Origin of the sequence: Glutamicibacter sp. NPDC087673 (assembly GCF_044743255.1) — a bacterium.
Lineage (GTDB): Bacteria > Actinomycetota > Actinomycetes > Actinomycetales > Micrococcaceae > Glutamicibacter.
On sequence record NZ_JBIUWB010000001.1, the window covers coordinates 566,643 to 621,936 of the forward strand.

A 55,294-nucleotide genomic window follows, 5' to 3' on the forward strand; every position below is an offset into this window, starting at 1 on the left:
TCGCGAACCAGATCCGTCCGGTTTCGGGCGCTGCGCGCACCAGCAAGAGGCGTGACTCGGGATCTGCCCAGCGCAGGAAGCGTGGCAAGGCCGGGTGGACCCGGGATGCGTCAACCACCGCTATACCTCCAGCCCGTTATCGCGCGGGCCAAGCCAAGTGCGGCCCTGCATGGGCTTGAGACTACCAATCCTGTCCTTGACTAACTATCCCGTTGCGGCCGGCCGAATCCCTGTCCTCATCTGCTGTCCTCTAAACCGCGGTTCAAGGCCCTTGTCCGGCGCAGGTCCCCGAGCGCCGAAAGCACTTCAATCCGCGGTGCTGGGAGTTGCCGGGTACCGCTTGCTGGACTCGGAGCCTCATCACGCTCGGCCGGACGCCGATCAGCTGGAGTGCCGTTGGCATGCCGGCGCCAATGGGCATAGGTCTTGAGCCCGAAGGCAAGGAGCACAACCATGAGGATCGCGCCGAGAACCAGCGACACCTGAACCACTTCGCCCAACGCCAGATCGTCGACTTCTTTGCTCATTATCGAAGCAGCAGTAATCGCGTTCATACCCATTTCCTGTATTCAGAGTGACGGCTGCTCTATCCCCATAGTGCTGACAGTCTATGAGCTGGGCAGCCCAATCCTTTAACGCCACATCCAATCGATACCTGTTTGTTATGCGCCAAGGAAATAGCCTGCGTACCACCGGTGAATACGCTGCGAATCTGTGGTGGCCAAAGCACGCCGGGGCTATTATTGCCCACGGCGCGGCAGAGCCCCCGTCCTGAGGACAGGGGCTCTGCGAGGTACCGGTTCCTAGCTCTCGCGGCGGATCAGCTGACCCGTTGGATTCCGGAAATCCACGTCGGTCCCGGCAATGATGGACCGGCGGACCACGCCGCTCAGCGTCTTGCCCTGATACGGGGAGATCGGGTTCTTGTGGTGCAGCTTCTGGACGTCCACCTCGAAGGTGTCCTCAGGAGCGAAGACCGCGAAGTCCGCGTCCTTGCCTACCTCGATGCTGCCCTTGGCGCCCAGTCCGGCAAGCTTCGCGGGATTCAGGCCCATCCACTGCACGACCTGTTCCAGCTTCAGCCCGCGCTTCTTCGCCTCGCTCCAGATCAGCGGCAGCCCCAGCTGAAGCGAAGCCACTCCGCCCCAGGCCACGCCGAAGTCGCCGTTCTCCACATCCTTCAGGTCGATGGTGGACGGGGAATGGTCCGAAACGATGCAGTCGATGACGCCTTCTTCCAGGCCCTTCCAGAGCAGCTCGCGGTTGTCGTTCTCGCGGATCGGAGGGCAGCATTTGAAGGCGGTGGCACCGTCGGGGATTTCCTCGGCCAGCAAGGTCAGGTAGTGCGGGCAGGTTTCCACGGTGAGCAGCACGCCCTCGGCCTTCGCCTCGCGGATCATCTCAAGCGCATCCGAGCTGGACAGGTGCAGCACGTGGGCGCGCACTCCGGTTGTGCGGGCGCGTTCGATCACCTGCGCGATGGCGGTGTTCTCGGCATCGCGCGGGCGCGAGTCCAGGAAGCCGGCGTACTTGCCGCCCACCGGTTGCGGGGAGTTGCCGATGATATCGGAGTCCTCGGCGTGCACGATCATCAGCGAGTCGAAGGAGGCCAGTTCGGCCATGTCCTCTTCCATCTCGCCTACACTCAGGGACGGGAACTCGTCGACTCCAGAATGCAGCAGGAAGCACTTGAACCCGAAGACTCCGGCCTCGTGCAGCTCGCGCAAATCCTTTTTGTTGCCCGGGATGGCACCGCCCCAGAAGCCGACGTTGACATAGGCGTTCTTGGAAGCGGCCGCGCGCTTGATTTCCAGCGCTTCGAGGTTCACCGTGGGCGGGATGGAGTTCAGCGGCATGTCCACGATGGTGGTCACCCCGCCGGCAGCGGCGGCCTTGGTCGCCGACTCGAACCCTTCCCATTCGGTGCGGCCTGGCTCGTTCACGTGCACATGGGTATCAACGAGTCCGGGCAGCAGGACCTCGTCGGAGGCCACCTCGATGACGCGCTCTGCGGCCAGTCCGGCACCCAATTCCTGCACGGCGACGATCTTTCCGTCGCGCACGCCGATTTCGCGCGGGGCAATGCCCTGCGCGGTCAGCACTTGCTGGCCGCGCAGCACCAGGTCATAGGCGGTTCCGGTGGTGGTCGGGGACGATGTGCGGCCAACAGCTTCGTTGATGCTCATGAGGTGTTCCTACTCGTTAATTGCTAGGTGTTCTTGGGGCTCGGCAGCTCTATGCCAAGTCTAGGTTGTTGTGGCGCGGGGCACACCCGTATTGGTGAACCGGTGCCCCGCGCCAAACTTTGCGGGTTGGAGGTCAGCGACGACTGCCCTTTCACGCACCCACGGTGGCCGAGGCTGCCATCGGCACCAACGCGGTTGGTGCATCGGCGGCGTCCAAAGCCAGGTCTTCGAATTCATTGACTGCATCCAGCTGCGCGCCCATGGCGATGTTGGTGACCTTTTCCAGGATCACTTCCACCACAACCGGCACCTGGTGCTCTTCGGCCAGCGCATTGGCCTGCGCGAATCCGGCAGCCAGCTGGCTCGGATCCTCGACGCGCACGGCCTTGCAGCCCAGGCCCTCGGCGACCTTCACATGGTCCACGCCGTAGCCGTTGGTTTCCGGGGAGTTGATGTTATCGAAGCCCAGGGACACGTGGTAATCCATCTCGAAGGCGCGCTGCGACTGGCGGATCAGTCCGAGGTAGGAGTTGTTGACCACCACGTGCACGTACGGCAGCTTGAACTGGGCGCCGACGGCCAGCTCCTCGATCATGAACTGGAAATCGTAGTCTCCGGAGAGGGCCACGACTTTCTCCCCCGGCTTGCCGCGCACGACGCCCAGTGCGGCCGGTCCGGTCCAGCCCAGCGGGCCGGCCTGTCCGGCGTTGATCCAGTTGCGCGGCTTGTAGACATGCAGCATCTGCGCGCCGGCGATCTGGCTGAGCCCGATGGTGGACACGTAGGTAGTGTCCTGGCCGAAGGCGGCGTTCATTTCCTGGTAGACGCGCTGCGGCTTGATCGGCACGTTCTCGAAGTTGGTCTTGCGGTGCCCGGTGGACTTGCGGGCGGTGGACTCGCTGGCCCAGGCCGAGTAGTCCGGCAGGGTGCCGGCGGCCTTGCGCTCGCGCACGACTTCCAGGATGGCCTCGATGGCGGCGCCGGCATCCGAGGTGATTCCCAGGTCCGGGGAGAACACCCGGCCGATCTGCGTGCCTTCGATATCCACGTGGATGAATTTGCGTCCGGCGCGGTAGGTGGCCAGATCCCCGGTGTGGCGGTTGGCCCAGCGGTTGCCCAGGCCCAGCACCATATCCGATTCCAGGAAGGTCTGGTTGCCGTACTTGGTGTGCGTCTGGATGCCGACCATGCCCGACTGCAGGCGGTGGTCATCCGGGATGGCGCCCCAGCCCATCAGGGTCGGGGAGACCGGGATGTCCAGTTCCTCGGCGAGTTCGACCAGCTGCGCGCTGGCGTTGGCGTTGATCACGCCGCCGCCGGCGATGATGATCGGCTTGCTTCCGGAGAGCAGCAGGTCCACGATCTTCTCGGCCTGGCCGCGCGTGGCCTTCGGCTTCTGAACCGGCAACGGCTCGTAGGCATCGATGTCGAAGTCGATTTCGGCCATCTGCACGTTGATCGGCAGGTCGATCAGGGCCGGGCCCGGGCGGCCCGAGCGCATGATCTGGAAGGCCTTGGCGAAGGTGCCCGGAACCAGTCCCGGCTCCAGCACGGTCGAGGCGTACTTGGTCACCGGCTTGGCGATGGACTCGATGTCCACGGCCTGGAAGTCCTCCTTGTGCAGCACATTGGTCGGGGCCTGCCCGGTGATGCACAGCATCGGGATGGAGTCGGCGATCGCGGCGTACAGGCCGGTGATCATGTCGGTGCCGGCAGGGCCGGAGGTGCCCAGGCACAGGCCGATCTTGCCGGTGGCCCGCGAGTAGCCGTCCGCGGCGTGGCTGGCACCCTCGACGTGGCGGTGCAGGGTGTGGCGGATGCCGCCGTGGGCCTTCATGGCCGAGTACAGCGGGTTGATCGCGGCTCCTGGCAGGCCGAACGCCTCGGTGGCGCCCTCCTTGGCCAGGATCTGGACGACGGCGTCGATTGCGCGCATCTTAGGCATGGGAATACGTCCTTTGGAACGAGAAGAGGAAAAGAAGGATACCTACGGCGGGAAGCCAAGGTGCATGAGTCACCACAACGCCGCTTCCTTGAGCACCAGCTAGCGGCGATGAACTGGAACAAAGCCCATTGCGCATCGGGTACGGTGCGTTGGGCCCCTGCCGTGTACCAAGGGTCCGGCGGCACCGGAGCGTAGCCGGTATTGCGCGGCCGCTAGCTGAAGAAGCGGGTTACCTAGTTGTCCCCGCCGTAGGAAGATTTGGTGGTGCTAGGCAGGGACCGGGGCGTCGATCTTTCCGGCCAGGCGCTGCACCCCGCGGAAGAGGCCCGAATGGTCCAGTGTCCCGTCGCCGGAAGCCACGGTGGAGGTGACCAGCTGGGCGACCAGTGCGCCCAGGGGCAGCACGACACCGGCTTCGCGGGCCGCGGAAGTCACGATGCCCATGTCCTTGTTGTGCAGGGCCAGGCGGAAGCCCGGGGCGAATTCGCGGTCCAGGATCTTCTGGGCCTTCTGGTCAAGCACCTTGGAGCCGGCCAGGCCGCCGCCGAGGACCTTGATCGCCGCGTCGGTGTCCACGCCATAGGCTTCGAGGAAGAGCACCGCTTCGGACAGGGCCTGGATGTTGGCCGCGACGATCAGCTGGTTGGCCGCCTTGACGGTCTGCCCGGAGCCCGAAGGACCCACCAGCACGATGGTCTTGCCCACCGCTTCGAGCACCGGCTTGGCCGCCTCGAAGTCAGCTTGCTCGCCGCCGGCCATAATGGACAGCACGCCCTCGATCGCGCCGGACTCGCCGCCGGAGACCGGGGCATCGAGCGGGCGCAGTCCGGCGTCGCGGGCCGCGGCCGCAAGGTCGACGGCTACGTCGGGACGGATCGAGGAGTTGTCGATCCACAGGGCTCCGGCCTTCGCATTGGCGAAGACGCCCTCCGCGCCGAGGGTGACGGCCTGGACGTCCGGGGAATCCGGGACCATGGTGATGACCACGTCCGCATTGGCCACTGCCTGCGCGATGGAGGCGGCCTTGGTTCCGCCAGCGGCGGCCAGCTCATTGCCGGCCTTGTCGCTGCGGTTGTAGCCGGTGACGTGATAGCCGGCGTTGACCAGGTTCTTGGCCATCGGCAGGCCCATGATGCCCAGTCCGATGAAGGCGATGTTCTGCGACATGTGATTCTCCAAAAATTCTTGTGCGAAAAGGTGTTCTCTAGACTGCGGCGCTGCTGCTGGCGCTCTGGAGCCAGTCGAAGGCGGTGGCCGCTCCCTGCTTGTACTCCAGGGCGACCTTGCCGGTGTAGCCCAACTCGCGCGAGCGCTTGATCCAGTCCTGCAGCGGCAGGTCCCCGGTGCCCGGAGCTCCGCGGCCCGGCGCATCGGCGATCTGGATATGGCCGAAGTCCTTGGCATGCGTTTCAATGACGGCGGCGACGTCATCGCCGTTGACTGACAGGTGGTAGAAGTCGGCCAGCAGCGCGATGTTCCCTTCGCCCTGGGCCTTGACAGCCTCGACGACCGCAAGCGCCTGGGCCGCAGTTTTCAGCGGGTAGGCTTCCGTGCCGGAGACCGGCTCGATCAGCACGGTGCCGCCGACCTTGGCCACGCCCTGGGCCGCGGCCACCAGGTTCTCCAAGGCCAGCGCATCCTGGGCCGCCGGGCCGGCGCCCTCGATGCGGTTGCCGTACAGGGCGTTGAAGGCCTTGCAGCCGGTAGCTTCGGCGATCGCCACTACCGCGTCGACATTGTCCTTGAATTCGGACTCGCGCCCCAGCCATGAAACCAGTCCGCGGTCGCCTGCCGGCATGTCGCCGGCGAAGAAGTTCAATCCGTCCAGCTGGACGCCCGCGTTGGCCAGCGAGGCGAGAAATTCGTCGACCTGCTTGCCGGAGGGTGCGGCTTCGCCAAATGGCCACCAGAATTCGACGCTGTCGAAACCCGCCTGCTTGGCGGCATCCGCGCGCTGCAGCAGCGGCAACTCGGTGAGGAGGATCGAGCAGTTCAGAGTGTAGGACACTGGATTTCCCTTCAAGAACATCTTCCAAAGATTCCGCTTTATGGAAGTTAGCTTTTGCTTTATGAAAACTCTAGGACGAGACGCCAATCACTGTCAAGAAGGTTTCGGGACGAAGTGCCGATGCGCGCAGAGTCGCACAGGAGGGCGCTGCAGTGGCATCAGGACAGGAATGGCGCCCGGTGCGATCCTGATAAAAGCAGGCTCATCAGCGGATTCCGGGAATGGAATAAAAGGCTCCGGAATCCGGCCAAAATACCATCTGGTGAAATTATCATTTTCTATTGCGGGAATGTGATCCAGTGCATACAGTGGTGGTTACTCACCTGGCACATATCTCGGAGTGACTTCCTAGCTCAGGAGCAGCCATGCTTTTTCCACCGTGCATCACGCACAGCGCACAGCGGCTTGCCGTTGCGCCGCGCCCGGCCATGCCGCTTCTCGGCTCGCCGGCCGAGTTCTACGTTAATTTCGGACAGCCGATCTACCCGTAAGCGGGCCCGCCTACCTGTCCTGCGTCCCCGCAGGCAGGCACGGGCCGTTCCCCTGAACGCTCCGCTTCCCCAGATCTGTCATCTTCCCTTGCCGCAGTGCGCCCGAATGCGCCTGCCCGGATGCATGACCCTTTGACAAGGATGTCCATCATGTCGCAAAAGACCCCTGAAATGGTGCCCGAGGCCGCACCGCAGGAAAACCGGCCCGCTATCGACCGGGCCAATCCCTTCGAGTTGAGCGCGTCGCTCTACAACCAGGACCTGGCACCAACCACCCGCTCCGGGCGCACCTGGAGCTCTTACAGCATCTTCACCCTGTGGGCCAACGACGTGCACTCGCTGGGCAACTACACCTTCGCCATCGGGCTCTTCGCGCTGGGCATGAGCGGCTGGCAGATCCTCGGCGCGCTGGGCATTGGAGCGGTCCTGCTCTTCGCGCTGCTGAACTTCTCGGGGTTCATGGGCGAGAAAACCGGTGTCCCTTTCCCGGTGATGAGCCGCATCGCCTTCGGCATCAACGGCGCCCAGATTCCCGCGCTGCTGCGCGGGGCCGTGGCCATTGCCTGGTTCGGCATCCAGACCTACCTCGCCGCCCAGGTCCTCGCCGTCATGGTGATTGCCGTGGCCCCGGGGTCCGCAGCCCTGGAGCAGACCAGCTTCCTGGGACTGAACGCCCTGGGCTGGATCTGCTTCGTCGCCCTCTGGGCGGTGCAGCTGGTCATCGTCAGCTACGGCATGGAGATGATCCGCAAGTACGAGGCCTTCGCTGGCCCGGTCATCCTGGCCACCTTCCTGGGCCTGGCCATCTGGATGCTCTTCGAATCGGGTTTCAACGTCTCGATGAGCACCGGCGAATCGAAGACCGGCATCGAGATGTGGACCGCGATGTTCGGCGCAGCCGCCCTGTGGGTCTCGATCTACGGCACCTTCGTCCTGAACTTCTGCGACTTCACCCGTGGCGCATCCTCCAAGAAGGCGATCGTGAAGGGCAACTTCTTCGGCATTCCGCTGAATATGATGTTCTTCGGAGCCATCGTGGTGGTGCTGACCGGTACGCAGTTCTCCATCAACGGCCAGGTCATCACCTCGCCGTCGGATATTGTGGGCGCGATCCCGAACACCTTGCTGCTATTGCTGGCCTCCGCCGCCCTGCTGGTGCTGACCATCGCGGTGAACCTGATGGCCAATTTCGTGGCACCGACCTACGCATTGACCAACCTGCTCCCGAAGAAGCTGAACTTCCGCACCGCCGCACTGATCTCCGGAGTCATCGGCCTGGTCATCCTGCCCTGGAACTTGTACAACTCCCCCGAGATCATCAACTACTTCCTGGGCGGCCTGGGCGCGCTGCTTGGCCCGCTGTTCGGCATCATCATGGCCGACTACTGGCTGATCCGCAAAGCCCGGATCAACGTCATGGACTTGTACCGCTCGGATGCCGAAGGCACCTACTACTTCACCCGCGGCGTGAACTACCGGGCCGTCGGGGCACTGGTGATCAGCTCGGTGATCGCACTGGTGCTGGCCTTCGTCCCCGCCTTGCACGTGGTCGGCCCGTTTGCCTGGTTCCTGGGTTCGGGCGCCGGCGCCCTGGCCTACCTGGCCTTGGCCAAGCGCCAGCACGATCTGGCAGACATCGATGGCGAGCCGATCGCCGTGGCACCAACCCATTAGGACAACTCATGCGCATTCTGATCCTGAACGTCAACACCACGCAGTCCATGACCCGCGCCATCGGGGATTCCGCACGGCAGGTCGCCTCGCCCGGCACCGAGATCGTCGAGCTGACCCCGGATTTCGGGGCGGACTCCTGCGAAGGCAATTTCGAAAGCTATCTGGCGGCCATCGCCGTAATGGACAAGGTGGTCCGCTACACCGAGCCATTCGACGCGGTCATCCAAGCAGGCTACGGCGAGCACGGCCGCGAGGGCCTGCAGGAACTGCTAGATGTCCCGGTCGTGGACATTACCGAAGCCGCCGCCTCCACGGCGCAATTCCTCGGCCACAAGTATTCGGTGGTCACCACGCTGGACCGCACGGTGCCGCTGATCGAGGACCGGCTGAAACTGGCCGGCCTGACCGACCGGCTCGCCTCGGTGCGCGCCAGCGGGCTGGGCGTGCTGGAACTGGAATCCGATCCGCAGCGCGCGGTAGCGGCCATCGTCGAGCAATCCCGCCAGGCAGTGGAGCACGACAAGGCCGAAGTGATCTGCCTGGGCTGCGGCGGCATGGCCGAGCTGGAGGAACAGGTGCGGCTGGCCACCGGCGTGCCAATTGTTGATGGCGTGCGCGCAGCGGTGACCATCGCGGAGTCGCTGGTCCGCATGGGGCTGAGCACCTCAAAGGTGCGCACCTACGCTCCCCCGCGGCCCAAGACCGTGACCGGCTTTCCCATGACTCCGGCGGCCGTCGTTCCGGCGGGTCTCTGAATGCCAAGCCAAATGGCAGGCTCAGCCCAGCGCGCTCACAGTCAGCCGTCCTAGAGTTATAAGTACCTCATGAAGGTGCGAGTGATGACAAAAGGAAACCCCGGTGCTTCGGCACCGGGGTTTTCTTCTTGCCCTGCTCTCCATCGAGGACCGGATTGGCCTAGGAGAATTCAGGCACCTTCGGCAATGCCATGTTCTTCGAGAAGAACTCGGCCAGTTCCGCGCGGGCAGTCAACGGCAAGACCTGGGCGACATACATGTCCGGGCGGACGACAACCAGGGCTCCGGGCCGGTCGATCTTGCGTTCCGTGAAGATATCCTGATGCGGGATCGCGGCATAGACCTTCTCCCAGTCGGTGATCTGCACCTGGCCCACCTTCGGCATTGCCCGCACCCGGTGCAATAGCGCCCAGCACGAGGGCCGGATCCACGGCAGACCAGCCGATATCGTGCAGCAGCATGGCCGGCAGCACGATATTGGCATCGGCTTGCGGGTGATGGCCCAGCAGCTGATGGGCCAAGGACACCGAATACAGGGTGTGCGCATCATTGCTCCGGACCGCGAGAAGCTCCTTGGCGTCCTCCCACAGCTTGGCCAGCAGCGGGTACTGCTCGAACAGGCCGGGTCCGGCGCTCCCGATCCTGCTCGAGACATCGCGCCCGTAGTGATTCGCAGCGGGTTCTCGTTTGGTCATGGGCACATGATCCCACCGCTTGCCCGCAGGCAGAAGGCCCCGCATCCACTCAGTGGAAGCCGCGGAACTTTCATCCGCAGATGCAGAACAGCCCTGCCCCCGTTGCGGAGGCAGGGCTGCGGCTGCGCATTCCTAGACGATCGCTTCCACGATCGGCATGTTGCCGTTGTAGAAGTTCACGGTGGAGCAGCGTGCTGCATTATTGGCCACCACATGGGTGATCACTTCGGCGACGTTCTCGCGCGAGGTCTGCGATGCCTCGCCTTCAACGTCTGCTCCGTTCACCTTGCCTGCCTTGTCAGCCAGCACCACGCGCTGGCTGGCCGGTTCCAGGGTCAGCGCCCCCGGGCCCAGGATCGTGAAGTCCAGCTCCGTGCCGCGCAAGTACGCGTCGGCGTCGTGCTTGGCCTTGGCATAGGTGTAGAACGAGTTGGCCGGATCCAGGCTGTCCACATCCACCAGGGCGCGGCTGTAGGAGACCATCACGAAGCGGTCCACGCCGGCCTGCTTGGCGGCCTGCATGGAACGCACCGCGGCATCATAGTCCACGGCGCGGGTGCGATGCTCGTTGCCGCCACCGGCACCTGCGGAGAAGACGATGGCGCTTGCACCGGAAAAGGCCTGGGCCAACTGATCCACGCCAGCGCTTTCGATGTCGATGACTACTGGGGTGGCGCCCGTGGCGCTGATGTCGGCTGCATGCTCCGGGTTGCGGATCAGCGAGTTGACCGCGTAGCCGCGCCCAACCAGCTTGGGCGCTGCCAGCAGGGCAACCTTCCCATGTCCGCCAATGAGAACTACTCGATTTTCTTCAGCCATGAACTGCTCCTTCTGATCGATGCTCGTATTCGGCACAACAAGGCCTGCCACGAGCCTATTCCCGGCGAGCTTCGGCGACGACTTTCTGAGTGCCAGCTTGATAGCGGTCATTTCGGTTGGCAATGGGCGTACGCTCGGGTTCATAGAATTCGCACTCGACCCAGGATGAAGCTCATGAAGCAGAGAACCTTGAACTTGGAACTGAGCAATGACCAATTCGCGGACCTGGCCAATGCGCTGGAGGACCACCGGGACTATTTCAAGAAACGCGCCGATGAAGCAACGCTCGGCTTCGGGCTCGATACCGGCTACTGGCAGTCCCGTGCTGCCGAAGTCGAAGAGCTGCTCCAACTAGTCCTCAGCTCCGCCAAGCACGATCAGCATTAGCCCCGCCCCTTCCCCACCCAAGGAGCCAGCATTTTGCCCGCCGGAATTTTCACCATTGGACATTCGGCACGATCCATCGAGGAGTTCCTCGCACTGCTAACGCAGTACGGAATCACGAATGTTGTGGATGTCCGCAAACTGGCCGGCTCCCGCAAATTCCCGCAGTTCAATGCGGATGCCTTGGAAGCCTCCTTGCGAACGGCGGGAATCAGCCTGCACCGCGGGGAAGCGCTGGCCGGCAGGCGTCCTGTGAGCCGCAGCGTCGATTTCGCAGTCACTGCATGGTGGACGAACCGCAGCTTCCCTAATTACGCCGATCATGCCCTCGGGGAAGATTTCCTGCAGGCGCTCCCGCGGCTGCAGGCGCGGGCCACCGGCCAGAAGACCGCGATCATGTGCGCCGAAGCCGTATGGTGGCGTTGCCATCGCAGGATCATTGCCGATCACCGGCTGGCCCGCGGTGCCGAGGTATTCCACATCATCGATGGGCATCCGGCCAAACCCGCCGAGCTGGGCCCGGGCGCGGTGATCGGCCAGCAGTCGCGGATCACCTACCCGGCAGCCTGATACCGGCGCGCAAAACGGGCATCAATGGCAGCATCTGCGCCATGGCTCGGCTCATGCAATGAGCTGGAGGTGCAATTCATTACGCTGTCTGACGCAGCTTCCTCCATGCCTCCGGACACTAATTAAACAAGGCCGATGATCGTTATTTCTCCCTGAAATAGCCCAGTCAGCTGGGGCAAGCCTCAGCAAGAGCCACATTTGCGGACGGTTCCGGCCTTAAATTCGCGCATTTGGGTGACTTAGCTAACACAAGAGACGTTTGGCTTAATTCGCTCAGATAAGGCTAAGCTAATTATCAGATCACTCAATAGCGCAACCAACGCCGGTTGCTGTCCGAAGAAGGAAAACATGGCCTCGATTAAGCTTCGCGCCGCTGCTCTGCTGAGCATCGCCGCACTGTCCCTGACCGCTTGCGGTTCCGCAACCGATACGGCTGCTGAGGCCAAGGCCGGCGACACCAAGACTGTCACCGTTACGGACAACGAAGGCGAGAAGACCGTCAAGTCCCCTGCGCAGTCGGTCGTTGCCACGGATAACCGCACCTTCGAGACCCTGGATTCCTGGGGCATCAAGCTCACCGCAGGCGCTGTCTCGCTGATGCCGGATACCATCTCCTACACCAAGGACGAGAACATCCTGGACTTGGGCAGCCACAAGGAACCGAACCTGGAATCAGTTGTCACCGTCGACCCTGACCTGATCATCAACGGCCAGCGCTACACCCAGCACGCCGCGAAGTTCAAGGAACTGGCTCCGGAAGCCGCCATCATTTCGCTGGACCCACGCGAAGGCGAGCCATTTGACGCTGAGCTGGAACGCCAGGTCACCACCCTGGGCGAGATCTTCGGCAAGCAGGCCGAGGCCAAAAAGCTCGTTGAGGACTTCGAAGCCGCCGAGAAGCGCGTCACCGATGCCTACGACAAGGACCAGACCGTCATGGGCCTGATCGCCTCGGGCGGCGAGCTGGGCTACTCGGCTCCTACCACCGGCCGCACCGTCGGCCCGATGTTCGACTTCCTGGGCCTGACCCCGGCGCTGAAGCTCGACGAATCCTCCACCGACCACGAGGGCGACGACGTTTCGGTCGAAGCCATCGCCAAGTCCAACCCGGACTGGATCATCGTCATGGACCGCGACGCAGCGGTTGAAGCCGACGGTGCGGACTACCAGCCGGCAAAGGACCTGCTGGAGAAGTCCGAGGCGCTGCAGAATGTCACCGCCTCGAAGGAATCCCAGGTTGTCGTCATGCCTGCTGACACCTACACCAACGAGAGCATCCAGACCTACACCGAGTTCCTGAATACTTTCGCTGACGCGCTGGAAGCTGCCAAGTAGCATTCCGGACACCCCAGCCAGCTAGTGGCGAAGCCGAATTCCGGCTTCGCCACTAGAGCTGTTTTCCCACCACTTATTTCCACGGCGGCATAATGACAAGCACGACCTCCCCAGCCCGGACCAAGAGCAAGGCCCTTTCCGGAAAACTCGCATTGGGCATCCTCGCAGTACTGGTGCTGCTGGCGTTCTCCCTGTTCACCGGCGTCTACGACATCTTCGGCATGGACGACGGCGCCATGATGTTCGCCGTCACCCGCATTCCGCGCACCCTTGCGCTGGTACTGGCCGGAGCGGCCATGGCCATGAGCGGATTGGTGATGCAGCTGCTGACCCAGAACCGTTTCGTGGAGCCGACCACCACCGGCACCACCGAATGGGCGGGCCTGGGCCTACTGACCATGCTGGTGCTCTTCCCCAGCGCGTCGCTGCTGGCCAAGATGAGCGTCGCGATTGTCTTCGCCTTCATCGGCACCATGATCTTCTTCCTGTTCTTGCAGCGCATTTCGCTCAAGGCCTCGCTGACCGTGCCGATCGTGGGCATCATGCTCGGTTCCGTGGTCGGCGCCTTCTCCACCTTCTTCGCGCTGTCCACCGACAAGCTGCAGTCCATGGGCATCTGGCTGGCGGGTTCCTTCACCTCTGTGATCCGCGGGCAGTACGAGGTGCTGTGGATCGTGGCCATCGTCGCCATTGCCATCTACATCGTGGCCGACCGCTTCACCGTAGCAGGGCTCGGCGAGGAAATCGCCACCAACGTCGGGCTGAATTACCGCCAGGTGATGCTGCTGGGCACCGCGCTGATCGCGGTCGCTACCGGCGTGGTCACCGTGGTCATCGGCAACCTGCCATTCCTCGGCCTGATCGTGCCGAATATCGTCTCGATGGTCCGCGGTGACGACCTGCGCAGCAACCTGCCCTGGGTCTGCCTGCTGGGCATCGCGATCACCACGGTGTGCGACCTGATCGGCCGCACCATCATCATGCCGTTCGAGGTCCCGGTCTCCCTGATCCTGGGCGTGCTCGGCGCGGCCGTCTTCATCTTCCTGCTTCTGAGGCAGCGTAAAGTTGGCTAATCTCATGACTCACCCCGCTTTGGGCATCCACCACTCCGGCCGTTCTGCCGGGCCGCTGCCCACCAAAAAGGTCCGCAAACGCTACTGGATCACCCTGTCCATCATGATCGGGCTGGCCCTGTTCTTCGGGATCGGCTTGCTCGCCTGGGATAACCCCATGCCATTTGGCTCCGACGGATTCTGGATCATCGCCAAGCTGCGCGCCAGCAACATCCTGACCATGGTGATCGTGGCCGCCTGCCAGTCCATCGCCACGGTGGCTTTCCAAACGGTGACCAACAACCGCATCATCACCCCGTCGATCATGGGCTTCGAAGCCTTGTACCGGGTGGTGCAGACCGGTGCGATCTTCGTGCTGGGCGTTGCCGGGGTGACCTTCTTCACCGGTGTCAGCCAGTTCGTCCTGCAAGTGGCGATCATGGTGGGCCTCTCGGTGGCGCTGTACGGCTGGCTGCTTTCGGGCAAGCTGGGCAACATCCAGATCATGCTGCTGGTGGGCATCATCATCGGCACCGGGCTGGGCTCGATCTCGACCTTCATGCAGCGCCTGCTGACCCCGAGCGAATTCGATGTCCTCACCGCACGCCTGTTCGGCTCGATGGCCAACGCCGACATGAGCTACATGCCCGTGGCCATCCCGCTGGTGGCCATTGCCGGCGGCTACCTGGTGCTGTCCTCGAAGAAGATGAACATCCTGGCCCTGGGCAAGGAAACCACCATCAACCTGGGGATCAACCACCGCCGCGAGGTCATGAAGACCTTGTTCTTCGTATCGATTCTCATGGCGGTCACCACCGCACTGGTGGGCCCGCTGACCTTCCTCGGCTTCCTGGTGGCCACCTTGGCCTACCAGCTGGCGGACACCTACGACCACCGCTACATCTACCCGATGTCCTTCCTCATCGGCTTCGTGGTCCTGGCCGGCGCCTACTTCGTCATGAAGAACATCTTCTACGCAGAAGGCGTGGTCGGCATCATCATCGAAGCCGTCGGCGGCATTACATTCCTGATCTTCATCCTGCGAAAGGGCCGGCTGTGATTACCCTCAATTCCGTCAGCAAGAAGTACAGCTCCACGGTCTCCATCGGCCCGGTCAGCTTGGAAATCCCCACCGGCGGCATCACCGCCCTGGTAGGCCCGAACGGCGCCGGCAAGTCCACCATGCTCACCATGGTCGGGCGCCTGCTGGGCATCGACCAGGGTTCCATCGAGGTCTCCGGCTACGACGTATCCAAGACCAACTCGAAGGATCTGGCCAAGATCGTCTCGATCCTGCGCCAGGAAAACCACTTCGTGACCCGCCTGACCGTGCGCCAGCTGGTGGGCTTCGGCCGCTACCCGCACTCCAAGGGCCGGTTGACCCAGGCCGATGAAGAGATCATCTCGCGCTCCATCGACTTCCTGGACCTGGGCGAATTGGAAAGCCGCTACCTCGATGAGCTCTCCGGAGGCCAGCGCCAGCGCGCCTACGTGGCCATGGTCCTGGCCCAGGACACCGACACGGTGCTGCTCGATGAGCCGCTGAACAACCTGGACATGAAGCACTCGGTAGTGATGATGCAGCACCTGCAGCGCGCTGCCCGCGAGCTGAACCGCACCATCGTGATCGTGCTGCACGACATCAACTTCGCCGGCCACTACGCCGACTACATCTGCGCAATGAAGCAGGGCAAGGTCGTCGAGTTCGGCACCCCTGATGAAATCATGTGCGATGAGGTGTTGACCAAGGTCTTCGAAACCCCGGTAAAGGTCATCCCGGGCCCCAATGGCCCGCTGGCGGTTTACTACTAGGCTCATTCCCCGCTGCAGCAGTCCGCTTGTTTCCGGGCGTCTTGGTCCAATGCGCAGCCGGCATGCGCTGGCAGTTGACCGGAATCATTCCCGTCAGCGATCAGCGCAGAAGCCGCCGTCAGGTGATGACGGCGGCTTCTCTTATACTGCCAAGATTCCTAGCGAACTTGCCGAGTCGCGATCACGCCTTGATTCTGGAGTCCTCCGACGGAATCAGCGCGCGCAGGTTATTTTCTGCGGCGTCCTGCGCCATAGTCAGCTCGAGCACCATTTCAAGGTTGGCCGACGGGACAACGACGAGCCCATCCTGATCACCGAAGATGCCGTCACCGGGGTTGCATACGACATTGCCGCAGGCCACCGCACGCCCGATGGTTCCTGGCCCGTATTTAAACGGTCCCGCAGGGTTAACGCCCCTGGCGAAAACTGGCAGACCAAGTTCTGATAGGTCGGCAACGTCTCTAGTCGCGCCATCGATGACGACACCAGCGATGCCCTTGCTCACGCACAGTTCGCCCAAGATATCTCCGAAGCAAGCCCTGTTGGTTTCGCTATTTGCATTGATGACTAGAACGTCGCCCTCACGAGCATCATCCAAAGCACGGTGGATCGCCAGATTGTCGCCTTCCCTCGTCAGGATCGGAAGCACGGAACCAGAAAGCGCCAAGCCCGTGGTGATTGAGCTCAATGCTGAATTCATGACTCCCATGCGCCCTTGCGCGTCCGCTATGAGCGCCACGGGAAAATGTGACAGCTTGGCGATGGTTTCCGGGTTTGGACGCTCCCACGCAGCGTTTATCTGCAGGGAATCTGTTGGGGCTGAGATGATCATTATTCTTCCTTTTTTCTTGCTTTTCAGACCAAAGACACGAGGTTGAGTGCTGCTGAGGGCGCCTTGCCCCGCAACGCGCTGTCGATGGATTCGAATGCCTGGATGCCGGCAGCCAGGAATGCTTCGGCGCTTTGACCAGCAACGTGCGGAGTCAGGATGAGGTTGGGCAGCCCGGCGGCCGCTAGGACAGAATGTGGCAGCGGGTTCTTCATATCAACGCTTTCGCTCTGCAAGACGTCTAAAGCTGCTCCATGCAGGTGGCCGTTTTCCAGGGCCTCAAGCAAAGCCTGCTCGTTCACCAGCCCGCCGCGGGAAGTATTGACCAGAATGGCGCCCTGCTTCATATGCGCCAGCGCCTGGGTACTAATAATTTCTGCTGTCGAATCGGTTAGCGGCAGATGCAGGCTCAGCACATCTGACTGCGCGATGAGCGTGTCGAAATCCGCGGGGCCGGCACCGGCGGCACGTATGTCGCTATCAGAGACAAACGGATCGTGCACTAGAACTTTCATGCCGAAACCTGTTGCAATCGCGTGAACCATCCTGGATATGCTCCCGTAGCCCAGCAATCCCAAGGACTTTCCATGCAATTCGAATCCGAGCATGTGGGGTTTGGCTTCAGACCAGCTCCCTTGGCTGACTGCTTGCACGCCGTAAGGCGTTCTGCGCGCTAGCGACAGCAGCAGCGCAAAAACATGCTCGGCCACTGCGCGGCTATTGCTTCCCGGTGTACTGGTGACCCAGATACCGGCACGCGTCGCCGCCTCGATGTCGACGTTGTCCGTGCCAACGCCATGACGAGCGATGACCTTGAGTTTCGGAGACGCTTCGATTTTTTCTGCATCGAAGATTTCAGCACGAAGCATGACTGCATCGATCTGCTCGCTGACGGATTCATATGCAACTGCATGCTCTCCGTACCCCTGGTACACAGTTCCCAAAGCGCTGAGTTTCTTCAAAGCTTCGGCATGGATGGCATCCGAAACATAAATTGCTGGCATTGGGTTTTCCTATCGGTAAATATGGGAGAGTGATTTGCCGTTGGTGCGGACAGTGCCCAGGACTACTGCAAGCCCGATGAGCCCGAAAAGCACAAGCATGTAGGCGGGGACCAAAGTGTCTCCTGTGTTCCCGATGAGCCAGGTTGCAACGTACGGTGCGCCGGCGCCTCCAAGCACCGCTCCAACCGAGTGGCCAAAGGAAACTCCCGTCTGGCGAACCTCAACAGGGAAGAATTCCGGCATCGAGGCATAGGTGCCGGCTTGGCATAGCGCATAAGGGATCATCCCGAGCAGCAATCCCAGGATCGCCAATTTCATGCTTCCCGCGTTCATCATCGAGAAGGAAGGAATGGTGATGACAATGTATGCAAGGTAGGAGATAACAAGGATTTTCTTACTCCCGATCTTGGTGCCCCACTGTCCGGCGACCGGAATGAAGAAGGCAGCTGCAATTACCGCAATGAGTACGATTGTTGATGATTGCGCCTTGCTGAATCCAAGAATCGAACTGAAATAGGTAGCAACGAAGACAGTGCCAATGTACGTGCCGACATTCTGGACCAGCGCAATGGAGAACACTTTGGCAAGTGCCGGACGATGGTCCCGGAACATCTCCTTAAGTGGAGTATGCTCGCGGGTTTCCGAAGCGGCTTTCTGGCTGAACTCGGGGCTGTCTTCGATCTTGAGCCGCATGATCAGGCAGGCAATACCCAACGGGATAGCTAGCAGGAAAGGCAGTCGCCAGCCCCATTCCAGCATTGCGGCCGCCGGCACGAGTGTGGCAGCCAGCGCGGCCAGTCCAGCCGCAAGGGCTTTGCCCATCACGGCAACGCTGGGAATCAGCGAAATGTAGAAGTTGCGCCGTTGCGCCGGGGCCCACTCCCGGATGTAGCTGGCAGCACCACCGATTTCCCCGCCTGCTGAGAATCCTTGCAGCATGCGGCAAATGCACAGAAGCAGTGGCGCCCATAGTCCGATTTGCGCATACGTCGGAAGCACCGCAATCAAGGCAGCTGCCACGCTCATAAGGATCACGGAGCCAATGAGGCTTGCCTTGCGACCGTACTTATCGCCAATGTGCCCGAAAACGAGCGCACCGGCCGGGCGGACGACAAATGCCGACCCGAACACCAGGAAGGTGTTCATGATGCCTGCCATCGAGTCGCCGCTCGGGAAGAATACGACTGCGATCGTTGCCGCGACGTAGCCGAAAACACTGAAATCGTAGTACTCGATAAACGTACCGAGAACGGCTACTCCTGTGGCTTTCTTTGCCTTCTTTTTGTACAAGTCATCTTTGACCGATACCGAAGTCATGGTCGCCTCCAATCAGAATGAGTTTAAAAACTGGGACAGTGTCCTATTATGTAATTAGAGTGTGGGGGCACGCACATGGTCGTGTCAAGTGCATGAACTCGATTTACCGATCGCTTGCCCCGGGGTAGAGCCCAGCAGCAGATAGCCAAGCCGATCGAATTCTCGGGTAAACCCGCGAGCCAATAAACGATGCTGGCAATGGTGGAACAGCTACGACGTGCGAGAATTGAGAAGTCTCATCTTCAGGTTTCCCGGTACGGCAGAGTTGCTTTCTGGGAAATAGTGCTTAGGTGGAAAGGAATTACGGATCGCCCGGGAACGTGTTATCACGATTGTCTCGGCGGGAATGTCATGACTGAAATTGTGGCCAATAACGAGCGTATTCTTGCGGTTCTCCATGCTCTCATCACGAGGACCGAAGCCATCGGCGTGCGCGAACTCGCTTCAGCCCTCGAATCGAGCCGAAGCACCATCAACCGCATCCTCCTCGGGCTTACCGAGCATGGGCTGGCTGTCGCTTCGCCACAAGGAACCTATACCTGCGGTCCAAGGCTCAGTGTCCTAGCATGCGCTCTCCAGGACCGCCACCCGCTTTTTGCGTTGGGAAGAACGCTGACCGAGGACCTCTCGGTCAAAACCGGAGCCACTGCTTTAATGGCTGTCCACGATGCGATGCACCGGCAGGCCGTCGTGCTCACATCGCACTCCCAGCCTGGTCCCGTGGCCTACTCCCTCGATCCAGGCACCGAACTTCCACTCCATGCCGGCGCTACTGGCAGAGCCATTCTCACGCGTACCGGAATTGAAGCGCTCGGCCAGCTGCCCCTTGAGCCGAGAACTGCGGAGACAGTGACCGACTACGAGGAACTGGGCAAGCTCCTGCGACATGATCGAAAAGTCGGCTATACCATCAGCGTCGGGCACCAATTCCCCTTGGCTGCCGGTGCAGCTGCGCCCTTTGCCTTTGGCAATCTCATCGGTTCCGTTTCGATAACCCGCCCAACCTACTCGACTAGTGACGAAGACCTAACCGTATTCGGCCATATGGTCCGCCAAGCCTCAGATCAGATCTCCAGTTCCCACGCCACGGATGTATCCCTGCAGAGCACGGACAGAATCACCAATCCTGCAGGGGCAACGGCACTCGAACGCGTCGTTCGTCTTTTGACAGCATTGTGCACCTCACCCCTCAGCGTTTCGAGCGGGAAGTCCCTGGCGAGCAGAATCAATGGAAATCCCGCAACGACCAACCGTCTGGTGTCCAGCCTCGTCGCTGTAGGCCTCGCCACCGAAGACGCAGGGGTGCTGCAAGCCGGACCTCGCTTGCTGCACTGGGCCGCATTGCTTGGTCCGCAGTTGGACTTCTCTTCCATGGCGCGGCCAATTCTGGAGAATCTTTCCCGGGAAACTGGTGAAACCATTGGCTTGTCAGAATACAGTCGTGAATCGGCGAACGCCGAAATGACGCTGGTCATCAATGGCGTCAAGCCGCTTCATTACCGTCTCGCCTCCAACGTTCCCATCCCGCTCCATGCGGGCTCCGCTGGAAAATCGATTCTGGCATTCTGCGACGAGCGCGTCCTGGCTTCCGTTCCGCTAGATCCACTGACCGAGAAGACACCGGTTAACCGCAAGGACCTAGCCAAGGATCTTGCGGAGATTCGCGAACGCGGCTGGGCAATCGGCCATGGAGAACGCTTGCCAGATGCGTTTGGAATCAGCGCCCCGATCTTCCAAGATCGCGTCATTGCGGGGTCTGTTACAGCAACCATCGCTCAGGTGCGTCTGCCGGAAACCGACCTGGATCTGCTCATTGAAAGTGTCCAAGGCGCCGCAGCCCAAATTACGCGATTGCTCTCGGTCGAATAGCCGCGAAGCTCCGGCTGCTGGCCCGCACTAGGCCGGCAAGGACCCGACGCGAAAACTAATCCTGCACGGCAACGGAACCAACCAGGCAAGGCCAGCGGCAGGCCAACCGATATTGGGGTCGATTGCCGAAGCCATAGACCCAGCTCCCCCAACCCGGTAGGGAGGCAACGATGCGCCCGATCCATGAAACAATGACGCGAAAGACCCCGCAACACGCATTTTCATGGCTTTTGGCTCCAGCCAGCAGCGTCGTTCATACCGTGCTCGCCCAACAGAATTTTCCGGCTCCCTCAAGTATTCTCTACGCCAATGAAGCCGTCCCGGACTAGCTATCGCCGAAAATGAACTGTCGACACGAAAGACCATCCCCGAGCATCAATGCACTCCGGCTCGCACCTCAAGTGCAGGACAGTTCACGATCGCCGATCTGTGGGCGGTGGCTCAGTTTGGGGTGTTTTGTTTCTGTTCGGCAAGGCGATCCAGCTCGCTTCGCGAGCACGCACCTTCGTGCATGCCTACCTTGCACGGACAGTTTTGGCTATTGCTTGGTTTTCCCCAGCGCATTGATCGCGTCAACCATCGTCGCGCCCGGATGCTGACGGCGGTATTCCTTCACATCCCTGGGTGAGAGCCCCTGTGCATCGACGGTGATTTCCTGGGGCTTCGGACTGCCAGTCCAGCCCCAAAGCATCAAGGTCCAGCTGCCTACGAGCAACCCCCAGGTAGGTTCCTCCGACAGCGCCATGAGCAGAATTGCGGCGGTTGCCAGCGCCAAAAGAACACTGGTGCGCGTTGATTTGCCCATGGGACCGCCTAGCTCGCTGGGGTGGTGCTGTTCTCTTCCAGCCTTTCAAAGAACACACCGGCGATCAAGGATCTATCCCTCATCCTTTAGCAGGAGGCCTGGGCCGTCCATTCCTCAGCCAACAGCGCGTAGCCCATGGAATCCATCCATTCCCCGCTGCGATGCAGGCTGTCCTTGCGGCCATGGAATTCCTTGCGCATCCCCAAGCGCTCCATCAGTCTCCATGATGGCTCATTGGCGGCAAAGCATTCGGCAGTAACCCTGCGTAGGCCAAGCGGGCCGAAGCACAGGCCCATGGCAGCGGCAACGGCTTCGGTGGCGTAGCCCTTGCCACCGAAGGAGGGATCGAAGCTCCAGCCGAGGTTGCCCTCAACGCCCTTGGCGTGCTGCTCAATTTCGCTTTGCCCCCAGCCATCCACGATATCCAGCATGACCGTGCCAATCAGCTGGGTCCCCTGCCCGGTGTCCAGTTCCACAGCCAGGTTCCTCAGCGGATAGTCCTTCGCGAAGAACAGCGAACGGAATTCTTCCAGGGTTGCTGGGCCAGCGGTAATCCACTGGGTGACATCGGCAAGCTGCCGGTAGCGCCAGAGGTCTCCCGCATCAGCCGAATTCACGCGACGCAGGGACAGGCGTTCAGTGCGTACCGGCCAGCTGATCTTTTTCAGCGCATCTTCCATTCCCCAAGCCTAGCCCTACGGTTTCCAGGCGGTCCTGGCCACCACGTTCGCTCGACTGGGATCTGCCTGGTCTTGTCGATGATGGCCTTCGTAGCGGAGGGCGCCTTGCATGCCAAGCTGGATGATTCGCGCTGCACCTGGCCCCGCGCTGTCCTGGGCACTGCAGGTTCTCACCGGCATCATGCAGGCGTTGCGGCAGAAGGAAACGGGCGGGATCCATAAGGATCCCGCCCGTTCCCATAGCCAGCGCCATCAGGCTGCAGGCAGTTCAGCGCATGCCCCTAGTCGCGTTTGCTGCTGACAAAACCCCAAATGACCAGAACCAGCAGCGAGCCGCCGATGGCCAGCAGCCAGGTGGACAATGACCAGAACTCGCTCACTCCGACACCGAAAACTGCCGAGCCAATCCAGCCTCCCAGCACCGCCCCGACCACGCCGAGCAGCAGCGTGGCAAGCCAGCCGCCTCCCTGCTTTCCGGGCTTGATTGCCTTCGCGATCGCACCGGCAACGAGGCCAAGGATGATCCAACCGATTATTCCCATATATTCCTACTTCCCCAAGAGATGCGGCACGATGCCCTTGCCGTTAATGGCTATTTTTTGTTTTCCTGGGCCGGCTCAGATGAGCACGGCCTTATTCGAATCCTGCTTTTCCGGCTTCTGGAAGCTGAACGAGATGTGCTTGCGGGAGAAAGGCACCCCCAGCACCATTTCAAGGTCAGGTACCACGCGGCCATTGACCAGCTCGATCCCTCGATTCGCCGGAGCGTCGGCGCGCAGGGTGAATCGCGCATAAAGCACGGGTTCAGCTGCATTGCCGCCAATTTGAACGTTCGCATCCACGATTTCCGGTTGCGTTCGAGCGGCCGTTTCCGCGGCTTTGGCTATTACCGAAGTCTCGATCTCGCTGACTCCTTCGCTGCTCGATTCGTATCTGAATTCATGCGCCGATGGGCGGCGCGGAATGGCAGTGATCAGCACCGCCAGCGAGAGCACGATGCCGGCAATTCCGAGCGCGAGTCCCAGTGGCAGCAGGTACTGCTGATCGATCGGCAGGCTGCTGGCAATCCGGGCTTGGCCGAGGCCAGCGCCTTGGCCAAGCCCCCACCAGACTGCTGCGAGGCCCGAGGCACCGGCCGCCAGCAGGACCAAACCGAAGATCGCCAGAATAAGTCGTTGGCGCACCACATGCGTTCTGAACATTTCTAGTTTCCCCCTCGGCGTTGCACTGAGACCTTGACCTTGGGAGCGCGTTGCAATGGCAACCCGTCGATCACGCGCTGCGCCCGCGCCTGCGCGTTTTCCCGCACGCGCTGAACCGAGTGGGCTGGAGTCTGCACGGTAACCTGGACCAGGGCCGGGCTGGTTTTCACGCTCGCGCGGGTCACCGAATCGGTTCGCTCGACCTCATGCCCCACCAAGGTTGATATTCCACGGCATGAGATTGCCTGTTCCGACCCCGCTGAAGGATCATCGGTAGTCAGCAGGATGCTCTGCCGGGGCCCTGGAATGAGCGCGCTGAGCAACAGCAGCAGACCGAGCACCGCAAGAACCACCATGGCGATCACTGCCAGGTTGTCATTGAAGCGCAAGTTGCTGACCGCGTTAATGCCCTGCTGGGCAAAACCGGGCCATTGTCCGCTGGTCAAACGCAGCAGGCAGGATAGCGCCAGGAGAATGCTCGTGGCCAACACGACGATGAAGCTGATCATCAAGGCCAGGGTGCGGGCACTGCGAACGTGCCAGAACCTGCTCATCGCAGCCTCCTGTTGCTAGTTCCTTCATCCGGCGTTGACATCCAGCTCACCCGTATATCGGTTTGCACCTGCTCAACGCCCAGATACTTGCGCAGATCAGCCGCAACCATGTTCCGCACGTCTTCGCAGGCTTGCTGGACATTGCTCGGATAGCTCAATCCAAGGTCCAAATCGACCACCACTGCACTTCCAAGCACCTCGGCCTTGGCCTTGGGCCGGCTGTCAAAATCCTTGTACTTCCCCAACCCCAGGATCCCACCCGCGGCAGAGCCGACAACTGGCACCTTATAGGCTGCTTGGGCAGCGATTTTTGAATAGACGGCCGTGTTCACCGTGGTGCTTCCACGGCTAGAGGACAGCTCTGCCATCTGCTTCACCGCCGACGTTTGCTGAACACTTGACTGAGGTCAACCCTGTCCTGCAAAAGCCATCCGACTCCAGCGCCGATGATGGCGAAGAATGCCACCACCACGAACTGGGTGAATGATCCGAAGGCAATCAGCAATCCGGCTAGGCAGCCGATGGCCAAACCCCACTTGACGTGTAACATGTTCTGCTCCTTAGATGAGGACAGTTATTTCAGGCCATCGCGGGGCTCGGCGTCATCGTCATCGTCTTCCGGCAGGTGCACGTCGGTGACTTCAATGTTTACCTCGATGACTTCCAGACCGGTGGCGCGTTCAACCTGGGCGATGATATTCGAACGGATCTCGTTGGAGACCTCAACGATCGAGAACCCGTAGGAAACAACGATCGACACGTCGATGGCGGTCTGCTGCTCGCCCTTTTCGACGCTCACGCCTCCGGCCGCGTTGGCTTGGGCACCGGGGATGCGTTCGGCCAGCGAGTTGAAGGTCCGGCGGGCGGCGTTGCCCATGGCGTATACGCCGGAAACTTCGCGGGTGGCGATGCTGGCAATCTTCTGGACCACACGGTCTTCGATGGTCGTCTTGCCCAGTTCGGTGTGCAGCGGACCGCGCAGCTCTTCGTGGACCGGCGTGTCATTTGCGGCCTTTGCCTTGGCCTGGCGTTCCAGCTCTTCGCCGGTTGGCTTGATGATTGGCCCTTGTGAATCGCGTTGCACCATGATGGTCTCCTCATTCATTGAACGGATATTTTTGTGCCTTACACTCATACAGACGAGAGCTACAGATTAATCCTCACACATTATGAGTGTGATATAGATCACTTAAGGAGGGGTGTTTGGAACCGACCCGGTTGACCGTGCTTGTTGGTCGTTCAATGGAGGGGGACCCCGAGGCCTTCGGCGAACTCGTCACCGCGCTGACACCCGGCCTGCGCCAATACTGCAAGACTTTTTTCAGCAGCTGGCACGATGCGGAGGATGCCACCCAGGATGCCTGGATCCGCGCGTGGCAGTCATTGGGCTCGCTGCGCGAACGTGCCGCGTTCAAGACTTGGCTCTACCGCATGGCACGAAATATTTGTCTTGATCGCATCCGCCAGCGTGCCAATGACCAGCAAACCGTGGATGATGAAGTGCTAGAGCAAACCCCAGTCCCTGACCGTGAATTGCCAGAAAACGTCGCCGTGCAACGCGGCGAGATTGCCGATGCCTGGCAGATCATCAACGGATTGCCTTCGGCGCTTCGCCAGGCGTTCGTACTGGTCGCGCTCCAAGGCATGAGCTATAAGGAAGCGGCCCTGGTGACCAACGTTTCAGAATCAACTGTGCGAGGGCGACTCGCACGGGCACGCAATGCAATCAGCGAGGCGGTGTCATGAAAACCCTTCCCTGCGGACGTACTACCGAAGACGTTTTGCTGAACCTGGATGAACCTGCAGATCTGCACGAATTGCAGTGCCGGTGGTGCCACGCCGAACGGCAGCGGCTCAAGGACCAGAACGGATTCATCACCCAACTGCTGCACAGCTCGACCCCGGAGCACCAGCCTGAAGCATTCTCGCAGCGAATATTGGGCAAAATAGCCGAGCACTCGCCATTCCAGCGGATGTGGGATGTGCAAGATGCGGGCACGGGACTGGCCAAACGCGTATCGTCCCTGGAATTAATCAAGGCGATTCGAGCGGCATTTTCCGAGTCGCCGACATCGCAATTGAACTACACGGAGATCAAGGCGACTGACACGCAGATTCCCCACCTTAACTGGAGGGTGCAATGCCATGTCAGCATGGCTGGGGATAGTTCGGTTCAGGTTATCGAGCAGCAAGTCCTTGACTATGTTCGCTGTGCCATCAGCCCGTTGATCAGCTGGAGGGAACTGGTAGTTAATCTGGTCATTGAAGACCTGCACGGAGAAGCCATCGAGTCCATCACGCTTTGGGGCGAAAACTAGCTACGGCTTCCTTGCTCCCCTGTTCCATCGCTCCGCGGGCTTTTTCCACGCAGCACTGGCGAGCAAGCAAGCACCACAAGTCCCACAATGGGGAACACCATCAGGGCCATGCGCAACCCGAAGTTCTCGGCAAGGAAACCCACTAGCGGTGGCGAGAACAAGAAGCCCAATCGCATGAGCCAGGAGACGATGCTCAGCCCAGTTCCCGGAGGCAGGCCGGGCAGCTTGTCGGCCTGGTCCATCACCGCCGGGACCAGGGTTGCCGAGCCGAATCCAGCCGCGGCAAATCCCAGCAGCGTGCCCGGAACCGTGGGGAAGAACAACGCCAGACCCATACCGATTGCTATTAGCGCTCCCCCGAACTGGGCCATGCCGCGCTGGCCAAAGCGGTTGACCATGCCATCGCCGAGAATTCGGCCAATGAACTGGGCCCCGACCAGAGCGATGAACCCGCTGGCCGCCAGCGCCGCTGGCGCCCCCAGCTGGCCAAGATACAGCGTGGACCATGAATTCCCGGCGTCTTCAACCATTACTCCGGCTACGGAGATCAAGACCAGGGCGCTCATCATCAGCAGCAGCCGTCCGCGGGATCCTGCGGGGGCCGCGGCCCGGGCGGTTCCGGGTGCAGGTGGCGCAACAGGTTCTATGACCGCCAGTTCGGCGGATCGAGGCAGGCAGAATTTCAGGGCAGTCAGTGCCACCGCGGCGAAGAGCACCATCGATATGCCCAAATGCACTGGCAATGCCAAGTTCATCTGGATCGCTCCAGCGGCCATCAAACCGCCGATCACCGCTCCGACAGACCACAACGCGTGGAAGGAATTCAGTATCGAACGCCCATAGCGCCGTTGCACCACCAGCCCGTGCGCGTTCTGCCCGACATCCGTAATCGAATCCATGGCGCCGCCCAGGGCAAAAGCCAGCACGACCAAGACCACGCCCGGCGCGCTGCCGGCGGCCAGCAAGGCCGCACCGGTAACTATCGTGCCCACGACGGCAACCTGCGCGGAACCAAAACGGCGCACCAGCGCACCTGCAGCCAACCCTGCAAGGATTGCCCCAACAGGCCATGCGGTGACCAGCAAGCCGTAGCCGGCGGTGTCCAATTCCAGTTCCCGCTTCAGCTCGGGAAGGCGCGGCGCCATATTGGCAAAGAGTGCTCCGTTTGTGAGGAACAGGGCCGCGACTGCAGCGCGGGCGCGGGAGTTGACGCTGGATTCGCTGGCTGCCATGGGGCCTTTCACTGCACGTGCATGCGGATTCTTCACGGGGAATGCTTCACTAGCATCCAGCGTCGAGAGTACCAGTGCACCTGCTGGCAAATCCCGAAACCGTGCCGAAAGGCCCGTCAATGGGTGTTTTGCGTCTGACCAGCTGCATCAGGATAGCAGCGAGCTGGCCATCCGCCGGTATTCGCGTTTCGGCTGCAACCTTGGAAGCCCAGCTGGTCCAGTAGCTGGATCGCCCCGTTCGCCAGATGCCCTGCCGCCGTGGAGCCTGCGCTCAGCGTGGCCATAGGCATTGCCAATATCGTAGAAACAACCTCAGCGAGGGTGCGAGTGATGATCGCAGAAGTTCCCGCCGGTTCCACCGGCGGGAACTTCTGGTTAATTCGCAACCGGAAAATCGGAGCTAGCCATCGAGCCAGCGCACTTCTCCGCTGTCCAGGTCGTAGACAGCTGCCACCACCCGGGTCCGCTTTTCTTGCACTGCCTCGCGAATGATGGCAGATCGCTCCAGTAGCTGCTCGGTGACGGCACGGGCATTGGCCTGCACCACTTGGTCCACCTCTTCGCTACCCGAACCTTCAACTTTTGCCTTGCGTGCTACAGGAGCAATCTGTTCAGCGAAGTCGACCATCTCGCCGGGCAATTGCGGATTCTTGGCATCTTCTTCCATTGCCTTCAAGGTGCCCGCCACCGCACCACAGGCCGTATGGCCGAGGATCACCAGCAACGGGACCGAATAGGGACTGGAAACAGCGAATTCCATGCTGCCAACCAAGGTGTCATCGAGCACTCCGCCGGCGGTCCGGGTGACGAACAGGTCTCCGATCCCCTGGTCGAACAGGAGCTCGGGGGTCACGCGGGAATCCACGCAGCCGTGGATCAGGGCGAAGGGGTTCTGGTGCTCGGCCTGCTCGCTGCGCCGTTCAGTTGCTTGATTGGGGCGTTCTGGCATGCCGTCGGCGTAGCGCTGGTTCCCGGCGCGCAGTACCTGCAGCACTTCATCGGGGGTCTGCGGGGGTCCGGCGAGGTTTGCCCTGTCCGCGTCCGTGGCCTGCGGTGATGCGCAGGCTGCCAGTCCGGCCAGGGCAATGAGCCCGGAGGCACCGGTGAGCAGGCCGCGGCGCGACGGTCCGGCTGGGGTTGGGTTTTGACGGTTGAGGAAACGTGGTTCAGGTTGCGGCATCATGCCTTCCAGTGGCGTCTGATCAGCTGCCCAGCAGAATTAACTAGAGCTTGACAGTAAATAACATCAAGCAGTCTAGTGTTTTGCATTTGATTCATAAATAGCAAACGTCATATTTCGGCCCCTTTTAACATGAGCGTTGCATGAGGTGCGGATGGCAGCGCCACTCGGTGTCCCCGTCCGCGGAAGATGGTGATTGACACCACACTTTTTCTTCGGTTGGATGGAAGCAGTCAATCGATTGATTGGCTCTTGAGTCACAGGGTGGTGTCCATGGAACTGGGAAAGGTCCAGCAAGCAGCCGTAGCCTGCTTTGCCCAGCGCGGTTTCGCCGCCACCGGCATCCGCGAACTAGGCAGTGCCGTAGGACTGAACTCGGCGACCCTCTACCATTACGTCGGCGGCAAGGAAGACCTGCTGGTGGGCATCATGAACGACTGCCTGGCCGCCATGATCTCCGGTGCCGAGCAGGCGCTGGCCGGCAGCAAGGACCCGGTACGCCAGCTCGCGTTGCTCGTGGCCTTCCACGTGGGGTTCACCGCCACCAATCCCAGCACCGCACGTGTCACCGAATACGAGATGCGCGCGCTATCGGCCAAGGCCCGCGAGCAGATGCAGGAACTGCGCGACGCCTACGAGCAGCTCTTCGCCGACGCGCTTCAGGCCGGCGCGCGCCAGGGCAGCTTCAGCACCGTGGACCTGGGCATCGCCCGCTTGGCACTGATGGAAATGGGGACCGGTGTCTCGCACTGGTACCGCAAGGACGGCCGACTCACACTGGCCCAAGTGCAGTTGAACTTCATTTCCCTGGCCATGCGCATCCTGGCCGTGCCCGACGAATTCCCGTTGCCTGCGCAGCAGCTGCCCGTACCCCGGGTGATCGCCAGCGAACCGACCAGCAAGGACTGACTTCGTGAAGACCCTCTCCTCCCACTTGAACCCCGAGCAGTTCGAGCGCAACGCCGCCGACCAGGCACCACTGCTGGCCGAACTGCACGAACGGCTCGAACGCGCTGCGCGCGGCGGCTCCGAGAAGTCCCGGCAGCGCCAGGTGGATCGCGGCAAGCTGCTGCCCCGCGAACGCGTAGACGCGCTGCTGGACGACGGCTCGCCCTTCCTGGAAATCGCACCGCTGGCCGCCGAGGACATGTATGACGGCGCCAGCCCCGGCGCCGGAATGATCGCCGGCATCGGCCTGGTGCACGGCCGCCACGTGCTGGTCATCGCCAACGACGCCACCGTCAAGGGCGGCACCTACTTCCCGATGACGGTCAAGAAGCACCTGCGCGCCCAGGAAATCGCGCTGGAGAACAGCCTGCCCTGCATCTACCTGGTGGATTCGGGCGGGGCGTTCCTGCCCATGCAGGACGAGGTCTTCCCGGACCGCGAGCACTTCGGGCGCATCTTCTACAACCAGGCGCAGCTCTCCGCGAAGAAGATCCCGCAGCTGGCCGCGGTGCTCGGTTCCTGCACCGCCGGCGGCGCCTACGTTCCGGCAATGAGCGACGAGACGGTCATCGTGCGCAACCAGGGCACCATCTTCTTGGGCGGACCACCGCTGGTGAAGGCCGCCATCGGGGAGATCGTCACCGCCGAGGAGCTGGGCGGCGGCGACCTGCACGCCAAGACCTCGGGCGTGGTGGACCACCTGGCCGAGAACGACGAGCACGCGCTGATGATCATCCGCGATATCGTCTCCACCCTGCCGGCCAACCCGGCCCCCGCGTGGACCATCGAAAGCCAAGTGGTCGAGCCGCTCTACCCGGGCAGTGAACTGGCCGGGGTGGTGCCGGTGGATGTCAACGCGCCCTACGACGTGCACGAGATCATTGCCCGCATCGTCGATGCCAGCGAGTTCCACGAATTCAAGGCCGACTACGGCACCACCCTGGTCACCGGCTTCGCGCAGATCCACGGGCACCGGGTAGGCATCATCGCCAACAACGGCGTGCTGTTCTCCGAATCCGCGATGAAGGGCGCGCACTTCATCGAGCTGTGCGACCAGCGCGGCATCCCGCTGCTCTTCTTGCAGAACCTCGCCGGATTCATGGTGGGCCGCGACTACGAAGCGGACGGCATCGCCAAGCACGGGGCCAAGATGGTCACCGCCGTGGCCACCGCCCGGGTGCCCAAGCTGACGGTGGTCATCGGCGGCTCCTTCGGCGCCGGCAACTACTCGATGTGCGGCCGGGCCTACTCCCCGCGCTTCTTGTGGATGTGGCCGGCCGCGCGCATCTCGGTGATGGGCGGGGCCCAGGCCGCCTCGGTGCTCTCCACGGTCAAGCGCGACGGAATCGAGTCGGGCGGCGGCAACTGGAGCGCCGAGGAGGAGGAATCGTTCAAGGCCCCGATCCGCGAGCAGTACGAAACCCAGGGAAACCCCTACTATTCCACCGCCAGATTATGGGACGACGGGGTCATCGACCCGGCAGATACCCGCCGGGTGCTCGGCCTGGCCCTGGATGTCTGCGCCCGCCAGCCGCTGCCGGAGACCAGCTTCGGCCTCTTCCGGATGTAGTACGAGGAAAACACCATGACTACGAAGCTCTTTGACACTGTCCTGATCGCCAACCGCGGAGAAATCGCGGTGCGCATCATCCGTACCCTGCGGGCGCTGGGCATCGAATCGGTCGCCGTCTACTCCGATGCCGATGCCGGGGCGCTGCATGTGTCCGAAGCCGATCGCGCGGTGCGCATCGGCGCGGCTGCGGCCAATGAAAGCTACCTGGATATCGACGCGGTGATCGCCGCTTGCCGGCACACCGGTGCCCAGGCGGTGCACCCGGGCTACGGGTTCCTCTCCGAGAACGTGGACTTCGCCCGTGCGCTGGAGGCTGCCGGCATCACCTTCATCGGCCCGCCGGTGAACTCCATCAATCTCATGGGCGACAAGATCCGTTCCAAGAACCATGTCCTCTCCCACCAGGTGCCGGTGGTTCCCGGCATCGCCGAGCCCGGCCTGGGCGATCAGCAGCTGCTCGCCGCTGCCGCGGACGTCGGCTTCCCGCTGCTGATCAAGCCTTCGGCCGGCGGCGGCGGCAAGGGCATGTTCGCCGTGGATTCCGCCGCAGAACTGTCCGAAGCGCTGGCCAGCGCCCGGCGCACCGCACGCAATGCTTTCGGCGATGACACCCTGTTCCTCGAACGCCTGGTGCGCAATCCGCGGCATATCGAGGTGCAGATCCTGGCCGATGCGCACGGGAACACCGTGCACCTGGGCGAACGCGAATGCTCCTTGCAGCGCCGCCACCAGAAGGTCATCGAGGAAGCCCCGGCTCCGCTGTTCGAGAATCTGGAGCACGGCGCGGCGATCCGCGAGCGCATTGGCGCCGCCGCGGTGGCCGCTGCGCAATCGGTGGGCTACGTCGGCGCCGGAACTGTCGAGTTCCTGGTGAGCGACCAGAACCCCGACGAGTTCTTCTTCATGGAAATGAACACCCGCTTGCAGGTGGAGCACCCGGTCACCGAGGAAGTCGTGCGGGTGAACGGCGCAAAGCTGGATCTGGTGCAGTGGCAGGTGCGCATCGCGGCCGGACAGCCACTGGACTTCACCCAGGACCAGGTGGCATTGGAAGGCCATGCCATCGAGGCCCGGCTCTACGCCGAAGACCCGTCCTCCGGCTTCCTGCCCTCGGTGGGCACCGTGCTGCACGTGCGCGAGCCGGAGAATGTCCGGGTGGATTCCTCGCTGCGCGACGGCCTGGCGATCAGCGCCCACTACGATCCGATGCTTTCCAAGCTCATCGCCTGGGGCCCGGATCGCACCGAGGCGCTGGCCCGCTTGGATAAGGCACTAGCCGGCACCGTGGTGCTGGGCGTGCTGACCAACAGCGAATACCTGCGGCTGCTGCTGGCCGACGAGGATGTGGCCGCCGGGGCCCTGGACACCAACCTGATCGAGCGGAAGATGGACCAGTTCGCCTTCCGCCAGGTCGGGGCCCGCGAACTGGCACTGGCAGCGCATCTGGAGGATCGGCGCATTCCAGCCGCGAATACCCCGTGGGGCCTGCGCGACGGATGGCGGGCCCAGCATCGCCGGGCCAGCATCGGGCACTTCGACGCCGAGGCCGCCGAGGGCAGGACCGCGTTGCTCAGGGACCCCGATTCGAGCCGGGTGCGCGTGGGCGCCGAAGAATTCACCGTGCGGCAGGAACCGGATGGAACCCTGTCCGTCAACGGGCAGCGCACAGCACTACAGCATGCCTTCGCCGCAGATGGCACGCTGTGGCTGTGCGAGGAAGGCTGGACCGCGGCGGTGCGCAAGCTGCCCCGCGAAGAAGTCCTCGAACGCCAGCTGGCCACCATCGCCAAGCAATCCGGGACCTTCTCCCCGCATGTCCTCTCGCCCATGCCCGGCACCGTGATCAACGTGCAGGCGGCCGATGGCGATGCGGTCGCCGAAGGCCAGCTGCTGCTGAGCATCGAAGCGATGAAGATGGAGCACCAGCTCTTCTCCCCCGCGGACGGCATCGTGCGCATGACCGGGTTGAAGACCGGGGATCTGGTCAAGGCCAAGCAGGTCGTGGCCACCGTGGAAGCAGCGCAGCCATCCGAAGCACAGCATCAGGAGCAGGACGCATGAGCGAGCAAACCCACAAACGTGTCGAGCAGCGCGGCCTCTACTTCGATGAGCTGCAGCTGGGGGCCACCTACGTGCACAAGCCCGGGCGCACCCTGACCGAAGCGGATAACGTCGCGTTCACGACGATGACCATGAACAACCAGGGACTGCACCTGGACGCGGCATGGGCATCCACCCAGCCCTTCGGCAAGCCGCTGGTCAACTCCCTGCTCACCCTGAGCACCATGATTGGGCAGTCGGTGGGCCAGCTGACCGAGGGCACCATCGTGGGGCAGCTGGGCATCAATGACGTGCGCTTCCCGCACCCGATGTTCCACGGCGATACCCTCTACACCGAAACCGAGATCACCGCACTGCGCGAATCGAAGTCCCGCCCCGGGCAGGGCCTGGCGTCCATGACTCACACCGGCCGCAACCAGCACGGCGACATCGTTGCCACCGCCACCCGCACCTGCCTGATGTGGACCCAGCAGGCGCACTTGGATTCGCTGGAACCCAAGGGGGAAAGCTCCAATGGCTAGCTTCCTGATGGGTCCTTCCCTGCTGTTCTGCCCGGCCGACCGGCCCGAGCGCTACGCCAAGGCGGCACAGCGTGCCGATGCGGTCATCATCGATCTGGAAGACGCTGTGGCTGCCGGGAACAAGGACGCGGCCCGCCGCGCCTTGCTGGATACGCCGCTGGATCCCGCGCGGGTCATCGTGCGCGTGAACCCGGTCGATAGCGAGCACTTCGCCAAGGACCTGGCAGCGCTGGGGCAAACGGCCTACCGCACCGTGATGCTGCCCAAGTGCGAATCGGCGGCGCAGCCGGCCGCGCTGGCAGGCTACGACGTGCTGGCACTGTGCGAAACCGCCAAGGGCATCACCAATGCCTCGGACATTGCCGGGGCGCAGAATGTCGTCGCGCTGATGTGGGGCGCGGAAGACCTGATCGCCTCGCTCGGCGGCACATCCTCGCGCGGCCACGATGGCAGCTACCGCGAGGTGGCACGGTTCGCGCGGTCGCAGGTGCTGCTGCATGCGGTGGCCCAAGGCAAGGCCGCAATTGATTCCGTGTACCTCGATATTCCAGATCTCAAAGGCCTGGGCGAGGAGTCCCGCGATGCCAAGGCCTCGGGATTCGCCGCGAAAGCCTCGATCCACCCGAACCAGATGCCGGTCATTCGCGAGGCGTTCGCACCGACCGAAGCAGAACGGGAACGTGCCCGGCGGATCCTCGACGCCGCGGAGGCGAATCCCGGAGTTTTCGCTTTCGAAGGGCAGATGGTCGATGAGCCGCTGCTGCGCCAGGCCCGGGCCACCTTGGGCAGATAAGCTGTTTCCTGCCATGGGCTACAGTGTGTAGCAATGACCGCCGACAGCTGGCCAACGGAGGTTCACATGCCTGTCGTGAAGAAACCCGGAGCCGATACCCTGGTGTATTTCTGGTTTGCGGTGGGGTTGGCCGTGCTCGGCATGGTCATCCAGCAAATCGGCGCCGTCATGATGCTCAACGGCTCGCTGGAGCTGAACGTCCTTGAAGTGACCACGCTTCACCTGGTCGCCTGGGGCTGCTATGCCGGATCGGCCATCTTCACCATCGTGGTCATGCACAAGGCCCTGGCCATGCTGATTTATCTCGTGCACCATCGTCGTCCGCTGCCGCCACGCAGGATGCCGGTCATCCGCGATGCCCCGGTGACGGCCCAAACCGCCGAGGCAGCCGCAACAGGCCAAGCCTCCGCTGCCCCATCGGCCATGGCCGATCCGCTGGACCAGGACGAACCGCCTTCCGGGGCCAAACTAAAAACCTTTCCGCGGCAGGCGCTGGGTGCGCCGGCCCCGCAGGACCGGCACCCTCGCAGCCGGCGCCAGAACCCCAGCAACGGCAACGACCCCGCATAGCGAATAAGCAGAGCCGATCAGGCGCAAAAACTGAGTCTGCCGCGCTTCGCCATGCACAGCTAATCCCGGCGAGGCAATGCGCTCCACCTGTTTCGGACATCAATATTTGTTCTTCGCACGTCACGAACTCCAACGCCTGTTAGCGCCGGTGCAATGCTTAAAGCAACACCCAGAAGGAGCATGCGATTGAACTCCCCGAAGCCATTGCGGATCCATCGAGCCTGGCTGGTCGCCATCGTGACCACGCTGGCGCTAGTCGCCACGGCTGCGTTCCGCTCGACCACCGGCGCGTTCTTTGAACCACTTGAATCCGAATTCGGCTGGCTCCGCTCCCAGTTATCGACCGCAGTAACCATCAACCTGGTGGTCTACGGCCTGGCAGCTCCTTTCGCCGCGACTTTGCTGGAACGGTATTCCATGCGCAAGGTGGCTGCCATCGCCCTGGCATTGGTGGCCTCCGGGGCCGGATTGTCCGTGTTCATCAGCCAGATCTGGCAGTTGTGGGCGCTCTGGGGTGTGCTGGTTGGACTGGGCACCGGGGCGATGGCATTGGTTTTCGGTTCTGTGGTTGCCAACCGCTGGTTCTGCGAACGGCGCGGCCTGGTGATGGGCATCTTCTCTGGCGCGAATGCCGCCGGCCAGCTGGTGTTCCTGCCAAGCATTGTGCTGATCATCGAGCAGCACTCATGGAGGGCCGCGGCTCTGGTTGTTGCGGTCTTCGCGGTGCTGATCATCCCGTTGCTGCGCTGGCCCTTCGCCAATTCCCCTGCCGAAGCCGGTGTACTGCCTTACGGCGGGGCCGGAGCTGCAGCCGCGCCGGCATCCGGAACGCAGCAGGGTTCGATGGCTGCCGCGACTCTCAAGGCCCTGTTCGCGGCCTCACGCTACCCGGCATTCTGGGTCTTGGCGATGACCTTCTGGATCTGCGGATGGTCTACCAACGGGCTGGTGCAGACGCACTTCATCCCTGCGGCGCACGACCATGGCATGCCGGCAACGACCGCTTCCGGGTTGCTGGCGCTGGTTGGCATTTTCGATATCCTCGGCACGGTGCTCTCCGGGTGGCTGACCGACCGCGTACGCCCGTGGCTGCTGCTTGCGGTGTACTACGCGTTGCGCGGACTGTCCCTGATGTTCCTGCACTCGCTGATGGGTCCAACCGTCGAGCCGCTGATGTGGATCTTCATTGTCTTCTACGGTTTGGACTGGGTGGCCACCGTGCCTCCTACCGTGGTGCTCTGCCGCCAGTACTTCGGTCCGGTTAGAGCCACCGTGGTCTTCGGCTGGGTCTTCGCCTTCCACATGATCGGCGCCGGCGCCGGCTCGCTGACCGCAGGGCTGTCGCGGGAAACCACCGGCAGCTACCTGGCCGCGTGGATTACCGCTGCGGTGCTGTGCCTTGCGGCAGCCGTCAGCCTGCTGTTCTTGCCGCGCATGCGCAAAGCCTACGAGCATCCTCAGCTCGAGAAAGTTGGGGTGTAGCCCGAATCAGCACCAGCAGCTCTCACGGCTTAACGGAAAACCTCGCAGAACAGATCATTGCTGATCGCTCTGCGAGGTTTTGCTTTTCGTGCTTAGACGAGCGCTACGTCCTTGGAAGGAACGTGGAGCTCCTTGTTGCCGTAGTGCACCGAGAAGAACCAGCCGATACCGGTCACGATATGGATCAGGGACAGGCCCACAGCGGTAGCGGCATCTGCTGCGTTCATGATCGGGAAAACGATCGAGACTACCGCGATGAGCAAGCCAGCCCACTGCGCGATCTTGCAAATGCCCTTGTTTGCCCGTCCGATCAGGAAGACCACCAGGCCGAAGAACAGAATCGGGATCAACGTGAACTGCAACAGGTGGTCAAAGGCGACAACATCAGTTGAATTAGGACCAATCCGGCGGGATGCCCCAGCGGCGCCAGACAGGAAGAAAATGATGACATTCAGGTAGCTGGTACCCAGCGCACCGATAATCACCTGAATGAAATTGAATGGGCTATTGGGTTGTCCCTGAGACGTCATGGCACTCCTAGAATTGTTGATAGTTCGCAACTATTCTATTCCCGAGTGCCTGTGCCACGGCTCTCAGGAGCCCGTGAGAACCGCGACACTTAGCAGGGCTATAGGTTTTCCAGGGCCGCGATCTCGTTGAACTTCCTATTCGAGTAGTTCACCGCGATATACCAAGACGCTGCAACAACCAGGTGCATAATCGCCAGGGTCAGCGCGGTCCCCCAGTCCTCGGCGAAGAACCACTGCACCACCGCTGAGGTCAAGACGGCGGCAACCCCGACCCACTGGGCGATGCGGCAGAAGCCCGGCTTGGCCCGGCCGATCAAGAAGGTCAGGAAGCCGAGAATGAGAATGGGCAGGGCAGTGAATCGCACGATGTGGATGAAATCCAGGTTCCGGAATAAGCCGCCGGAGTACTCCATGGATGCGCCGATAACCCTGGCAACAAAATAGGCCAAGGTGCTAATCCCCATGGCTCCGAAAGCCGCAATAACCACCTGGGCGAAATTGAACGGCATCTTGAATCTAGCGTCAGCCTGCATCGCGAATCATCCCCTTTTACAGCGAATTCGAGCTGGACCGGTATTTTCACTGTACGCGCATTCCCGCCCGTTGGACCCCGAACTCCGGAACATTCAAGATCGGGCCCCGCATTAGCCGATGGCGGTTTCCGCTGGCCTCCCGCGCCATGGCCCGGACCGCGACAGGGTGACGCCCCTCGGCAACACAAGCCGTTGCAGCCGCGGGCACCCTTCGTCGCTTCACTTGGCCATTTTCCGGTCCACAACCGGGAAACCGGAGTAGACTGGAATTGGATCTAACTTCCGTAGAAATGCCGTCATCGGAAGCACTTCCTACCGGCGTAGAGCTTTTGTGCCCTCCTCATTGCCGAGGACGGCGTTCAGATTAACGCAGCAGTGTTGAACCGGGATCTTTATCGAGGCGGCTCGAATTAACTGCCCGCTTCCTTGCGTTTCTCCCATTTGCCCGATAAGGGTTGCCCGCCAGGAACGAATCACAGTTTTGCTCCAGCAGCCCACAGACCGGTTCGGTCCGCTAGTGGCGAATCATGCAACCAGCACAGCCGGACAATACCTTTGAAGCCGACAGTGCAAAACGGCAGTACGCGCACAACTGCCGCGGTCCCCGCGATGCCCAACTCAAGAAATGGTACGGCGTTTCCCGTGGAACCGGCCTTGAACTGCAGCACCGAGGGCAGAGCACGGCAATAAAAACGACTATGCAGCAACGGAGGGAATGTCATGGACAAGCCGAACAGCTGTCCGAGGTGCTACAGAAATACCTTGGTTGAAACAGAAACCCGTCGATTCGTCGATGATCAAAACCAGCTCAAGAGATGGGACAACGAAGGCGGCCACGAAGCTGGCCAGCGCCAGGACATGCTGGTAACGATGCGTGAAGTGCTCTGGACCTGCACCTCATGCGGATGGCGCAAGGTTGCCTACAGTTCGCAAGAACCACTACAGGGACCAGAGCGCCGCGTGGACATCTTGCCTGCTACGGGCCAAGCAACCCTACGGCAAGCCTAGCTGAGCTGGCGCCAGGCGCTGCTGCCCACGGCAGAGCACCCTGGTCGCCGGCATGGAACGGACATGGAAAGGAAAAGCCATGATGGACTTCTCCCGCACTCTTGGCAAGAAGCACCAGCCGCTGAAGATAGGCCCGGTGCTCATGAACTCTCTGCCGGGAACTTTGCTCAGCGACAAGGCGCCCGGCGCGTACCGGGTTGCCGCCGTTTTCAACCGCCAGCCCGCAGCCGAGGAAACAGAGTTCTTGACCAGCGATTTCATGCGCGGCCAACTCGATGCCGCCGGCTACCCTAATGCCGTTCTGAGCGCAGCTAACCGAAGATTGGAAATTTCCAACACCTCCCTGGAACAACTGCGTGACGGATTGGCAGCATTAATTGCCCGGGAGCTGGCTCTCGCCGGAAAGAAGTTCGAGGCTGATAGGGACGAAAGAAATTCCCGGTTCCACAAGGATATCGATGCGGAGTCACAGCGTTATGCAGCGGTGCAAAAGCTCGCGGAATCGGTAGCATTCAGCTCCGCGGAGATTCTCGAGCTCCATGGGCCCTGACCCTTCGGTAAATCCGGGTCCCAGCACCGGTACAGCTAGAGCGCCTGGACTGGCTGCACCGGCCCGGGCATTCGCAATAGGGCCGGAACCGCACTCGCGCCGCGCCTGCAACTCCTCTGGCCGCTACTGCCGCAACCTCGATAAACCTGCGCCTGGCGAGCACCCGGAACTAGGCGCCGAGCACAAGGATGATCGCGCAAGCGCCTAGAGCCAGCAGCACCGCTGTAGTCAGCAGCACGGCGAGAACATCCGCGCTGACGCGTTCAGCCTTCACGCCTTGCGCCATTTTCCGGTACCGGGCACGCTGCGAGAGCAGAATCCCGAATGCCATCGAGGAAGATATCGCAATCAGCAGGATCACGGCCAGGCCATAGTGCGGAAGCCAGCGCAGGAAGACCGCGGAAACCACGAGAAATGAAACCATTGTCCGGTTCCACGCGAAGACGGTGCGCTCTGGCTGCAACCCCGGGTCGCTGATCTCGATGGGCTCTTTCATCACGAGCTGAGGGACCAGAAAATCATGGCGATCGCTGCCAGTGAGGCCACCACGGCACCGAATGCCAGCAGCGGGACAATGGCGGGAATCGGCAACGGCCTGCCGGTGCGCATGCTGCGTTCCACGCGGACCCAGCGCACGGCTGCACCGGCAGCAATCAGGATGCCGACGCCGATCACCAGCACCGCCAGCCAGGTGCGAACTGGCGACGGGAAGGCCTCTGCGGCGAAGGCCTCCAGCGCTGTGCCGCCCGCGAGGAAGGCTAGCGAAGTTCGAATCCAGGCCAAGAAGGTGCGCTCGTTGGCCAGCGTGAAGCGCGGGTCAGGCTCACTGCCCCGTGGCAATATCCAGCGTGAAAGCCGGCTGCGATCTTGCTCGGACATGACCCTCCTTGGTTTGCGTCGATGCTATGAGCATACCCAACCTATTATCGGCTAAACCTATTTAGTTGGTTGATAAAAACAGTTTTACGAATGTGATCCAGCGCATAAGAATTGAATGCAGCACTTGAACCAAAGAAAGGGCGCATTCCATGGCCTCCACCAATCTCAATCCCCACGTCGTTACGCTGGGCACCGCCGGCGGACCCCGCTGGTGGACCGGCGAGAACGCCGGCAAGCGGGCGGGAATTTCCACCGCCGTAGTCGTGGGCGAAAGCGTCTACCTGGTGGATGCCGGAACCGGCGTGGGCAACCAGCTGATGAAAGCCGGCTTCACCCCTGCGAACCTTCGCGGCATCTTCCTCACGCACTTGCACTCCGATCACACCATCGACCTGGCTTCGCTGTCCATCTTCGGAATGTTCACCCTGCCAGCGGGCAAGGCTCCGATTTCCATCATCGGCCCGGGCGACCGCGGCGCCCTGCCGCCTGCCTCCCCGCGCGCAGTGACCGCCCCGCAGCCGCTCTACCCGCAGAACGCGACTCCGGGAACCGCCTCGATGTTCGACCACCTGATGCAGGCCTACGCCACGGACTTGAACGACCGCGTGATCGACGCCCTGCGTCCCTCCCCGCTGGACCACTTCATCGCCTCGGACATCGAGATTCCGGCCGGCACCGGGTACCACCCCAACGAGAACCCGACGCCGAAGGGGTTCACGCCGTTCGAGATCTACCGCGACGAGCTGGTCACGGTGACTGCAACCCTGGTCAAGCACCCGCCGATCGCTCCGGCCTTCGCCTTCCGCTTCGATACCGCAGAAGGCTCGGTGACCATTTCCGGAGACACCGCGCCCTGCCAGAACCTGGTGGCCCTGGCGAAGGATACCGACATGCTGCTTCATGAGGCCATCGATTTCGACTGGGTGCAACGCGCCTACGGTTCGGTTGGCACCTTGGAAGCCCAGGCTTCGATGGACCACCACCGCGCCTCGCACACCTCGCCGGCGCAGGCGATCGAGATCGCGCACCAGGCCGGGGCGCGCACCCTGGCCCTGCACCATCTGGTCCCCGGAACTACGCCTTTGCAGGTCTGGGAAGCCCACGCCGCGAAATTCTCCGGCAACTACCTAGTGCCCAGCGACCTGGACACGATATCCTTTTCCCGCGTCAACAGTGAAATGGCGGCAGTACGATGAGCAGCACCTTGAATAATGGCAACGGCGTGGAGGCACAGGCGTTGGTTCCCTCGCTGAAATCACCGCAGATGCGCCGGATCCTGGCTTCCAGCTTCATCGGCAGCGCAATCGAATTCTACGATTTCATCCTCTACGCCACCGCGGCCTCGCTGGTCTTCAACAAGGTCTTCTTCGTTGGCCTGACCCCGGGCGTAGCCATCTTCGCTTCCTTTGCCACCTTGGCCGTGGGATATCTGGCCCGACCGCTGGGCGGCATCGTGTTCGGCCACTTCGGCGACAAGATCGGCCGCAAGGGCGTGCTGATCACCTCGATGGCGATGATGGGCGGTGCCTCGACACTGATCGGCCTGCTTCCTCCCACCGCGCAGATCGGCATGCTGGCCCCGATCGCGCTGATCATCTTGCGCATCGTCCAGGGCCTGGCCGTGGGCGGCGAATGGGGCGGGGCCATGCTGATGGCACTGGAGCACGCGCCGAAGGAGCGCCGCGGCTTCGCGGCGAGCTTCGCGAACATGGGCGGCCCGGCCGGCGCCGTGATGGCCACGTTGGCAGTCTCGGCCGTCTCGCTCATGCCCAATGAGCAGTTCCTGGCCTGGGGCTGGCGCATTCCGTTCCTGATCAGCATCGCGCTGGTGGGCATCGGGCTGGTCATCCGGCTGAAGGTCACCGAGTCCCCGCTGTTCCTCGCGTTGGAAAACAAGGCAGAAGAGCGCAAGACCCCCTTCATGGAGGTCATCACCAAGTACCCGAAGTCCGTCATCCGCGGAACCCTGGTGGGCATGAGCTCCTACACGGTGCAGGGCCTGATGACCGTCTGGGCCATCTCCTACGTGGTCGAGGAAGTCGGCATGGACCGCACTGCGGTGCTGAACATCAAGGCCATTGGCGCCGCGTTGACCGTGGTGGGCATCTGGGTTTCATCGCGCTATTCAGACAAGCTGGGCCGCCGCCCGGTCATGATGGTCGGCATCCTCGCCGGCGCCGTGGCCGCCCTGCCGATCATGTGGATGCTGGAACTGGGCCAGCTGTGGCTGTTCGCCATCGCGCTGTTCGTGGCCAACGGCATCATCCAGGCCTTCATCTTCGGGCCGTTCGGCGCGTTCACCGCGGAGCTGTTCCCAACCCGCATCCGCTACACCGGCGCTTCGCTGGTCTACCAGCTCTCCTCCACCGTGGGCGCGGGTTTCACCCCGATGATCGTTGCAGGCCTGGTGCTGCTGGGCGGCGGATCGCTGTGGATCGCCGGAGCCGTTTGGGCCGCCGCATTCATCGTCGCCGCCCTGGCCATGCGCGGCATCAAGGAAGGCCGCGACGCCGACCTCGAGGCCGAGGAAATGAGCCACTAGCCTCCCGACTGGCGAAAGCGCAGGCCGGTTGGAACCTACGGGTTCTAACCGGCCTTGCGCTCTTTCTCGGCTCCGGCTTCCTCGCAGAAATCCAAGAACGCGCGCAGCCGCAAGCTAGGGCGGTCCGAAGCGGTGTAGGCCACGCAGATATCGCTCACGCCAACCTCGCCCTCGATCTCCAATACCGACAGCGGCAAGCCGTCGTAGCTCAGGTTGACCGGCGGGCGCTGCACCAGAACGGTATAGCCCAAACCCCGAGCCACCATCCCGCGCACCGCCTCGAAGCTCTGCGAACTCCACCGCACCTTGGGGTCCAAGCCCGACATGCGAAGATTCACCAGCTGGTTATCGCGCACCGTGGGGATGTCCAGGGAGACGAAGTCGTCGTCGGCCAGTTCGCTCAAGGCGACGGAGGTGCGATCGGCCAGCCGGTGATTGCCTCCCACCAGCACATAGGGCCGGCCCGACATCACCGTACGCGAAGAGACCTGCGGCAGCAGGTGGCGGGTATGGGTGAGCACCGCATCCAGGTGGCCCTTGAGCATGCGCTCCTGCAGGTCGGCTCCGTCCCCCTCCACGAGAGTGACCTGCAAATCCGGGTGCACATTGGTGAAGCGTTCGCAGATCACCGGGATCCAGAATGCGGCCAGCGAGGAATAGCAGCCGATCACCAAAGGGCCGGAGAGCTTGGTCTGGCGTTCGACAATCTGGTCCTGCACTTCTTCGGCATGGCGCACCAGGGCTCGGGAATCGAGCAGGAAGTCGGTGCCGACCGCGGTGAGCACCACGCCTCGGGCGCGGCGGCGCACCAGCAGCTGCGAGCCGACGGCGCGTTCCAGCTCGTCCATGGACTGCGACATTGCGGCCTGGGAAATATGGCACTGCTTCGCCGCGGCGGAGATGGAGCCGAGTTCAGCGACGGCGACGAAGTACTGCAGCTGGCGCAGGGTGTAGTTGATCACCCGCCCAGTCTAGCCAGCGGGCAGCGGACCGCTGCCAACTAGAAAATGTTATGAGACGAATAATCTATTATTCCTTGACTACTTCATTGCCTCCGCGGATGATGGCATCAGCTTGCCGATGAAATAACCCGTCTACAGGAGACAGATGAAGCCAGTGATGAAGACCGGAATGCATGCAGTGGCGCTTGGAACTGCTGGCGGCCCGCTATTGAGGCCGGATCCAGGAACCGGTCACCGTCGCGGAATTTCTACCGCGATCGTTGTGGACGGCCACGCTTACTTGGTGGATTGCGGCCATGGCGTCGGTTTGGGCCTGGCTGAGATCGGGATTCACCCCACTGCCCTGCGCGGAATTTTCATTACCCATCAGCATTCAGACCACGTCATTGACCTGAATTCTGTCATGGTCCTGGGCGGCCTTGGGTTCCGCGGCACCGAGGGTCGGCAGGTTCCTGTTTTCGGACCGGGTGATCGAGGAGTGCTGCCCTCGATGCAGACAGCGGCCGAAGAGCCGGAAGCCATATTTCCGCAGTCGCCCACACCCGGGACCAACGCCATGGTCAACTTGCTGCTGCGCGCCCATGCGACAGATCTCAACGATCGCCGACGGGATTCGGCGGCACCTGATATTTCGGATATTTTCCATGGCGCAGATATCGAGATTCCCGCCGGCACAGGCTTCCACCCCAACCACAACAACCATCCGGACATGGAGCCTTTTGAAATATACGCTGATCGGCATGTAAAAATTAGCGCTATCCTGGTCCAGCACCAACCTATCGCTCCGGCATTCGCATTCCGCTTTGATTCGAGATATGGATCGGTCGTGGTTTCCGGCGATACAGCGCCAAGCGCAAATCTTGCGCGCCTGTCCCAAGGCTGCGACTTGCTGTTCCATGAAGCTATTGATCTGGAGGCCATCGCTCGTAGCTACCCGCATGCTTCATCCTCCGAACTGGAAGCGAGCATGGGACATCATCGGCGCGCGCACACCACCGCAGAAGACGCAGGTCGAATCGCCCAGCGGGCTGGAGCACGGAACTTGGCGCTGCATCATTTGGTTCCCGCTGGATCTGGAATGGAAGTTTGGCAGCGGGCCTCGAAACAGTTCTCTGGCGGCCTCTTCGTGCCCCGCGACTTGGATATCTTCCATATCGCAAGTGGCACGGTTACCCAGGTGCGCTAGGGCCAAGGCCGGCAGCTATCCGTCAGGCGACTGGAACGATGGTCGATCAATTGCCCCGGGCCGACGACCACGAGCCCAGCACCGGCAAAGGATGCTGGGCTCGCAAGACCATGGAATCTACTTTGATGCACCAATCGCCCACACGCGCGGAAGCTCGGTGCCATTGACCGCCAGGTCGCCAATCAACCGCGCCTTGAACACCCAGGGGTTGTGGTTGCCGGCGGTACGGGCATTGCGCCAGTGCCGGTCCAGGTTCTTGGTAACGCTCGTGGCGCTGGCGGCCAGCGCATCAAAAGCGTGGGTGATCGCGTTGAGGACCAATGGCGTGAGCACCACCTGCGCCTGGGCGCTGGCCAGCTCTGCCGCATCGTTGGCTGCTTCGTCCTCTTCCCCGGTCACCTCGCCGGTGTGCAGCGCCTGCGCAGTTTCATAGGCTCCCTGCAATGCCGTCGACACTCGTTCCACCGTTGCCGCGGCAGCGAAGGCCGCCGCGGAGACCTCGCCGATCACCTGCAGCAGCTGCGGGTCTTCGGCCGCCAGATTGGCCGCGGCATGGCTGAAGGTCCGCTTGCGCGCCTTCAGCTCGGCGGCGAAGTCGCGCTCGGCTGCTTTGGCGGAGCCGGCCAGAACAGCGAGCAGCACCTGCTGGTAGAAAGCTGTCTGGTACTTGAAACGCGTATCGAAGTCGATGAGGTCTTCTTCGGCGACAATCGCATCGGTGAAGGTGGAGGTGCCGGTACCCGTGGTGCGCTGGCCGAAGCCATCCCAGTCATCGGCCAGCTCGACGCCGGGCTGGTGGCGGTTGACTGCGGCGATCACGCGCTTTCCGGTGTCGGTGCGCTCTGCGTAGGTATCGAGCCAGTCGGCGAAGATCGAGCCGGTGGAGTAGTACTTGGTGCCGTTGAGCTTGAATCTTCCCTCGCCGTCCGGGGTGACCTTGGTGATCACGTCCCCGACCTTGACGGTGCCGACCTCGGTCCAGGAGTTGCCCACCAGTTCTCCCGCCACGAAGCGGGCCAGCCACTTGTCGCGCCCCGGGCCGGGGGCCGCAACCAGACGGTCCTCGACGAAGGCGAAGTGCGCGCGCAGTGCTTGGGCAATATTGGAATCCGCCGCCGCGAGATCCACGAAGAGCTCGAAGAGTTCGGGCAGCGTAGCACCGGCACCCCCGTGCGATTCCGGGACCCGAACCGCGCCAAAGCCGGCAGCGGCCAGGTCCGCGACCTGCTGGTAGGGCAATTCGCCGGTGCGGTCGCGTTCAGCTGCACCCTGCGCAATGCGCGCGAAGAGCGGTGCGAAGCGGTTTTTGAGGCCTGCGAGTCGATTGCCAGTTGCAAGTACAGTCATCGTTCAGTCCAATCCGGGAGAAGTTTTCTTAGGTGTACAGCGAGAGCGGCTGGGACTCTCCGCGCAGGAAGTAGGCGCCGACCTCGATCTTCTTGTAGTCCACTGGGTCGTGCAGCGAATGGGTGCGCACATTGCGCCAGTACAGGTCCAGACCCACCGAGTTCGCAGTCGAAGATGAACCGGTCACCTCGAAGATCCGGTTCGCCACATCCACTCCCACCTCAGTGGAGACCACCTTGGCTTCAGCAATTTCCACGGCCAACGCCGCTCGTTCGGGCTGGGTGACTTCCCCGGCCTTCGAGAGCAGGGCATCGAATTTCCGGCCCAACTTCTCGGTCAGCGCCGCCACTGCTGCAGTGCGGGCTTTGAGCTCTCCGACGGTGCGCTGGAAGATCGGGTCCTGCGAGTAGGTCTCTGCCTGCGAGAACAGCCAGGCGTTCTTGCGGCCCAGCAAGATCTGCTTGCCGCGCTCCAGTGCTCCCTGGGCGATGCCCAGGTAGAAGTTGGCGAAGGCCAACTGGATACCGGGGGTAAGCAGGGTGGAGACCGGTTCATCGGTGACGAATCCCAGCAAGTCCCCTGCTTCGAGCCGCACGTTGTGGAACTTCAAGGAATTCGACGCGCTCAGCCGCTGTCCCAGGTAGTCCCAGTCGTCAACGATTTCCAAGCCATCGATATCGCGTGGCAGAACCAACGCGAGAATCTGCCCGTCGTATTCTCCGCCCTGGACCAGCGCGTTGATGACGATGACCTCGCCAACACCGGAACCCGTGGAGAATCGCTTGGCTCCATTCAGTCGGTAGCCGTCCCCTTCGGCGCTCAGCGTCAAATCCGGATCAACTGGATTCACCGAATCGCCCCAGAGCCAGCCACCTTCCACGGTGCGCTGCCACCATGCCCCTTGCGCTTCTGCTGGGGCGTAGAACGCAATGCCGGACTGGTTGATGTAGTGGTAAGCCAGCAACTGCGAGATGGAGCCATCGGCTGCGGCCAGTATGCGGACCGCTTCGAAAGCCGCTTCCCAATGGGCTCCGGCTCCGCCGAATTCTGCAGGCACCAAGAGATTGAGCAACCCGGCTTCGCGCAGCAGCTGCACTTCGGCGAAAGGCTGGGCGTTCTTTCGGTCGCGTTCGAGCGCGTCAGCCGCCAGCTTGTCAGCTACTTGCTGGGCGACGTCGCGCCAATGAGCCAGTTCAGCTTCATCAGCAGTGCCGGTGTAGGGCACGCGCGGCAATTGGGTATCCAGTACAGTCATCTTCGTTCTCCTCTTGGGCTATGGATTCCGAAGGATGCAGAAAATCTGCGGATCCATCGAACCTGGCGTTAGCACTACCTGCGGAGTGCAGGCTTGCTGCGGCGTCTCGGAGCCAGGTCTCTCAGCCGCTCTGGATGGGTTGTGCTCCGAGTCAAGCATTGCTGGCAGGTCCTCGGGAAGGGCGCTGTCATGCGGAGGAACAGCAGGACAAAATAGGTCATCTTCGCGCCTTCGCCCTGCCGGAAAACGGGCGGATAAGACGTCATATGACCTTCGCATGACGCAATTGGCATGCTGGAACTGGATTTCAAAGGCGTTCCCCTAGGCATCGATTGGGAACACAGCGTGGATCAGGGCACTTCCATGCGACCGCATAGAATGGCCATTCAAGATCAATCGGCAGAAGAGGCGGCAAGTGGATCCAGCAGGCGTGATTGCCTTCATGTTCGGGTTGCTGAGCATAACGCTGGTCGCAGCGTTCCTCGCCCCGATGGCACGGGACCGGAAGCTCGCTCGCAATGCGGCGATCGGCATCAAGACGCGCCACACCTTGGCCAGCGATGGGGCCTGGCTCGCCGGGCATCAGCAGGCTGCGCCCCTGCTTGCCGCGGCTTCCTGGGCCGGTTGGGCGGCATTGGCCAGCGCAGCAGTTCTCTGCCTGCTGGGCCAATTCGGTTTCGCCTTCGCCGCGACCGGAACCGGCTACCTGGCCGCCATCGCGTTGCTGGTGATCTCGACTGCCACAGCGAATAAGGCCGCGCGGAGCTTCCCGGCGGCAGGCCTGGGCTAATCCAGCACTGCTTAAAGCAACGGATCGCGCCATCTGCCGATGGCGCGATCCGTTGCTTTCTTGGAAGGCGTGCTGCTAAAGCAGTACGGCTCCCAGGACCAGTACAGTCAGGAACCCCGCGGTGCCCTGGATGGCGGTAGCCACGCTCAGGGTCTTGTAGGCGGTGATCACCGGAATGCGGCTGAGCTGCGAGACGACCCAGAAGTAGGAGTCGTTGGCGTGCGAGACAACCATCGCACCGGCGCCTACTGCCAATACGGATAGCACCATGCCCAGCTCCGAACCCAAGCCCAGGGAGCCGAGCATCGGAGCGACCAGCGCGGAAGTGGTCACCATTGAGACGGTGGACGAGCCCTGGGCGGACTTCAGTGCAGCGGCGATCAGGAATGGCACAGCCAGGCCCAAGCCCAGTCCGCTGAGTGAATCCGAAAGAATCGTGGTCAGATCCGACGCGGCCAGGACCGCGCCGAAGCCGGCGCCGGCACCGGTGATCAGCAAGATCGGAGCAGCGGTGCGTACAGCTTCGTTCATCTGCTCATTGAAGACCGCCAGCTTGCTGCCACCGCTCAAAAGAAAAGTCGATGAGATCAAGCCGAAGATCAGCGCAATAACCGGCGTCCCCAGGAAGGAAAGGATTTCCAGGGCAGCGCCTTCGCCAATCGGGTGCGAGGGCAGCTTCGCAATGGATGCGGCACAGATCAGCACCAGCGGAACCAGGATCGGCATGAAGGCCAGCGCCGGGCTGGGCAATTTTCCGAAGCTTGCACGCAGCTGCTCATAGTCGAGTTCGGAGATGTCATTGTGGTCGTCGCTTGGCAACGGGGTCCATTGGGACTTGTTGAAGCGGCTGGCGTAGGCCAAGCCGGCAAGTGCCGAGATGGCCGCAACGGGCAATCCGACAGCGATGATCAAGCCCAGGTTATCGGCAATGCCGATGCTTTCGGCTGCGGCCAGCGGGCCCGGAGTTGGAGGCACCATGGTGTGGGTCGCGTACAGGCCGGTCATCAGGGCGATGGAAGTTGCCAGCCCAGAGACCCCGGTACGCAGGGTGATGGCTTTGCGCAGCGAGTTGAGCACCACGTATCCCGAGTCGCAGAAGACCGGAATGGAAACGATGTAGCCGATAATCGATAGCGTCAGGTTGGGGAACCGGGTACCGAGGACCTTGATCAGCGCATCTGCCATGGAGATCGCGGCGCCGGATTTCTCCAGGATGACACCGATCATTGTTCCGAACAGGATCACCAGTCCGATATTTCCCATGGTGCTGCCGAAAGCCGTGGTGACCGTCGAAGCCACGTCGGCCAGCGGAATCCGGTAGGCGAAGGCCGCCAGGATAGCGGCGCCAACGAGGGCGAGAAATGGGCTGATCTTCAGGCGTGCTGTGACCATCACGATGGCCACAACAAGGATCAGCAGAACTAGCAGTTCGTACACGGCGGGTTGGCTCCTTTGCCAATATCGGTAGTTCTCTGCGTCCAGCCCGCAGTGGCTCAACGGGTGGACCAGCCCTATCGGCGAAGCTGCTCAAGGCTTTGCCCGTTGGGCTAGATGCCACCGTGCCACCCCGGTTTCGGGCGCAAAGATCGATCATCCTGCCAATACTAGGAAAAGTGACCCCGAATACCTATGGGCACACGACCACATTTGCCTGGGTTCGAAAGAGCCTATGTGTGCAAACACCCCACCCTTCCCAGCCCCGGCGCCAGCTCCCCTCGTTTCCAGGGCCTAGAAAACATGCAGCTGGCCCAAGGCCACTCTCGCGTAGATGGCATGCTGGAGTTTCAGGGATTCGCTGGACCGCCGAATATCGACGCCGCTGACCTGGCTTATCCGCTCAAGTCTTTGCACCAAGGTATTGCGGTGAATATGCAGATCCGTGGCCGCTTGGCTCATCGAAGCAGCTGTCGCAACGACCAGCAGGGTTCTGGCTTGTTCCTCATTGAGCTGCATCGCTGGGGCAGCTGCATGTTCCAGGCTGCGGGCTGGGGTGCGGGCGATAGCCACAGCAATTTCCCGGCTCCACATGCGGCGCCGCGCGTGGGATGGCACGAGTGCCGGATAGCCCACCAATACGCGCAGCACTTCGGTTTCGGCCATGAGATCCTCGGCCTTTTCGACAGGCGCGGAGACCAGGAAACGTTCCTGGTCCATGCGCTCGGGAGCGAAAGCTGTCTCGCTGGCAGCGCAAAGCCTCCAGTACGCGCCGGAAAGGCTAATCCATGACGTGCGGTGATGATCCTTCGCCGGCTCTTCGAGCGACGGATCCCCTACGCTTCGGGGCAGCCAAGCTTCAATGCATTTCGGCCCGCGCAAACCATGCGCTGCGAGCGAGCGGTCGATCACTTCAGGTGCAACGCGACCGGCGATCAACGCAGAAATAATGTCGCGGGCTTCGGTCTCGCGCCGCGCGCTGCGAGAGTGCTCGCGTTCCTGGGCAAAGAGCAATTGAACGGTCAATGCAATCAGGCCGGCCAGCGGTTCCACCTCGTGGGGAGCTCCGGTCACGCCCACAACGCCGCAGAGCTGGTCGTTCAGCACCAGCGGCACATTGACCCCTGGCTGGGTTCCGGCCGAGCCGTCGGCCTGGCTGACACGGATGATGCCGTTGCGTCGGATCGCCTCTGCGCTGCCGTCGTGGTGGGTACCGATACGCGCAGCATCCGTAGAAGCAATGATGACTCCGTGAGCATTCATGATGTTCACATTGCGGTTGATGGTCGGCGCAATCGTGTCGACGACTTTCTGCGCCAACGCGCTAGCCAGCCGGGGTTGCTCCTTTTCGCTCATGAGCTCATCCTATCGGCCCGGGACTGCGCAAAGCAGTCCCGGATTAGAACATTGCCGTTAGTCGAGCTTGACGGTGACCGACTTCAGCGAGGTGTAGGCCTCGATGCCTTCACGGCCATTTTCGGCGCCCCACCCCGACTGCTTGAATCCGCCGAACGGCATGTTCGCATCCATGCCGGCACCGGTATTCACCCTGACGTTGCCGGCCTGGATTTTCTTGGCGAAGGTCAACGCGCGGGAAATGTCCTGGGTGAAGATCACCGAATTGAGACCGTAGTCGGTGTCGTTGGCCCGGCGCAGCACCTCGGCCAGCGAATCCTCGTCGCCGAAGGTGCTCACCGAGAGCACCGGCCCGAAGATCTCATCCTTGGCGATGGACATGTCCGGACTGACATTTTTCAGCACGGTGGGCTGCACGAAGAATCCTTCTTCGCCTTCGGCCAAGCCACCGGCAACGAGTTCCGCACCATCAGCGATGCCCGCCTCGATGTACCCCAGCACGCGCTCGCGCTGCACCTGGGAGATCAGCGGGCCCAGCTGGGTTCCTTCTGCCAGGCCAGCGCCCAGCTTGAGGTTCTTCGCGAATCCGGCGATGCCTTCGATGACCTGGTCTGCGATGTCTTCGTGGACATACAGTCGCGACCCTGCCGCGCAGACCTGGCCGGAGTTGCCGAAGATGCTCATGGCGGCGGCCGGAATGGCCTTGTCCAGATCCGCGTCGGGATAGATCACCACCGGGGATTTGCCGCCCAGCTCAAGGCTCAGCCGCTTGAGATTGACCGCTGCCGACGCCAGCAGCTTCTTGCCTACCGCGGTGGATCCGGTGAAGGAGAGCTTGTCGACATCCGGATGGTCGGCGAGCGCTTGGCCGGCCACCGGCCCCAAGCCCTGGACCACGTTCAGCACACCGGCCGGGATGCCTGCTTCAAGCGCAATCTGCGCCATGCGCACGGCGGTCAGCGGGGTCAGCTCCGCGGGCTTGAGCACGACGGTGCAGCCGGACGCCAGCGCCGGAGCCACCTTGGACAGCGCAATGGTGAAGGGGACATTCCATGGCACGATCAGTGCGGCCACACCCAAGGCTTGGCGCTGGGTATAGGCGTGCCAGGTTCCTGGCAGGGAAATATCGCGGGTTTCGCCGTTGAGCTTGGTGGCCCAGCCGGCGAAGTAGCGCAAGGTCTCGATGCCCGCGGGCAGCTCGCCAAAGCGGGCGATGTTGAAGGGCTTCCCGCAGTTCAGGGACTCCAGGGTAGCCAATTCATCGAGGTTCGCTTCCAATGCGTCAGCGAAGCGGTGCAGCGCCCGCTGGCGTGCTGCCGGGGTCATTTCTGCCCAGGGCCCGGACTCGAACGCTGCACGGGCGGCAGCTACTGCGCGGTCGATGTCCGCTGCGGTGGCAGCCGTCGTCTCGGTCAGCAGCTGGCCAGTGGAGGGATCGGTTACCGGCAGCTTTTCCCCCGAGCCAGCGACCTCCTGGCCATTGATCACCAGCGGAAGGGGCGTGGCCGCCAAAGCGGCGCGAAGCTGCTGAGCCAGCGGAACGGCGGAAAGATCTGTTGCTGTCATGGAATGTATCTCCTGGTCTGCCCGGCGCGCTTCGTCGTTGGCATCATTTTGAATGTGAGTCTTGCCACACAATCATACTAAAGATATATTGTGATTCAAGGAATACATTTTGATGCTCAATGTACTTCTTCTTCCGGGAACCGACCCCGGTCGACAACTCGCAGCCTTCGCCTAGGCACCAAGCTTTCAAGGAGATCCCCATGGTCACGAAACGACGTTTTGCACGGAAGGCCTTCTCCGGCCTCGCAGTCTCTGCCCTCGCAATCGGCACCCTGGCCGCGTGCGGATCCAGCGAGGAGGCCAGCGCCGACGGCCCGGTGAAGCTGCGCGTCGCCATTGCTCCGATCCAGTTCGAAACCGCACGCATCGCTGAAGAGAAGGGCTACTTCGAGGACCAGGGCCTGGACGTTGAATTGGTCAATGGCGCCGACCCCGCCGCGCTGCTGGCCCAGGTGGTCTCCGGTGACGTGAACGTTGCCATCGGCTCGTGGATCAACGTCGCCACCTCCTTCTCCCAAGGTGTTCCGATCCAGGTCATTGGCGGCAACGGCATGGTTGATCCGGAGGCCGACAACTCCGGCGTCATGGTGGCCAAGGATTCCGGGGTCAAGGAACTGGCAGACCTGAAGGGCAAGACCATTGGCGTAGTTGGCGTGAAGTCCGGTGGCGACATCCCCGTGCTCCAGGCATTGGAAGCGGCCGGCGTGAAGGAAAAGGAAGTCACGGAAGTTGCTGTTCCCTACGCGGGCATGGAAGCGGCCCTGGAACAAGGCACCGTGGATGCAGTAGTGCCTGCCGACTCCTTCTACCACCAGATGTCGGAGAAGGGCTACCAGACCATCTCCAACCCGGTACAGGAATTCCAGTCCAGCATGCCGGTAACCGTTTGGACCGTGCAGAAGCAGTGGCTGGAGCAGAATGGCGAGACCGCCAAGAAGTTCGACGCAGCTATGCAGGATGCCGTGAAGTTCTACTCGGACCCGGCCAATCTGGAGGAAGTCCGCAAGGTCCACGCCGAAGCCAACCAGATCGATGTAGCCGATGCGCCCAAGACCTTCGTCCCGGCGGACGTCACCTTCAACGTGGCTGAAGCCCAATCCGGCATCGATGCCATGGTCCACTTCGGCCTGGTCGAGAACAAGGTCATCGTCGAAGATGTGCTCTGGGACGAAGCCCCTACCCGGGCTTCGGCAGACGCCAAGTAGCCCACGTCCGCTTCGCCCAACCGGTGGCGCCATCCCCTGCGCTGGCGCCACCAGCACCCCTAGCTTGCAACTGCTTACTCAAGGATTCCCATGAAAGAGTCAACGATTTCACCGGGTCTGCTCTGGACCCTGCGCATCGTGGCCATCGCCGCCCTGCTGGGCATCTGGCAACTGGTGATCGCCTCAGGAACCATGCCCTCCATGCTCCCCGGCGTGGAAAAGATCTTCTCTGCCATCGCCGAAGCCCTGGGCCAAGCGGCCTTCTGGGGCGGGCTAGGCAAGACCCTGCTCGCAGCCCTCACCGGCTGGCTCATTGCTTCGGTCGTGGGTGTCGTCCTGGGCCTGGTCATTGGATCAGTTCGCTTCCTCGACAACTCCACCTCGATTCTGATCGATTTCGGCCGTTCGTTCCCGGTACTGGCCCTGATGCCAGTCGTGATCATGCTGCTCGGCTCGAACACCATGATGGAAATCGTCGTCGTCGCGCTGTCCTGCCTGTGGCCAGTGCTGATCCAGACCATCTACGGTGCACGCCGCCAGGAAGCCGCGGTTGCCGACACCGTCGCCGTCTTCCGCATCCCGCCGATGCTGCGCTTCACCAAGGTCCTGCTGCCTTCTGCCCTGCCGCTGATCGCGACCGGTGTGCGCATTTCCTCGGCCATCGCCATCCTGGTGGCGGTGGGCGTTGAAGTGATCTCCCAGGCGCCAGGCATTGGACGCCAGATCACGCTGATGCAGCAGGCGCAGCGTTGGGATCTGGCCTTCGCCTACCTGTTCTTCGCCGGCCTGACCGGATGGGCCATCGCCCTGCTCTTGCAACAGGCCGAAAACCGTTTGCTGAAGTGGAAGAGGCAGAACGATGACTAACGCAACTTTGAACGCCCCCGCAGTGCCATCACGCGCTTCGAAAGCCAAGGCTCCGAGTTCCTCGGCGGCCGCCGGACGCAAGATACTGGTTTCTTCATGGCTCATCGTTGCCGTGGTTGCGGCTTGGTGGTTCGGCTCGGCAAACTCCACGAACTTCTTCATCCCCTCGCTGGAGTCCATCCTCGAAGCCTTGGTCCGCGACCTGGGCAACGGCGTGATTATTTCCGGCGCCTGGTACTCGCTGTCCAATCTCTTTGTCGGCTTGGCCCTGGCTGCCTTCTTCGGCATCTGCGGCGGACTGCTGCTGGGCGAAGTCCCGTTGCTGCTGAAGATCGTTGACCCGATCATCCACTTCTTCCGCGCTGTCCCGCAGGCAGCACTGGTTCCGATGATCATCGGCGTCTTCGGCATGGGGCAGGGCCCGAAGATGGGCACCATCGCCTTCGCCTGCATGTGGCCGATCCTGCTGAACACCATCGACGGCATCTTGGGCATCGAGCCAACGGTGCGCAAGTTCTCCAAGGTCTACCGCATTCCCCGGGGCCTGCACTTCCGCCGCGTGATCCTGCCCGGTGCCACCCCGCAGATCGTGGCCGGTATCCGCGTCGCATTGCCGATCG

The 55,294-nt window shown here is 62.1% G+C and carries 58 protein-coding genes and 1 riboswitch (2 of these 59 only partly in view); of the genes, 27 read left to right on the forward strand and 31 right to left on the reverse strand.

The annotated features are described in order from the left end of the window. From ACIOTL_RS02650 to ACIOTL_RS02675, 6 genes are all read right to left on the reverse strand, one after another. On the reverse strand, positions 1-118 hold the beginning of the coding sequence (locus ACIOTL_RS02650) for a hypothetical protein (protein ID WP_400341676.1). 155 nt of this gene lie to the left of the window's left edge; only the first 118 of its 273 coding nucleotides appear in the window; it begins with the start codon at positions 116-118; the stop codon falls past the left edge of the window. 118 nt (positions 119-236) lie between these two features. Then, positions 237-554, reverse strand: a complete 318-nt coding sequence (locus ACIOTL_RS02655) for a hypothetical protein (protein ID WP_400341678.1) — start codon at positions 552-554, stop codon at positions 237-239. 249 nt (positions 555-803) lie between these two features. Beyond that, entirely contained in the window at positions 804-2,186 is a 1,383-nt protein-coding gene (allB, locus tag ACIOTL_RS02660) for an allantoinase AllB (RefSeq protein ID WP_400341680.1), read from the reverse strand. Positions 2,187-2,337: 151 nt separating this feature from the next. Then, complete coding sequence (gcl, locus tag ACIOTL_RS02665; RefSeq protein WP_400341682.1) at positions 2,338-4,131, reverse strand: glyoxylate carboligase; 1,794 nt, start codon at positions 4,129-4,131, stop codon at positions 2,338-2,340. A gap of 267 nt (positions 4,132-4,398) precedes the next feature. Further along, on the reverse strand, positions 4,399-5,310 hold the full coding sequence (locus tag ACIOTL_RS02670; protein WP_400341683.1) for a 2-hydroxy-3-oxopropionate reductase: 912 nt from the start codon (positions 5,308-5,310) through the stop codon (positions 4,399-4,401). Between the two features lie 25 nt (positions 5,311-5,335). After that, positions 5,336-6,139: a hydroxypyruvate isomerase family protein gene (locus ACIOTL_RS02675; RefSeq protein ID WP_400341685.1), complete on the reverse strand. Its 804-nt coding sequence runs from the start codon at positions 6,137-6,139 to the stop codon at positions 5,336-5,338. Between the two features lie 641 nt (positions 6,140-6,780). On the opposite strand from ACIOTL_RS02675, the gene ACIOTL_RS02680 reads away from it, so the two are divergent. Both ACIOTL_RS02680 and ACIOTL_RS02685 read left to right on the forward strand, forming a co-directional pair. Then, entirely contained in the window at positions 6,781-8,304 is a 1,524-nt protein-coding gene (locus ACIOTL_RS02680; RefSeq protein ID WP_286134071.1) for an NCS1 family nucleobase:cation symporter-1, read from the forward strand. 8 nt (positions 8,305-8,312) lie between these two features. Next, entirely contained in the window at positions 8,313-9,059 is a 747-nt protein-coding gene (locus tag ACIOTL_RS02685; RefSeq protein WP_105656405.1) for an aspartate/glutamate racemase family protein, read from the forward strand. Between the two features lie 160 nt (positions 9,060-9,219). Here ACIOTL_RS02685 and ACIOTL_RS02690 read toward each other — a convergent pair whose 3' ends face one another. Next, positions 9,220-9,444 (reverse strand): hypothetical protein, encoded by a 225-nt coding sequence (locus ACIOTL_RS02690; RefSeq protein WP_332499272.1) that lies wholly within the window; start codon positions 9,442-9,444, stop codon positions 9,220-9,222. Between the two features lie 442 nt (positions 9,445-9,886). Continuing rightward, on the reverse strand, positions 9,887-10,573 hold the full coding sequence (locus tag ACIOTL_RS02695; RefSeq protein WP_400341687.1) for an SDR family oxidoreductase: 687 nt from the start codon (positions 10,571-10,573) through the stop codon (positions 9,887-9,889). A gap of 174 nt (positions 10,574-10,747) precedes the next feature. Between ACIOTL_RS02695 and ACIOTL_RS02700 the strand changes: the two genes are divergently transcribed. The 6 genes from ACIOTL_RS02700 to ACIOTL_RS02725 all read left to right on the forward strand — a co-directional run bounded on the left by ACIOTL_RS02700 (position 10,748) and on the right by ACIOTL_RS02725 (position 15,726). Beyond that, complete coding sequence (locus ACIOTL_RS02700) at positions 10,748-10,960, forward strand: hypothetical protein (protein ID WP_105656406.1); 213 nt, start codon at positions 10,748-10,750, stop codon at positions 10,958-10,960. Between the two features lie 33 nt (positions 10,961-10,993). Continuing rightward, positions 10,994-11,527 carry a DUF488 family protein gene (locus ACIOTL_RS02705; protein ID WP_400341688.1) on the forward strand — a complete coding sequence of 178 codons (534 nt, stop codon included), beginning with the start codon at positions 10,994-10,996 and terminating at the stop codon, positions 11,525-11,527. Positions 11,528-11,875: 348 nt separating this feature from the next. Continuing rightward, complete coding sequence (locus ACIOTL_RS02710; RefSeq protein WP_332488731.1) at positions 11,876-12,862, forward strand: ABC transporter substrate-binding protein; 987 nt, start codon at positions 11,876-11,878, stop codon at positions 12,860-12,862. 92 nt (positions 12,863-12,954) lie between these two features. After that, positions 12,955-13,935: an ABC transporter permease gene (locus tag ACIOTL_RS02715; RefSeq protein WP_181148775.1), complete on the forward strand. Its 981-nt coding sequence runs from the start codon at positions 12,955-12,957 to the stop codon at positions 13,933-13,935. A 4-nt stretch (positions 13,936-13,939) separates the two neighbouring features. Next, complete coding sequence (locus ACIOTL_RS02720; protein WP_332488727.1) at positions 13,940-14,974, forward strand: iron chelate uptake ABC transporter family permease subunit; 1,035 nt, start codon at positions 13,940-13,942, stop codon at positions 14,972-14,974. Further along, positions 14,971-15,726, forward strand: coding sequence for an ABC transporter ATP-binding protein (locus tag ACIOTL_RS02725; RefSeq protein ID WP_105656411.1), 756 nt, complete (start codon positions 14,971-14,973; stop codon positions 15,724-15,726). The genes ACIOTL_RS02720 and ACIOTL_RS02725 overlap by 4 nt, the downstream gene beginning before the upstream one ends. A gap of 181 nt (positions 15,727-15,907) precedes the next feature. Here ACIOTL_RS02725 and ACIOTL_RS02730 read toward each other — a convergent pair whose 3' ends face one another. From ACIOTL_RS02730 to ACIOTL_RS02740, 3 genes are read right to left on the reverse strand one after another with little or no spacing between them, the layout of a single operon-like run. Then, positions 15,908-16,558: an RraA family protein gene (locus ACIOTL_RS02730; protein ID WP_359195257.1), complete on the reverse strand. Its 651-nt coding sequence runs from the start codon at positions 16,556-16,558 to the stop codon at positions 15,908-15,910. Between the two features lie 23 nt (positions 16,559-16,581). Then, the gene (locus ACIOTL_RS02735) at positions 16,582-17,559 is read right to left on the reverse strand and encodes a hydroxyacid dehydrogenase (RefSeq protein WP_400341691.1); all 978 of its coding nucleotides are present in this window, start codon (positions 17,557-17,559) and stop codon (positions 16,582-16,584) included. 9 nt (positions 17,560-17,568) lie between these two features. Further along, positions 17,569-18,876, reverse strand: coding sequence for an MFS transporter (locus tag ACIOTL_RS02740; protein ID WP_400341692.1), 1,308 nt, complete (start codon positions 18,874-18,876; stop codon positions 17,569-17,571). Between the two features lie 198 nt (positions 18,877-19,074). On the opposite strand from ACIOTL_RS02740, the gene ACIOTL_RS02745 reads away from it, so the two are divergent. Further along, positions 19,075-20,745, forward strand: coding sequence for an IclR family transcriptional regulator (locus ACIOTL_RS02745; protein ID WP_400341694.1), 1,671 nt, complete (start codon positions 19,075-19,077; stop codon positions 20,743-20,745). 538 nt (positions 20,746-21,283) lie between these two features. Here the strand turns inward: ACIOTL_RS02745 and ACIOTL_RS02750 are convergent. The 8 genes from ACIOTL_RS02750 to ACIOTL_RS02785 form a co-directional block, all read right to left on the reverse strand. Then, on the reverse strand, positions 21,284-21,550 hold the full coding sequence (locus ACIOTL_RS02750) for a hypothetical protein (protein ID WP_332488722.1): 267 nt from the start codon (positions 21,548-21,550) through the stop codon (positions 21,284-21,286). 86 nt (positions 21,551-21,636) lie between these two features. After that, entirely contained in the window at positions 21,637-22,230 is a 594-nt protein-coding gene (locus tag ACIOTL_RS02755; protein WP_332488720.1) for a GNAT family protein, read from the reverse strand. 281 nt (positions 22,231-22,511) lie between these two features. Then, complete coding sequence (locus ACIOTL_RS02760) at positions 22,512-22,772, reverse strand: GlsB/YeaQ/YmgE family stress response membrane protein (RefSeq protein WP_105656414.1); 261 nt, start codon at positions 22,770-22,772, stop codon at positions 22,512-22,514. 75 nt (positions 22,773-22,847) lie between these two features. Further along, positions 22,848-23,432, reverse strand: a complete 585-nt coding sequence (locus ACIOTL_RS02765; protein WP_400341696.1) for a hypothetical protein — start codon at positions 23,430-23,432, stop codon at positions 22,848-22,850. 2 nt (positions 23,433-23,434) lie between these two features. Next, positions 23,435-23,986 (reverse strand): DUF6286 domain-containing protein, encoded by a 552-nt coding sequence (locus ACIOTL_RS02770; protein ID WP_105656416.1) that lies wholly within the window; start codon positions 23,984-23,986, stop codon positions 23,435-23,437. Further along, a complete protein-coding gene (locus ACIOTL_RS02775; protein ID WP_146112224.1) occupies positions 23,983-24,354 on the reverse strand; it encodes an Asp23/Gls24 family envelope stress response protein in 372 nt (123 codons plus the stop codon). The genes ACIOTL_RS02770 and ACIOTL_RS02775 overlap by 4 nt, the downstream gene beginning before the upstream one ends. Before the next feature lie 5 nt (positions 24,355-24,359). Next, the gene (locus ACIOTL_RS02780) at positions 24,360-24,536 is read right to left on the reverse strand and encodes a hypothetical protein (RefSeq protein WP_166650766.1); all 177 of its coding nucleotides are present in this window, start codon (positions 24,534-24,536) and stop codon (positions 24,360-24,362) included. Positions 24,537-24,560: 24 nt separating this feature from the next. Further along, positions 24,561-25,091 (reverse strand): Asp23/Gls24 family envelope stress response protein, encoded by a 531-nt coding sequence (locus tag ACIOTL_RS02785; protein WP_286134072.1) that lies wholly within the window; start codon positions 25,089-25,091, stop codon positions 24,561-24,563. A 98-nt stretch (positions 25,092-25,189) separates the two neighbouring features. Between ACIOTL_RS02785 and ACIOTL_RS02790 the strand changes: the two genes are divergently transcribed. After that, on the forward strand, positions 25,190-25,732 hold the full coding sequence (locus tag ACIOTL_RS02790) for an RNA polymerase sigma factor (protein ID WP_133833920.1): 543 nt from the start codon (positions 25,190-25,192) through the stop codon (positions 25,730-25,732). Further along, positions 25,729-26,304 carry a hypothetical protein gene (locus ACIOTL_RS02795; RefSeq protein ID WP_400341698.1) on the forward strand — a complete coding sequence of 192 codons (576 nt, stop codon included), beginning with the start codon at positions 25,729-25,731 and terminating at the stop codon, positions 26,302-26,304. The genes ACIOTL_RS02790 and ACIOTL_RS02795 overlap by 4 nt, the downstream gene beginning before the upstream one ends. On the opposite strand, the gene ACIOTL_RS02800 is transcribed toward ACIOTL_RS02795, so the two are convergent. Both ACIOTL_RS02800 and ACIOTL_RS02805 read right to left on the reverse strand, forming a co-directional pair. Continuing rightward, complete coding sequence (locus ACIOTL_RS02800; protein ID WP_400341700.1) at positions 26,301-27,572, reverse strand: MFS transporter; 1,272 nt, start codon at positions 27,570-27,572, stop codon at positions 26,301-26,303. The two genes, ACIOTL_RS02795 and ACIOTL_RS02800, sit on opposite strands and share 4 nt — an antisense overlap. Positions 27,573-27,936: 364 nt before the next feature. After that, the gene (locus ACIOTL_RS02805; RefSeq protein ID WP_400341702.1) at positions 27,937-28,719 is read right to left on the reverse strand and encodes a carbonic anhydrase; all 783 of its coding nucleotides are present in this window, start codon (positions 28,717-28,719) and stop codon (positions 27,937-27,939) included. Between the two features lie 270 nt (positions 28,720-28,989). On the opposite strand from ACIOTL_RS02805, the gene ACIOTL_RS02810 reads away from it, so the two are divergent. The 7 genes from ACIOTL_RS02810 to ACIOTL_RS02840 all read left to right on the forward strand — a co-directional run bounded on the left by ACIOTL_RS02810 (position 28,990) and on the right by ACIOTL_RS02840 (position 36,664). Beyond that, positions 28,990-29,625: a TetR/AcrR family transcriptional regulator gene (locus ACIOTL_RS02810; protein WP_400341703.1), complete on the forward strand. Its 636-nt coding sequence runs from the start codon at positions 28,990-28,992 to the stop codon at positions 29,623-29,625. 4 nt (positions 29,626-29,629) lie between these two features. Continuing rightward, positions 29,630-31,234 (forward strand): carboxyl transferase domain-containing protein, encoded by a 1,605-nt coding sequence (locus ACIOTL_RS02815; RefSeq protein WP_400341705.1) that lies wholly within the window; start codon positions 29,630-29,632, stop codon positions 31,232-31,234. A gap of 15 nt (positions 31,235-31,249) precedes the next feature. After that, entirely contained in the window at positions 31,250-33,298 is a 2,049-nt protein-coding gene (locus tag ACIOTL_RS02820) for a biotin carboxylase N-terminal domain-containing protein (RefSeq protein WP_400341707.1), read from the forward strand. After that, entirely contained in the window at positions 33,295-33,819 is a 525-nt protein-coding gene (locus tag ACIOTL_RS02825; RefSeq protein ID WP_105656425.1) for a MaoC family dehydratase, read from the forward strand. The genes ACIOTL_RS02820 and ACIOTL_RS02825 overlap by 4 nt, the downstream gene beginning before the upstream one ends. Further along, positions 33,812-34,612, forward strand: coding sequence for a CoA ester lyase (locus ACIOTL_RS02830; RefSeq protein WP_181148777.1), 801 nt, complete (start codon positions 33,812-33,814; stop codon positions 34,610-34,612). The genes ACIOTL_RS02825 and ACIOTL_RS02830 overlap by 8 nt, the downstream gene beginning before the upstream one ends. Positions 34,613-34,678: 66 nt before the next feature. Then, positions 34,679-35,182, forward strand: a complete 504-nt coding sequence (locus ACIOTL_RS02835; RefSeq protein ID WP_105662305.1) for a hypothetical protein — start codon at positions 34,679-34,681, stop codon at positions 35,180-35,182. Between the two features lie 180 nt (positions 35,183-35,362). Further along, on the forward strand, positions 35,363-36,664 hold the full coding sequence (locus tag ACIOTL_RS02840) for an MFS transporter (RefSeq protein ID WP_400341710.1): 1,302 nt from the start codon (positions 35,363-35,365) through the stop codon (positions 36,662-36,664). A gap of 92 nt (positions 36,665-36,756) precedes the next feature. Here ACIOTL_RS02840 and ACIOTL_RS02845 read toward each other — a convergent pair whose 3' ends face one another. Beyond that, positions 36,757-37,194 (reverse strand): DUF6069 family protein, encoded by a 438-nt coding sequence (locus tag ACIOTL_RS02845; RefSeq protein ID WP_105656428.1) that lies wholly within the window; start codon positions 37,192-37,194, stop codon positions 36,757-36,759. 98 nt (positions 37,195-37,292) lie between these two features. Next, positions 37,293-37,703: a DUF6069 family protein gene (locus ACIOTL_RS02850; protein ID WP_400341712.1), complete on the reverse strand. Its 411-nt coding sequence runs from the start codon at positions 37,701-37,703 to the stop codon at positions 37,293-37,295. 786 nt (positions 37,704-38,489) lie between these two features. On the opposite strand from ACIOTL_RS02850, the gene ACIOTL_RS02855 reads away from it, so the two are divergent. Then, positions 38,490-38,735 carry a hypothetical protein gene (locus ACIOTL_RS02855; protein WP_105656430.1) on the forward strand — a complete coding sequence of 82 codons (246 nt, stop codon included), beginning with the start codon at positions 38,490-38,492 and terminating at the stop codon, positions 38,733-38,735. 79 nt (positions 38,736-38,814) lie between these two features. Next, positions 38,815-39,285 carry a hypothetical protein gene (locus ACIOTL_RS02860; RefSeq protein WP_400341714.1) on the forward strand — a complete coding sequence of 157 codons (471 nt, stop codon included), beginning with the start codon at positions 38,815-38,817 and terminating at the stop codon, positions 39,283-39,285. A 169-nt stretch (positions 39,286-39,454) separates the two neighbouring features. Here the strand turns inward: ACIOTL_RS02860 and ACIOTL_RS02865 are convergent, their stop codons facing one another. Further along, entirely contained in the window at positions 39,455-39,781 is a 327-nt protein-coding gene (locus ACIOTL_RS02865; protein WP_105656432.1) for a DUF202 domain-containing protein, read from the reverse strand. Continuing rightward, a complete protein-coding gene (locus ACIOTL_RS02870) occupies positions 39,781-40,164 on the reverse strand; it encodes a YidH family protein (protein WP_105656433.1) in 384 nt (127 codons plus the stop codon). The genes ACIOTL_RS02865 and ACIOTL_RS02870 overlap by 1 nt, the downstream gene beginning before the upstream one ends. Positions 40,165-40,313: 149 nt before the next feature. On the opposite strand from ACIOTL_RS02870, the gene ACIOTL_RS02875 reads away from it, so the two are divergent. Both ACIOTL_RS02875 and ACIOTL_RS02880 read left to right on the forward strand, forming a co-directional pair. Then, the gene (locus ACIOTL_RS02875) at positions 40,314-41,360 is read left to right on the forward strand and encodes an MBL fold metallo-hydrolase (protein WP_400341716.1); all 1,047 of its coding nucleotides are present in this window, start codon (positions 40,314-40,316) and stop codon (positions 41,358-41,360) included. A 68-nt stretch (positions 41,361-41,428) separates the two neighbouring features. Then, positions 41,429-42,706, forward strand: a complete 1,278-nt coding sequence (locus tag ACIOTL_RS02880; RefSeq protein WP_400341908.1) for an MFS transporter — start codon at positions 41,429-41,431, stop codon at positions 42,704-42,706. A 44-nt stretch (positions 42,707-42,750) separates the two neighbouring features. On the opposite strand, the gene ACIOTL_RS02885 is transcribed toward ACIOTL_RS02880, so the two are convergent. Further along, a complete protein-coding gene (locus ACIOTL_RS02885; RefSeq protein ID WP_105656436.1) occupies positions 42,751-43,668 on the reverse strand; it encodes a LysR substrate-binding domain-containing protein in 918 nt (305 codons plus the stop codon). A gap of 145 nt (positions 43,669-43,813) precedes the next feature. On the opposite strand from ACIOTL_RS02885, the gene ACIOTL_RS02890 reads away from it, so the two are divergent. After that, a complete protein-coding gene (locus tag ACIOTL_RS02890) occupies positions 43,814-44,854 on the forward strand; it encodes an MBL fold metallo-hydrolase (RefSeq protein WP_400341717.1) in 1,041 nt (346 codons plus the stop codon). Between the two features lie 117 nt (positions 44,855-44,971). On the opposite strand, the gene ACIOTL_RS02895 is transcribed toward ACIOTL_RS02890, so the two are convergent. Continuing rightward, positions 44,972-46,201 (reverse strand): acyl-CoA dehydrogenase family protein, encoded by a 1,230-nt coding sequence (locus tag ACIOTL_RS02895; RefSeq protein ID WP_388024854.1) that lies wholly within the window; start codon positions 46,199-46,201, stop codon positions 44,972-44,974. Positions 46,202-46,229: 28 nt separating this feature from the next. Next, positions 46,230-47,456 (reverse strand): acyl-CoA dehydrogenase family protein, encoded by a 1,227-nt coding sequence (locus ACIOTL_RS02900; protein ID WP_332498984.1) that lies wholly within the window; start codon positions 47,454-47,456, stop codon positions 46,230-46,232. Positions 47,457-47,506: 50 nt separating this feature from the next. Continuing rightward, a riboswitch (SAM riboswitch) is annotated at positions 47,507-47,597 on the reverse strand. Positions 47,598-47,871: 274 nt separating this feature from the next. Between ACIOTL_RS02900 and ACIOTL_RS02905 the strand changes: the two genes are divergently transcribed. Then, the gene (locus tag ACIOTL_RS02905; RefSeq protein ID WP_332498985.1) at positions 47,872-48,246 is read left to right on the forward strand and encodes an SdpI family protein; all 375 of its coding nucleotides are present in this window, start codon (positions 47,872-47,874) and stop codon (positions 48,244-48,246) included. Positions 48,247-48,321: 75 nt separating this feature from the next. Here the strand turns inward: ACIOTL_RS02905 and ACIOTL_RS02910 are convergent, their stop codons facing one another. From ACIOTL_RS02910 to ACIOTL_RS02920, 3 genes are all read right to left on the reverse strand, one after another. Next, complete coding sequence (locus ACIOTL_RS02910; RefSeq protein ID WP_400341720.1) at positions 48,322-49,683, reverse strand: GntP family permease; 1,362 nt, start codon at positions 49,681-49,683, stop codon at positions 48,322-48,324. A gap of 291 nt (positions 49,684-49,974) precedes the next feature. Continuing rightward, a complete protein-coding gene (locus ACIOTL_RS02915) occupies positions 49,975-51,036 on the reverse strand; it encodes a CdaR family transcriptional regulator (protein ID WP_388024848.1) in 1,062 nt (353 codons plus the stop codon). A gap of 57 nt (positions 51,037-51,093) precedes the next feature. After that, the gene (locus ACIOTL_RS02920) at positions 51,094-52,602 is read right to left on the reverse strand and encodes an aldehyde dehydrogenase family protein (RefSeq protein ID WP_332727583.1); all 1,509 of its coding nucleotides are present in this window, start codon (positions 52,600-52,602) and stop codon (positions 51,094-51,096) included. A 200-nt stretch (positions 52,603-52,802) separates the two neighbouring features. On the opposite strand from ACIOTL_RS02920, the gene ACIOTL_RS02925 reads away from it, so the two are divergent. The 3 genes from ACIOTL_RS02925 to ACIOTL_RS02935 form a co-directional block, all read left to right on the forward strand. Beyond that, complete coding sequence (locus ACIOTL_RS02925) at positions 52,803-53,807, forward strand: ABC transporter substrate-binding protein (RefSeq protein ID WP_332595029.1); 1,005 nt, start codon at positions 52,803-52,805, stop codon at positions 53,805-53,807. A 90-nt stretch (positions 53,808-53,897) separates the two neighbouring features. After that, complete coding sequence (locus ACIOTL_RS02930; protein WP_332486489.1) at positions 53,898-54,674, forward strand: ABC transporter permease subunit; 777 nt, start codon at positions 53,898-53,900, stop codon at positions 54,672-54,674. Then, positions 54,667-55,294 carry the 5' portion of an ABC transporter permease gene (locus ACIOTL_RS02935; protein ID WP_105656450.1) on the forward strand. The gene runs 206 nt beyond the window's last position, so only the first 628 of its 834 coding nucleotides appear in the window; it begins with the start codon at positions 54,667-54,669; its stop codon lies beyond the right edge, outside the window. The genes ACIOTL_RS02930 and ACIOTL_RS02935 overlap by 8 nt, the downstream gene beginning before the upstream one ends.

Bases quoted from the DNA above. Each gene is read 5' to 3' on its own strand.
- ACIOTL_RS02895 (WP_388024854.1), bottom strand. From the start codon at position 46,201: ATGACTGTACTTGCAACTGGCAATCGACTCGCAGGCCTCAAAAACCGC.
- ACIOTL_RS02680 (WP_286134071.1), top strand. From the start codon at position 6,781: ATGTCGCAAAAGACCCCTGAAATGGTGCCCGAGGCCGCACCGCAGGAA.
- ACIOTL_RS02865 (WP_105656432.1), bottom strand. From the start codon at position 39,781: ATGAAAGAGCCCATCGAGATCAGCGACCCGGGGTTGCAGCCAGAGCGC.
- ACIOTL_RS02760 (WP_105656414.1), bottom strand. From the start codon at position 22,772: ATGGGAATAATCGGTTGGATCATCCTTGGCCTCGTTGCCGGTGCGATC.
- ACIOTL_RS02890 (WP_400341717.1), top strand. From the start codon at position 43,814: ATGAAGCCAGTGATGAAGACCGGAATGCATGCAGTGGCGCTTGGAACT.
- ACIOTL_RS02775 (WP_146112224.1), bottom strand. From the start codon at position 24,354: ATGGCAGAGCTGTCCTCTAGCCGTGGAAGCACCACGGTGAACACGGCC.
- ACIOTL_RS02745 (WP_400341694.1), top strand. From the start codon at position 19,075: ATGGTGGAACAGCTACGACGTGCGAGAATTGAGAAGTCTCATCTTCAG.
- ACIOTL_RS02770 (WP_105656416.1), bottom strand. From the start codon at position 23,986: ATGAGCAGGTTCTGGCACGTTCGCAGTGCCCGCACCCTGGCCTTGATG.
- ACIOTL_RS02860 (WP_400341714.1), top strand. From the start codon at position 38,815: ATGATGGACTTCTCCCGCACTCTTGGCAAGAAGCACCAGCCGCTGAAG.
- ACIOTL_RS02920 (WP_332727583.1), bottom strand. From the start codon at position 52,602: ATGACAGCAACAGATCTTTCCGCCGTTCCGCTGGCTCAGCAGCTTCGC.
- ACIOTL_RS02825 (WP_105656425.1), top strand. From the start codon at position 33,295: ATGAGCGAGCAAACCCACAAACGTGTCGAGCAGCGCGGCCTCTACTTC.
- ACIOTL_RS02735 (WP_400341691.1), bottom strand. From the start codon at position 17,559: ATGCCAGCAATTTATGTTTCGGATGCCATCCATGCCGAAGCTTTGAAG.
- allB (WP_400341680.1), bottom strand. From the start codon at position 2,186: ATGAGCATCAACGAAGCTGTTGGCCGCACATCGTCCCCGACCACCACC.
- ACIOTL_RS02655 (WP_400341678.1), bottom strand. From the start codon at position 554: ATGAACGCGATTACTGCTGCTTCGATAATGAGCAAAGAAGTCGACGAT.
- ACIOTL_RS02795 (WP_400341698.1), top strand. From the start codon at position 25,729: ATGAAAACCCTTCCCTGCGGACGTACTACCGAAGACGTTTTGCTGAAC.
- ACIOTL_RS02755 (WP_332488720.1), bottom strand. From the start codon at position 22,230: ATGGAAGATGCGCTGAAAAAGATCAGCTGGCCGGTACGCACTGAACGC.
- ACIOTL_RS02785 (WP_286134072.1), bottom strand. From the start codon at position 25,091: ATGAATGAGGAGACCATCATGGTGCAACGCGATTCACAAGGGCCAATC.
- ACIOTL_RS02915 (WP_388024848.1), bottom strand. From the start codon at position 51,036: ATGAGCGAAAAGGAGCAACCCCGGCTGGCTAGCGCGTTGGCGCAGAAA.
- ACIOTL_RS02720 (WP_332488727.1), top strand. From the start codon at position 13,940: ATGACTCACCCCGCTTTGGGCATCCACCACTCCGGCCGTTCTGCCGGG.
- ACIOTL_RS02690 (WP_332499272.1), bottom strand. From the start codon at position 9,444: ATGCCGAAGGTGGGCCAGGTGCAGATCACCGACTGGGAGAAGGTCTAT.
- ACIOTL_RS02835 (WP_105662305.1), top strand. From the start codon at position 34,679: ATGCCTGTCGTGAAGAAACCCGGAGCCGATACCCTGGTGTATTTCTGG.
- ACIOTL_RS02805 (WP_400341702.1), bottom strand. From the start codon at position 28,719: ATGATGCCGCAACCTGAACCACGTTTCCTCAACCGTCAAAACCCAACC.
- ACIOTL_RS02695 (WP_400341687.1), bottom strand. From the start codon at position 10,573: ATGGCTGAAGAAAATCGAGTAGTTCTCATTGGCGGACATGGGAAGGTT.
- ACIOTL_RS02710 (WP_332488731.1), top strand. From the start codon at position 11,876: ATGGCCTCGATTAAGCTTCGCGCCGCTGCTCTGCTGAGCATCGCCGCA.
- ACIOTL_RS02900 (WP_332498984.1), bottom strand. From the start codon at position 47,456: ATGACTGTACTGGATACCCAATTGCCGCGCGTGCCCTACACCGGCACT.
- gcl (WP_400341682.1), bottom strand. From the start codon at position 4,131: ATGCCTAAGATGCGCGCAATCGACGCCGTCGTCCAGATCCTGGCCAAG.
- ACIOTL_RS02685 (WP_105656405.1), top strand. From the start codon at position 8,313: ATGCGCATTCTGATCCTGAACGTCAACACCACGCAGTCCATGACCCGC.
- ACIOTL_RS02850 (WP_400341712.1), bottom strand. From the start codon at position 37,703: ATGCCGTTCAATTTCGCCCAGGTGGTTATTGCGGCTTTCGGAGCCATG.
- ACIOTL_RS02700 (WP_105656406.1), top strand. From the start codon at position 10,748: ATGAAGCAGAGAACCTTGAACTTGGAACTGAGCAATGACCAATTCGCG.
- ACIOTL_RS02870 (WP_105656433.1), bottom strand. From the start codon at position 40,164: ATGTCCGAGCAAGATCGCAGCCGGCTTTCACGCTGGATATTGCCACGG.
- ACIOTL_RS02765 (WP_400341696.1), bottom strand. From the start codon at position 23,432: ATGTTCAGAACGCATGTGGTGCGCCAACGACTTATTCTGGCGATCTTC.
- ACIOTL_RS02875 (WP_400341716.1), top strand. From the start codon at position 40,314: ATGGCCTCCACCAATCTCAATCCCCACGTCGTTACGCTGGGCACCGCC.
- ACIOTL_RS02810 (WP_400341703.1), top strand. From the start codon at position 28,990: ATGGAACTGGGAAAGGTCCAGCAAGCAGCCGTAGCCTGCTTTGCCCAG.
- ACIOTL_RS02930 (WP_332486489.1), top strand. From the start codon at position 53,898: ATGAAAGAGTCAACGATTTCACCGGGTCTGCTCTGGACCCTGCGCATC.
- ACIOTL_RS02830 (WP_181148777.1), top strand. From the start codon at position 33,812: ATGGCTAGCTTCCTGATGGGTCCTTCCCTGCTGTTCTGCCCGGCCGAC.
- ACIOTL_RS02820 (WP_400341707.1), top strand. From the start codon at position 31,250: ATGACTACGAAGCTCTTTGACACTGTCCTGATCGCCAACCGCGGAGAA.
- ACIOTL_RS02730 (WP_359195257.1), bottom strand. From the start codon at position 16,558: ATGATCATCTCAGCCCCAACAGATTCCCTGCAGATAAACGCTGCGTGG.
- ACIOTL_RS02840 (WP_400341710.1), top strand. From the start codon at position 35,363: ATGCGATTGAACTCCCCGAAGCCATTGCGGATCCATCGAGCCTGGCTG.
- ACIOTL_RS02715 (WP_181148775.1), top strand. From the start codon at position 12,955: ATGACAAGCACGACCTCCCCAGCCCGGACCAAGAGCAAGGCCCTTTCC.
- ACIOTL_RS02925 (WP_332595029.1), top strand. From the start codon at position 52,803: ATGGTCACGAAACGACGTTTTGCACGGAAGGCCTTCTCCGGCCTCGCA.
- ACIOTL_RS02780 (WP_166650766.1), bottom strand. From the start codon at position 24,536: ATGTTACACGTCAAGTGGGGTTTGGCCATCGGCTGCCTAGCCGGATTG.
- ACIOTL_RS02740 (WP_400341692.1), bottom strand. From the start codon at position 18,876: ATGACTTCGGTATCGGTCAAAGATGACTTGTACAAAAAGAAGGCAAAG.
- ACIOTL_RS02750 (WP_332488722.1), bottom strand. From the start codon at position 21,550: ATGGGCAAATCAACGCGCACCAGTGTTCTTTTGGCGCTGGCAACCGCC.
- ACIOTL_RS02845 (WP_105656428.1), bottom strand. From the start codon at position 37,194: ATGACGTCTCAGGGACAACCCAATAGCCCATTCAATTTCATTCAGGTG.
- ACIOTL_RS02880 (WP_400341908.1), top strand. From the start codon at position 41,429: ATGCGCCGGATCCTGGCTTCCAGCTTCATCGGCAGCGCAATCGAATTC.